A 55872-nucleotide genomic window follows, 5' to 3' on the forward strand; every position below is an offset into this window, starting at 1 on the left:
GGGCCGGATCCACCCTCGGGTGGATCCGGCCCCTTCGCGCTCCCGTGCGGATTACTGTGCCGGTTCGGTCTCCGGCGCGTCCTCGGCCGGTTCGCCGGCCGGGTCCACCGGGACCTTGACGGAGTCGAGCAGCAGTTGGGCGACGTCCACGACCTGGAGCGATTCCTTCGCCTGGCCGTCGTTCTTCTTGCCGTTGACCGAGTCGGTCAGCATGACGAGGCAGAACGGGCAGGCGGTGGACACGATGTCCGGGTTGAGGGAGAGGGCTTCGTCGACGCGCTCGTTGTTGATGCGCTTGCCGATCCGCTCCTCCATCCACATCCGGGCACCACCGGCACCGCAGCAGAAACCGCGCTCCTTGTGCCGGTGCATCTCCTCGCTGCGCACGCCGGGCACCTTGGCGATGATCTCGCGCGGCGGCGTGTAGATCTTGTTGTGGCGGCCCAGGTAGCAGGGGTCGTGGTAGGTGATCAGACCCTCGACCGGGGTCACCGGGATCAGCTTGCCCTCGTCGATCAGGTGCTGGAGCAGCTGGGTGTGGTGGATGACCTCGTACTCGCCGCCGAGCTGCGGGTACTCGTTCGCGATGGTGTTGAAGCAGTGCGGACAGGTCGCGACGATCTTCTTGGCCGTCCTGGGCTTCTTCGTGGCGGCGTCTTCATCGTCCTCGCCGTACGCCATGTTCAGCATGGCCACGTTCTCCTGGCCGAGCTGCTGGAAGAGCGGTTCGTTGCCCAGACGGCGGGCGGAGTCACCGGTGCACTTCTCGTCGCCGCCCATGATCGCGAACTTGACGCCCGCGATGTGCAGCAGCTCGGCGAAGGCCTTGGTGGTCTTCTTGGCCCGGTCCTCCAGGGCGCCCGCGCAGCCGACCCAGTAGAGGTACTCGACCTCGGTGAGGTCTTCGACGTCCTTGCCGACGACCGGGACGTCGAAGTCGACCTCCTTGGTCCACTCCAGGCGCTGCTTCTTGGCCAGCCCCCAGGGGTTGCCCTTCTTCTCCAGGTTCTTGAGCATCGTGCCCGCCTCGCTGGGGAAGCTGGACTCGATCATCACCTGGTAGCGGCGCATGTCGACGATGTGGTCGACGTGCTCGATGTCGACCGGGCACTGCTCCACGCAGGCACCGCAGGTGGTGCACGACCACAGCACGTCCGGGTCGATCACACCGCCCTCTTCGAGGGTGCCGATCAGTGGGCGCTCGGCCTCGGCGAGGGCGGCGGCGGGCACGTCGGCGAGCTGCTCAGCGGTGGCCTGCTCCTCGCCCTCCATGCTCTTGCCGCCGCCGGCCAGCAGGTACGGCGCCTTGGCGTGCGCGTGGTCCCGCAGGCTCATGATCAGCAGCTTCGGGGAGAGCGGCTTGCCGGTGTTCCAGGCGGGGCACTGCGACTGGCAGCGGCCGCACTCCGTGCAGGTGGAGAAGTCCAGCAGGCCCTTCCAGGAGAAGTGCTCGACCTGCGACACCCCGAAGACGTCGTCCTCGCCCGGGTCCTCGAAGTCGATCTCCTTGCCGCCCGAAGCCATCGGCTGCAGCGCGCCGAGCGCCGTGCCGCCGTCCGATTCGCGCTTGAACCAGATGTTCGGGAAGGCCAGGAAACGGTGCCAGGCCACCCCCATGTCGGTCTTGAGGCCGACCACGATCATCCAGACGAACGACGTCCCGATCTTGATCATCGCGGTGAGGTAGATCAGGTTCTGCAGCGTGGAGACGCTGATCCCCTTGAAGGCGGCGGCCAGCGGATACGAGGCGAAGTAGGCCGCCTGGTAGCCGTGCACGCCCGCCAGCGCGCCCTCGAGGCCGCGCAGCGTGTAGATCGCCAGACCGATGATCAGGATGACGGCCTCGACGAAGTACGCCTGACCGAAGTTCGAGCCGGCGAAGCGGGACTTGCGGCCGGCCCGGTTCGGCAGCGAGAGCTGACGGATCACGATCAGCGTGAGGATGCCGAGCGTGGTCATCACCCCGATGAACTCCACGAACATCTCGTACGGCAGCCAGTCGCCGATGACCGGCAGCAGCCAGTCGGCCTTGAAGAGCTGACCGAGAGCGTTCACCAGAGTCAGCACGAGCGAGAAGAAGCCGACCGCCACGAACCAGTGCGCGAAGCCGACAATGCCCCACTTACTCATCCGGGTGTGGCCGAGGAACTCCTTCACCACCGTGACGGTGCGTCGGCCCGGCTCGTCCGTGCGGGTACCCGCCGGGACGTTCTGACCGAGCCGCACGTAGCGGTAGATCTGCGCGATGGCTCGAGCGAACAGCGCGATACCGACCACGGCGAGTACCAGCGACACAATGATCGCGGCGAGTTGCATGGGGGCTCCTCGGGCCTGCGAGGTGGGATTTCAGCAAATACTAAGCAGTAACTTAATTTGGTCCGTGCTGAGCGTACCCAGATATCCGGCCGCGATGTTACGGCGCGGGCGGTGATCTGCGTCGCTCAGGTACGCCTCAGCGGATCAGTCCGATGCCGCATATACCGCATATACCACATATTTCCGGCAGAAGGCCGGGGTATGGCGAAGGGGCCCGGCCGCAGCGTGCGCTGCGGCCGGGCCCCTTCGGCGCTCCACCGGTTCTGCACCGGACGGTGCGGGCCCGGGCGGTTCGGGCGCGGTCAGCTGCCGTCGACGGATCCGTTGCCCGAGAGGATCGGGATGTTGGAGAGGAGGTGCGACAGCGCGTCGTCGCCCTTGGCCTGGGTGGAGTTCTCCGTGCACTGCTGGTTCTGCGGCGACGAGAGGACCGGGATGTCCTGGACGGTGACCGGGACGACACCGACCAGCGAGCCGACGTCGGCCTTGGCCGGCAGGCCGATGCAGGGCTTGTTGAGCGAGCCCTGGACCAGGCTCATCTGCGGGCTCATGTCGCCGTGCGTCTCGGCGTTGCCGTACACCTGCGCGGAGTCGTTGGTGCTCCGCGTGGAGGTGCCACCGCCGTTCCCGACGGCCATGGCCTGCGGGGCCATCATCGCACCGGCGCCCGCCACGGTAAGGGTGACTGCCGCAGTGGCCATAGCCTTCTTGATCATGTCGCGTCCTTCTGTTTCTGGTGCATGGAATGCCCGCTTCCGAGCGACCTGATCAACTCCCGGCCGGAGCAATGGTTGCGCCACTTCACTCATATGGCTTTGTGATCGCCCGAATGTGACAGGCGAGTTGACGGGAGGGCGAGTTGACGGGAGAAGCTTCAGTTCCCGCCGAGCTGCACGCCGCCCAGCATCGGCGGGACGTGCGAAACGGACGAAAGGACCTTCTGCGGGGCTTCGTTCTTGGCCTTGACCACGTTGCCCGCGGCGCCGGTGACCGGAGCCACCGGGGAGTGCGGGTCCTGCAGCGTCTGCGTGGCGCCGGTCAGGCCGTCGGTGAGCGTCGTGGACGGGACGGCGCCCGCTGCGGCGAACGCGGGGGTGGCTGCTCCGGCGCCCATCGCCATCACGGAACCGGCGACGACCACGGCAACCTTCGAGTACTTCATGTTTTCGTACCTTCCTCCGGCGGCGCTGTTCGCGGCCACGACTCTCGCGCCCCGACACCATCCTGAGGATGCTGATGCGCCACCGCCGCGCTGCCTAACGACGCGTACCGGTAAGGGAAACGCGGCACGGAAACGCATCGTGGCCGTCGGGAACACGGTGGTGTTCCCGACGGCCACGTCAACGACAGCCCTTACGGGCAGCCCTCAGGCTCAGACGTTGGCGCACGCGTTGCCGAACGCCGGGTTCAGCAGCGCGATGACGTTGACGGTGTTGCCGCATGCGTTCACCGGAACGTGCACGGGCACCTGAACGACGTTGCCGGAGATCACGCCGGGGGACTTCGTGGCGCTACCCGCCGCACCCGCGTCGGCCATGGCGGGCGCCGCGGCACCCACAGCCAGCATGAGACCGGAAACGACAACAGCAGCCTTCGTGAACTTCATGTCGATCCTTCCTGTAGCGGTGCCTCCGCAGCACGACCATCGCGACGCGTTCTCAGTTTCCTGATTCTGAACACCACTGCAGGACTGGTAACGAACGGCGCCGCTTTTGGAAACCTCGGAGTTCCTTCCTGATCGGAAGTCACTCCAATGCTTGAGCGGGGTTCAGTTCAATGGAGCAATGCGTATCGGTCAGCTGCCGTCGACGGATCCGTTGCCCGAGAGGACCGGGATGTTGGAGAGGGCGTGCGACAGCGCGTCGTCGCCCTTGGCCTGGGTGGAGTTCTCGGTGCACTGCTGGTTCTGCGGTGACGAGAGGACCGGGATGTCCTGGACGGTGACCGGGACGAAGCCGACCAGCGAGCCGACGTCGGCCTTGGCCGGCAGGCCGATGCAGGGCTTGTTGAGTGAGCCCTGGACCAGGCTGAGCTGCGGGCTCATGTCGCCGTGAGTGGCCTCATTGCCGAAGGCCTGCACTGCACTGTTGTTGCTGGCCGTGGTGGTGCCGCCCCCGTTGCCGACGGCCATGGCCTGCGGAGCCAGCGTCGCGCCGGCGCCCACGATGGAGGCGGTGACGGCCGCGGTGGCCAGAATCTTCTTGATCACTGTGGTCCCTTTTCTGCATGTCGCCCGGTATCGGAGCGAGCTGATCAACTCCCGTCATTGCGTTTGGTTCCGGCCTATCACCCGATTGCCGCAGCGTGCTCGGAGCGGGGGCGGGGAGTGCGCTTTTATCGTGCGCCCTGTGTGCGCCTGCGGGAGCGCTGAAACGGTCCCGGATGGGCACCAAGCGTCCAGAGATGATCGCATGGTGGTCGAAATTGTGCGAGTCCTGCGTGATTTCCAACTGGCTTTCTGACAAAGTGCACTCCTGCTTGGTCGCTTTGATGGAAGTCGTTTTGATGGAAACGGGAGAGCCAGTCAATGAGAAGAACGACGGGTCCAGCTGCGCGCCATGTTCTGGGCGTACTGTCGTGCGTGGCGCTTTCGGCCGCACTTCTTGCGACACCGGCCGGCTCCACTCCCCGGGAAGCGGCCAGGATTCCTTTCGCGCAGCGCTATCACGCGGTGCAGCACGGCGGCATCGCCACGGCGGCCAACTCCGCGATCAGCTGTCGGTCCGCCGATGACCCGGCGGTGGCCGACTGCCGACGGGTGCGGCACGGCGGGCAGGGGGCCAACAGCGATTTCGACATGTTCTACAGCGACGTCGACAAGGACCCCCACACCTACAACTCCACCCGCGCCGAGCTGACCCTCCCGGAGGACTCTCAGGTCAGCTACGCCCGGCTCTACTGGGGTGCCAATCTGCGGGTCGGCGAGCAGAAGCCGCCGAAGGACAACGGCCGGGTGCTCATCGCCGAGCAGGGCGGTGAGTACAAGGAAGTACTGGCCGACACCCGCATCGCGCACCGTACCGCCGACGGCAGCGACGCCTTCCAGGCATCGGCCGACGTCACACCGCTGATCCGCAGCAGTGGGTCCGGCCGCTACACGGTGGCGCAGGTCAATGTCGCCAGGGGGCGGTCGGCGGTCGGCGCCTGGGGCGGCTGGACCCTGGTCGTCGCCTACCGGGACGACCAGGAGCCGAAACGTCAGCTCGCCCTCTGGGACGGTTTCGAGCCCCTCGGTACGGACCGGCAGGCGCTGTCGGTGACACTGCCCGGCCTCGCCATCCCGCCCGGGGCCGCCGGTCGGGCGGGTGTGGTCGCCTACGACGGTGACCGCAGCGTCGAGGGCGATGCGGTGAGCGTCACGGCGGGCAGCCGTAAGGCGTTCACTTTGAGCAATTCCGCCAATCCGGCCAATAATGTGATGAATTCTACCATCACAGATTTCGGCCGTTCAGCGGAAAAGCGACAACCCGCGTACGTGAATACGCTCGGCTACGACTCGGACGTATTCGACCTGAAACCCGCTCTCTCCCACGGCGGAGACAGCTTGCGTTTCCATTTCTCCGCCGAAAAGCACGGGTACTTTCTCGGTGCGCTCTTCGTGCAGGCGGATTCGCGGCGCTGACCTTCACCTTTCCGTGCTCCGTGAGCCCGCTTGCCGGGCCAGGTATCGAAGAGAGCCGCACGTGCTGCAAAAAATCACCACCGCGAGCCACCGGCTGACGGTGTTCCACCTGGTCCAGCCGGTGACCGGCGGGGTCCCCCGGGTGGTCACCGATCTGGTACGCGCCCAGGTCGGTCACGGAATCAGGGCCGTTGTCGGTTGCCCGCCGGGTACCCGGCTGTCCTGCGAGCTCGCTGCCGTCGGCGCCGAGGTGCTCGGCTGGCAGGCCGGCCGGGCACCCGGCCCGGCGCTGCCGGCCGAAACCGCGACCGCGGCCCGGCTGATCAGCGCGATCCGTCCCGACGTGGTGCACGCGCACAGCGCCAAGGCGGGTCTCGCCGGACGGCTGGCGGTACGCGGGCGCGTCCCGACGGTCTTCCAGCCGCACGCCTGGTCCTTCGAAGCGGTCGACGGTGCTGTCTCCCGGCTCGCGCTTGCCTGGGAGCGGTACGCGGCCCGCTGGGCCGACCGCATCCTCTGTGTCAGCGAAGCCGAACGGGCCGCCGGAGAGGCCGCCGGCATCGCCGCCCACTGGACGGTGATCCGCAACGGCGTCGACCTCACCGAGTTCCGCACCGACCGCGCAGACGATGCCGACCGCACCGGCGACGCCGACCCCGCGGGCCGCCCACCGGATATCCCCGCTACGGGAGACCCGCTGGTGGTCTGCGTCGGCCGGCTCTGCCCGCAGAAGGGTCAGGACGTACTGCTGCGGGCCTGGCCCGAGGTGGCCAGGAGGGTGCCCGGTGCCCGTCTGGCGCTGGTGGGTGACGGCCCCGACCGGGAACGGCTGACCCGGACGGCCCCGCCCGGAGTGCTGTTCACCGGTGCGGTGGACGGCGCCCGCGGCTGGCTGCGGGCCGCCGACGTGGTGGTGCTGCCGTCCCGCTGGGAGGGCATGGCACTCGTTCCGCTGGAGGCCATGGCCTGCGGCCGGCCGGTGGTCCTCTCCGATGTCGGCGGCGCCCGGGAGAGCCTGCCGCCCGGCCGGCAGCACCACGGACTCGTACCGCCGGACGACCCCGGGGCGCTCGCCGACGCCGTCATCCAACTGCTGGCGGACCCCGCGCTGCGGGAGTCGCTGGGCCGGCAGGCCGAAGCACACGTCCGGGCCCACTTCGATGTGCGGCACACGGCCGCCGCCGTCTCGGAGCTGTACGGGCAGCTGCTCGGCCGACCGCTGGACGGGCCGGCGACCGGCCCGGCGAACCGACCGCCGGACCGAGCGCCGGGCCGGTCCCGATCCATCACGAGAGAGCACATCAGCCGATGACGATGGACAGCGCACGCGCCCCCCACACCGGCCAGGACGGCGGCGCGGCGACGACCGTGCAGCGGCCGGCCCCCGCGATCCACCCACCGAGACGGCCGGACGCCCGGCATGCCGAACGGGCCGGAGCCCTGCGGCTGCCTGACAGCACCGGCGGGGCGCCGCTGGTTCTCGCCGACGTGCTCGCGCCCGTCCTCACCGTCGCCGCGGTGCCGGGGCTGCACCTTCCGATGCGGGTATTGCCGCTGCTGCTGCCCCTGCTGGTCCTGCAGTTGGCGCTGCACACCCGTCGGGGGCTCTACCGGCGCAGGCTCTCGCCGTCAGCCCTGACCGAACTGCCGACGCTGCTCGGCCACGCCCTGATCGTCTGGTGCGCCGCGGCGGCCGGCCTGGCGTCCGTCGGGCCGGTCCGGGCGCCGGCCTGGCAGGCGCTGCTCACCGCGGTCGCCGCGCAGACGGCCATCGGCTGCGCCGGCCGGGGCGTCGTCCACCGGGTGGCGCGCCACCGGGCGGCTCGCCGTACCCGCTCCACACTGATCATCGGCGGCGGCGCCACCGCCCAGCAGATCGGCGCCGCGCTGTACGCACACCCCGACTACGGGATGCGCCCGGTGGGCATCGTCGAGACCGGACCGGCCGCGGTGAGCGACGACGGGACTCCGGCGGGGCAGGTGCTGCCCGCCCAGCTGCCGGTGCCGCCCACCCAGTTGCCCGTGCTGTCCGGCCATGAGGACATCGGCCGGGCCGTCATCCAGACCACCGTCCGCCACGCGCTCTTCGTCGCACCCGGGCACGGCGGGGCCGGGCCTGATGACGAAGCGCTGGTCCGGCTGCTCGCCGAACACGGGGTGCGGATGTGGTTCGTCGGCCAGGCGCGGGGGTCCGCCCCCACCGGCATGCCCCCCGATCACCTCTGGGGCTTCACCGTCCGGCCGTTGCACTCCGCCCCCGCGCACCGGGTGCAGCACTGGGGCAAGCGCGGACTCGACATCTGTCTCGCCCTGCCGGTGCTGGCGGTGGCGGCGCCGGTGATGGCGCTGTGCGCGCTGGCCGTACGGGTCTGCGACGGCCCGGGCGTCATCTTCCGGCAGGAACGCGTCGGTCAGGAGGGCCGCGCCTTCACCCTGCTGAAGTTCCGCACGCTGCGCCCGGCGGACGAGCACGAGTCGGCGACCCGCTGGAGCGTCGCCCGGGACCACCGGATGAGCCGCGTCGGCGGCCTGCTGCGCCGGACCTCGCTGGACGAGCTGCCGCAGCTCTGGAACGTACTGCGCGGCGACATGAGCCTGGTCGGCCCCCGGCCCGAACGCCCCTACTTCGTGGCGCAGTTCTCCGGAGCGCACCCCGGTTACCCGGCGAGGCACCGTATGCCGGTCGGTATCACCGGGCTCGCCCAGGTCAACGGACTGCGCGGGGACACCTCCATCGAGGACCGCGCGCGCTTCGACAACCACTACATCGACACCTGGTCGTTCTGGCAGGACATCTGCATCCTGGCCCGCACCGCAACCTCTCTCTTCCGCCTGGGAGGAAGCTGACCGTGAGCGTCCTGACCGGCATCGCCCGGCCCCTCACCACCCCCACCACCGCGCCGCCGCCGAGCCGGGCGCGCCGACACCTCGCGCACTGGTGGCCGCTGGCTCCGGCCGTCGCGCCCGTACTGCTGCTGGCCGTCCCGTTGTCGTACGGGAACGGGTCGACCACCTCGACGAATGTGTCGGTGGCCGATATGGCGTCGGCGTTCCTGGTGTTGTTCTGCGCGGTGCGCCTGTTGCGCCGCCGGGCCAGGCCGCTGACCCCGGCAGCCGCTGTGGTGCTGGGCGCTCCGGCGGTGGGGATCGCGGTCGCCACCGTGACCGCGGGCGACCCGTTCGCCGCGCTGCCCGGCTTCGTCCGCTACCTGCAGATCTTCGTGCTGATCCCCGCCGCCGTCGTCCTGCTGCTCAGGGACGCCCGGGACTTCCGGGTGGTGGCCGCTTCGTTCGTGGTGCTCGCGGTGATCCAGGGCGGCTTCGGTGTCTACCAGTACGCCACCCGCAGCGGCGCCTCCTACCGGGGCTCCGACATCCGGGCGGTGGGCACCTTCGGTGCCACCGACGTCATGGGCATGGCCACGGTGGTCGCCTACGGTCTGGTGATCGCGACCGCGATCGCTCTGCGTCCCGCCCGCGGTGCCCCGCGCCGGCTGCGGCCGGTCGCGATCGGTGCCGCGGCGGCGCTGATCGTCCCGCTGGCGCTGTCCTTCAGCCGGGGCTCGTGGATCGCCACCCTGCTCGCCGGCCTGGCGGTCGTGCTGTGCGCCGGGTTCCGGAAGGCCTCCCGGGTGCTGCCGGCGGCGGTTGCCCTGGGGGTGGTCCTGGTCGGCGGGTTCGGCGTCGGGACGCAGCTCATCCAGCAGCGGGTCAGCAGCATCACGCAGGTCACCGACGCCCCCGACCAGTCGGTCACCGACCGGTACACCATGTGGGCGGCGGCGGTGCGCATGTGGCGTGCGGAGCCGGTCACCGGGGTGGGCCTCAAGGGCTTCCCCGCGCACCGCGACGGCGACGCCTCACTGGGCCTCTCCTCGGGCAGCGACACCGAGGGCGCCGGGCGGGGCTACCAGCGGCAGCCGCTGCTCTCGCCGCACAACATGTATCTGCTGGTGCTCAGCGAGCAGGGCCTGCTCGGTGCCACGGTGCTGATCGGCAGCTGGGCGGCGCTCCTGGTGGGCGCGGTGCGCAGGCTCGTCGCCGCGCGCCGGTCCCGGGACGCCGCCGAGGACTGCGGCCTGGTGGCGGCGGGGCTGATGATCTGGCAGAGCGTCGACTTCCTGTACGGGGACATCGGCGGCCCCTCGACCGTGCTCAGCGGCATCGTGTTCGGCCTGGTCGCCTGGTGGGCGCTGGCCGGGCCGAAGACGTCGAGTGGCGTATGAACGAGACGACCACGGACCTCGAACCGTCCGCCGGAGCCACCACGGCCGCCGGTCTCCCCGTCGTACCGCTGAGCAAGCTGCCGGCGGTGACGCAGGGGCCGCAGCCGTCGCCCGGCCCGGAGCGGCAGCAGGGCCCGGAAAGGCAGCAGGGACCGGAGCCGTCGCAGGGGCCACCGCGGCTGGGGAAGGTACTGGTCAGGGCGGCCGCCGTCACCGCAGCGCTGACGGTGGCGGGGTCGGCACTCGGCCTGGTCCGGGACCAGACCATCGCGCACCTCTTCGGCGCGGGCGCCGACAGCGACGCGTTTCTGATCGCCTGGACCGTGCCGGAGATGGCGGCCACCCTGCTCATCGAGGACGCGATGGCGCTGGTGCTGGTCCCGGCGTTCAGTCACGCCCTCGCCCGACGCGCGGCGGGCGACTCCCCGGACCCGGTCCGCCGCCTGGTCTCGGCCACGCTGCCCCGGCTGTTCCTGCTGCTCACCTGCGCGACCGGGGCCCTGATCCTGGGCGCCCCGGTGGTCGTGGAACTGCTGGCGCCGGGCCTCGCGAACCCCCAACTGGCCGTCGACTGCACCCGGCTGACCGCTGTCACGGTGCTCTCTTTCGGGCTCACCGGCTACCTCAGCGCCGCGTTGCGGGCCCACCGCAGCTATCTGCCGCCGGCCACCATCTACCTCGCCTACAACCTGGGCATCATCGTGACCATGCTGGTGCTGCACGCCCTCTGGGGGGTGCGCGCCGCGGCGGTCGGGGTGGCGGCGGGCAGTGTGCTGATGGTGTTGGCCCAACTCCCCACGTTCTGCAAGCACATGAGGGCAGGGGCCCCGGGTCCCCGGCGCTCGTCGCGACGCGAGCGCCCCGGGCGCTCTCCCCTCGCCACTGCCCGGCCGGCCCTGCTGGGCTTCGGGGTGCTCGCGCCCGTGGTGCTCTTCACCGTCTGCCGCCAGTCCCAGGTGCTGATCGAGCGGTTCCTCGCCGCTTCGCTGCCGGCCGGGGCCATCTCGCACCTGAACTACGCGCAGAAGGTCGCCCAGATGCCGATGGTGCTGTCCCTGATGATCTGCACGGTGACCTTCCCGGTGGTGGCCCAGGCGGTGGCCGACGGGGATGAGGGGCAGGCCCGCCGCCGGGTCGAGCGGGACCTCGCCCTGGCCGGGGTCGTGGTGCTGCTGGGCTCCGCACTGGTCGTCGCCTGCGCGCCGCAGATCATCGAAGTCCTCTTCCAGCGCGGCGCGTTCAGCGCGCGGGACACCGCGACCACCGCGGCCGTGATGCGGGTCTATGCGCTGGGGCTGCTGGGACACTGCCTGGTCGGTGCGCTCGGCCGGCCGTTCTTCTCGGCGTCCCGGCCCACCTGGTACCCGGCCGCCGCGATGGCCGCCGGGTTGCTGGTCACCACGGTGGCCGGCGCGCTCGCCGTCCGCCCCTGGGGGGTGTACGGCATCGCCGCGGCCAACGCGGCGGGCATCACCGTCACCGCGGCGCTGCTGCTCTGCGGCCTCGGCACCCGGGTGGTCTCCATCCATGTCCGCGGCGTCGCCACCACGTTGGCGAGGCTGGTCCTCGCCGCCGTGGCGGCGTGCGCCGCCGGCCTGCTGCTCACCCCGCTGGTCCCGGCAGCCCTGCCGGGCCTGCTGCTCGGCTGCCTGCTCGTGCCGGGGGTCTTCGCCGTCACCGCGCTGGCCCTGCGAGCCCCCGAAGTCGCCGGTCTCCTCGGCCTCATCAAACAAAGGTTCCGTCATGTCAACTGACACGGCGTCGCGCCACGCCTCCGTACCGGCGCCGGGCCCCAGGGGCCCGCGCACCCGTCCCTGGATCCTGATGTACCACTCGGTGGGGGACGCCTCCGACGACCCGTACGGCATCACCGTCGCCCCGCAGCGCCTGGACCACCAGTTGCGCTGGCTGACTCGCCGGGGACTGACCGGCGTCGGCGTCGGCGCGCTGCTGCGGGCCCGCGCCGCCGGCCGCGCCCGGGGTCTGGTCGGACTCACCTTCGACGACGGTTACGCCGATTTCACCGAGCACGCGCTGCCGCTGCTGAAGCGCCACGGGTGCACGGCGACGCTGTTCGTGCTGCCCGGCAGGCTCGGCGGGGACAACTCCTGGGACCCGCTCGGCCCGCGTAAACCCCTGCTGGCCGAGGCGGGCATCAGGGCCGCGGCCGCCACCGGTGTGGAGGTCGGCTCGCACGGCAAGTACCACCAGGATCTCACCGTGACGACCGACGACGTACTGCACGAGGAGACCAGCGGAAGCCGGATGCTGCTCCGCGAGATCACCGGAACCGCACCACAGGGCTTCTGCTACCCGTACGGCACGCTCGACCGGCGGACGATCGACGCGGTGCGCGACGCCGGTTACGCCTACGGCTGCGCCATCGACCCCGGGCCGCTCGACGGCGTCCTCGCGCTGCCCCGCGCCCACATCAGCCACGCCGACCGGGGGCTGCGCCTGCACACCAAACGGCTGCTGCACGACTTCCGGCAACTGACCCGGGGTGAGCACCGATGAAGGTCCTGCAGATCATCACCGGACTCGGCGTCGGCGGCGCGGAGCAGCAACTGCGCCTGCTGCTGCGCCGGATGCCCGTCGACTGCGATGTGGTCACCCTCACCGACCCCGGCCCGGTCGCCGCCGGGCTACGGGACGACGGGGTGTCCGTCACCCATGTGGCGATGAAGGGCAACCGCGACCTCACCGCGCTGCCCCGGCTGGCCTCGCTGATCCGCCGCGGTGGGTACGACCTGGTCCACACCCACCTGTACCGGGCCTGTGTCTACGGGCGGATCGCGGCCAGGATGGCCGGTGTCCGCACCATGATCGCCACCGAACACTCCCTCGGCGACCGGCAGATCGAGGGCCGCCCGCTCACCCGGGGCACCCGCGCGCTGTATCTGCGGACCGAGCGGCTCGGCACCGCGACGGTGGCCGTGTCGGCCACCGTCGCCGACCGGCTGCGTGCCTGGGGGGTGCCGGCGCAGCGCATCCATGTCGTACCGAACGGCATCGACGCCGGCAGTTTCCGCTACGACCCGGCGGCCCGCAGCGCCACCCGCGCGCTGCTCGGCGTACCCGCCGACGCCTTCGTGGTGGGCGGCGTGGGCAGGCTGGTGCCGGGCAAACGGTTCGATCTGCTGGTCCGGGCGGTGGCCGAACTCCCCGGCGCCCGGCTGCTGCTGGCGGGCGACGGGCCGCAGCGGGAGGCGCTGCGGCGACTGGCGGGACGGCTCGGCGCCGAGGACCGTATCCACCTGCTGGGTGAATGCGACGCCTTGGCCGACGGGTCGCACGACAGCTCCCCCGGCGTGCCCGCCGTGCTGAGTGCCATGGATGTCTTCGTCTCGGCATCGGCCGAGGAAGCCTTCGGTCTGGCCGTGGTGGAGGCACTCGCCGCCGGTCTGCCGGTCCTGCACGTCGCCTGCCCGGCCATCGACGACCTGCCCGCCGTGCCGGCCCCCGGCGCGGTCCGCGTCGAGTGCCGGGTCGACGCTCTGCACGCGGCGCTGGTCCGACAGCGGTCCGCCGGGGCCGGCCGGTTGCCGCCGCCACCGCTCGTCGGCCACTACGACATCGGGCGCAGCGCCGCCGACCTCCTCCAGGTGTACGCCCGCGCGGCCGCCGGGACGACCGGTGCCGTGCCGCCCGCGAAGCCCGCGCCCGCGAAGCCCGTGCCCGTGAAGCCCGGGTCCGCACCGCCTGCCACCCCTGTGCTTTCCCCGCCCGTGAACCCCCACCGGACCGAAGAGAAGTGAGCGCCACCATGTCCGATTCGCCGTCCGATTCATCCCAGGAAGAGCGCCCCACCGGCCGGGGCAGTGCCGCCGCACGGAAGTGGCTCACCCCGGTACTTCCCTGGTGGCCGCTGCTCGTGTGCGCTCTCGTCGGCCTGCTGGGCGGCACCGCCTACGGGCTGCTCGCATCGCCGCAGTACGCCGCCACCACCTATGTCGTCGCGGTGCCCGCCGCCGGCTCCGACCCGGCCACCGCGCTCGGCTTCGCCCAGGCGTACGGCCGCATCTCCACCAGCACCGCCACCCTGGCCCACGCCCAGGACGCCGCCGGCGTCCCGGTGCGGACGCTGGCCAGGCACGTGCAGACGGATACCTCGCCGGAGTCCCCGATGATCGGCATCACCGGCACCGCGACCACCGCCGGCAAGTCCGCCGACATCGCCAACGCGGTCGCCGACTCCCTCACCGTCACCGGCAACGCGGCGGCCAAGAACACCGGGGTCCGGCTGGTGCTGTTCTCGCAGGCCGTCGCCCCCTCCTCGCGGATGTCCCCCTCGCTCCCGATCGGCATCGCCGTCGGCGGCTGCGCGGGCGGACTGCTCGGCGCCCTGCTGCTCCTGGTACGGCGGCCCGAGCGCGAGCGGTGGACACCCGGTGCGTCGGTGCCCGCACCCGCCGGTCCTGCGGAGCCCGCACGGTCCGGTGAGCCCGCACGGTCCGGTGAGGCCGCGTCGTCCGGCGAACCCGCGTCGTCCGGCAAGGCGGCGGGCAAGACGGCGGGCAAGGCCGCGGTCAAGGCGAAGGAACGCGTCTGATGACGGGAGCCACCAGGCCCCCGCGGGGCTTCACCGTGACGCTCTGCCGGGACGGCAGGCAGTTCGCGGAGCTGGATACGGAGTGGGCCGTGCTGCACCGCGGCTGCGCCACGGCCACCCCGTTCCAGAGCCACTCCTGGCTGCACTCCTGGTGGCTCTCGTACGGCACCACCGGCCGACTCCGGGTGATCCTGGTGCGGCGCGACGGCCAACTGGTCGGCGCCGCACCGCTGATGCTCGTGCATCGCCCGCTGCCCCTGCTCGTGCCGCTGGGCGGCGGGATCTCCGACTTCTCCGACATCCTGGTGGACGACACCGACCGGGCCCACACGCTCGGCGCGCTGGCCAAGGGGCTGCACCGGGCCGCCCGACGGGCGGTGGTGGATCTGCGCGAGGTGCGCCCGGGAGCAGCTGCCGAAGCGTTGTTCGACGTCTGGCCGGGGGTACGGCGCAGACTCGACGACTCGGTGTGTCTGGAGCTGCCCGCCGAGCCGATCGACGACCTGGTGAAGCGACTCGCCTCGCCCCGGGCGCAGCGGGTACGCGCCAAGCTGCGCAAACTCGACGCGCTGAACATCGAGGAGCGCGCCGTGGCCGCTCACGAAGTGCCGTACTCCATCGAGGAGTTGCTGCGCCTGCACGAACTGCAGTGGCGCGGACGCGGGGTCACCCCGGAACATCTCCGGCCGCGCTTCGCCGAACATCTGACCCGGGCCACCCAGCGCATGGTCAGGGACGGTGACGCGGCACTGACCGAGTACCGGCTGGACGGCGCCGTGGTGGCGGCCAATGTGACGCTGCAGTCCGCGCAGCTCACCGGCGGCTATCTGTACGGAGCCGACCCGCAGCTGCGCAGCAGGAAGGTCGACGTCACGACCATGCTGCTGCGCCGCGACGCCCGGCACGCCGCGGAGTCGGGCCGGAGCGTCATCAGCCTGCTGCGCGGCACCGAGCCGTACAAGAGTCACTGGCGCCCGGACACCGTCATCAACCAGCGGTTGCTGCTCGCGCCCGCCGCGCTCCGGCCGGTCCTCAGCCTCCACGCGGCGCAGGTGGGCGCCCGCGCCCGGGCCTCCGCGTCGCTCCGCACCCTGCTGCCGGCGGTACCGGAATGGCGGCAGCGGCTCAACGACTGGCGGGCTGGTGGCCGATGGTGACCACCCACCCGCCGCCGCGGGTCGCCGCTCCGCCGCCGGCATCCGGTGCGCCGGTGCGTCCCGGCCGGTCAGAAGTCCCAGCCGGTGGTGCTCAGCCGTCCGTCGCGATACCACACCGGGACATGGGCGCAGACCTGGGCCGGACTACCGCCGCCCAGGTCGATCGGCAGACACCACTCGCCGGTGCCGGACGGATCCGGGTCCGGCCGGGGCCCGGTGCCCGGGTCGGTGCCGGTTCCGGGCGGCGGCTCGTTCGTCTGTGCTGCCGGGTCCCCGCCGGTCTCCGCGGCGATCTTCGTGCGGAAGATCTTCGCCGCGTGCGGGTTGGTGCCGCACTGCCACACGCCGTGCGGGCAGTAGTCGGTGATGGTCTGGTAGAGCGGCTTGTGCCGGTCGAACCAGGCGAGCATCCGCCGCATGTATTCGGTGTCGTCACCGTTCTTGAAGAGGCCCCACTCCGGGTAGGAGATCTGCTTCTTGTGCGCGGCGGCGAAATCGACCTGTGCCTGGAGCCCGTACGCTCCCTTCACCTGCTCGTCGAAGGTGTGGCCGGGCGGTTGGTCGTAGGAGTCCATGCCGATGATGTCGACGGTGTCGTCGCCCGGGTAGCACCGGGTCCAGGGGATGGCGTCCGGCCCGCGGTTGGGCGCGAAGTCGAATCTGAACTTCTGTCCGTGCACCGAGCGCATCGTGGTGACGATGCGGTTCCAGTACGTCTTCCAGGCCTGCGGATCCGGACCGCAGCGATGGGTGTACGTGGTGCCGTTCATCTCCCAGCCCAGCACGATCACCGTGTCGGGCAGGCCGAGCCCGACCAGTCGCTTGGCCAGCTTGCGGTAGTGGCTGTCGAAGTCTCCGCGCGCGCCCTGCTTCAGCAGTCCGCGGACCTGGTCGTCGGAGACCCGGTCCTCGTTGTGCTGCTGCATGGGCACATTGAGGACGAACATCCGGTCCGCCTCGGCGCGCCGCCAGCGGGCCCAGCTCTGCAGAAAGCCGACCCGGCCCTCGATGCCGGCCCAGGTGTCACCCGGCAGGTAGGTGTGACCGACACGCAGATTCGCACCGCCCAGCCAGCGGGAAAGCCCGCCGATCCGCTGCACGCCCAGCACACCGGAGTCCAGGAAGGCGCCCACCGCGGGCTCTGCGGTCCGGTGAGCGGGCGGCTGAGCGCCCCGGGGAGCGGGCGGCTGAGCGGCCGGGGGAGCGGCCGGAGATGCGGGCGGGGACGTGAGCACGGTCACGGCCGGGTTCGGTGCCCGGGCGGCGGCCGGGGCCGGCACAGCCGCAGCGGACGCGGGGACCGACGCGGTCGGATAGGCGATGCCTGCTCCGGTCGCGAGCAGACCGGCGGACATGGCCGCGATGCAGGCACCTGTCAGCCGGCGTCGATGAGGCATGAGCTCCTCCTCCTGAAGGCGACCGATTCGATGAATTCATCAGCCAGTACCGAAACAGTCCTATCAACGGGCTGTCTGGGCATTCCGCGGTAGGCCATTCGCGACCAGGTGACACCCAGTCAGCTCCTTACAGGTGAAAGACGTGACGTAAATGCCACCGCTCGACACCGGGACGCCGGCCCTGCTTCTCCGGCTGGACCGGAACCCGCTGCACCACGGCACCCTGGGAGCCGTCAGGTCACTGGGCCGGTCCGGGGTGGAGGTCCATGCCGTCGTCGAATCGGCAGACTCCCCGGTGACCAGATCGCGCTATCTGCACCGGTCCCACATCCGGCCGCAGGGCCGCATCACACCGGACCTCTTCCACCGGACCCTGCTGCGGATCTCCGAACGGATCGGCCGGCCTGCCGTGCTGATCCCGATGGACGACATCAGCGCCATCCACGTCGCGGCCATCGCCCCGCGCCTGGCGGGCCGGTACCTGCTGCCACAACAACCGCTCGATCTGCCGGAACGCCTGGCCGACAAGGAGGAACTGGCCGGTCTCTGCCAACGCCTCGGCATCCCGCACCCCGCCACACTGATCCCGGGAAGTGCCGCCGAGGCCGCCGCGGCGGCCGGCGAGCTGGGACTGCCGATGGTGGCGAAGTGGAGCAGACCCTGGCTGCTGCCCAGCGGCAGCGGACTGCGCAGTACCACCCTGGTGCGCACCGCGGCCGACGCGGAACGGCTGCACGAGCGGTCGGCGGAGGCGGGCAGCACCCTGCTGCTCCAGCGCTGCCTGCCGTACGGACCGCGGAACGACTGGTTCTTCCACGGCTACTTCGCCGATCAGAACCGGTGCCTGATGGGCGGAACCGGCCGCAAGGTGCTCTCCTGGCCGGTCCGCGCCGGTCTGACCGCGATGGGCCGCTGGGAACCCAACCCGCGGGTGGAGCAGGCCGCACTGCAGCTGGCGTCGCACGTCGGCTACCGCGGCATTCTCGATCTCGACTTCCGCAGGGACCAGGCCTCCGGAGCGTTCCACCTGCTCGACTTCAACCCCCGCCCCGGTGCGCAGTTCCGCCTCTTCACCGACCGCACGGGGCTCGACGTCGTACGCGCCCAGTACCTCGACCTGACGGGCCGTCCGGTGCCGTCGCCGAGCGGCGGACCGGGCCGCCGCTTTCTCGCCGAGAACCACGCCGTGCTCTCCCTGCTGGCCTCCGGCGGCCGACCGTGGCCGTTCGGCTCCGGTCGTGTCCCGGGCGACGCGGCGGACGAGGGGGGACGTGAGCGGACCGAGTACGCCTGGTTCGCCGCGGACGACATGGCGCCCTTCCTGACCATGGCGGGGGTGTGGTGCGGCAAGGGCCTGCGCCGGGCGGCCGGCCGACTGCGCGTGCGGCCGGTACGCGTGGACGACGTGGCGGTCCGCCTGCCCTCCGCACCCCCGTCCGAAGGGAGTTCCGTCCCGCATCCCGAGAGTGCACCGCTGCCCCGATGAGACACCACCCCGGTCACACACAGCCCGGTCACACACAGCCCCAAAGAAAGAGCGAGGACCGAACCATGTACGACCTGACAGTTGTCGGCGCGGGACCCTACGGACTCTCCATCGCCTCGCACGCCGCCGCGGCCGGACTCACCACCCGGGTGCTCGGCAGACCGATGGCAGCCTGGCGCGACCATATGCCGCAAGGCATGTTCCTCAAGTCGGAACCCTGGTCGTCCAACCTGTCCGATCCGGCGGGCCTGCACTCCCTCGACGCCTACTGCGCGGCCCGCGATCTGCGCCCCAGTCACGGGAACCCGCTCGCCATCGGCACCTTCACCGAGTACGGCCTGTGGTTCGCCGAGCGGGCCGCGCCGCCGGTCGAGGACCTCACCGTCACCCGGGTGGTGCCCGAGCCGGCCGGGTTCCGGGTGGAGACCGCCGAGGGCGAGCACTTCCGCACCCGCACGGTGGCGGTCGCCGTGGGGGTACTGCCGTTCATCCATCTGCCCGACGCGCTGCGGGGACTGACCGCCGATCGCTGTAGCCACAGCAGCAGCCACCAGGACCTGAGCCGGTTCAGCGGACAGCAGGTCGCGGTGGTGGGCGCCGGCCAAGCGGCGCTGGAGACCGCCGCGCTGCTCGCCGAACAGGGCGCGCACCCGCGACTGATCGCCCGCCGTAATCAGCTCAACTGGAACTCCCCGCCGCAGCCGCTGCGCCGGAGCCTGCTGCGTTCCTGCCGCGACCCGCACAGCGGTCTCGGCACCGGCTGGCCCAGCTGGGTCTGGTCGGAGGCACCGGGCCTGGTACGGCACCTCCCGGGCAGCACCCGCGTTCGCATCGCGGCCACCGCGCTGGGCCCCGCCGGTGCGTGGTGGCTGCGGGAGCGCTTCGAGCGGCAGGTACCGGTGGAGTCGGCGCAGGAGTTGCTGAGCGCAATCGACACCGGAGCCGGGGTACGGCTCACCCTCCGCACCGCCAACGGCCGTACCGACTCCGGAACGGTCCGCACGGTCGAGGCCGACCACGTGATCGCCGCCACCGGTTTCCGGCCGGGCCTGGGACGGCTGGCGATGCTCGACGAGCAGCTGCGCCGTTCACTGGTCACCGTCGGCCCCAGCAGCTCTCCGGAACTGACCGCCGGATTCGAGTCCTCGTATCCCGGGCTGTTCTTCGCGGGGCTGCTCGCCGCTCCGTCGTTCGGCCCGTCGATGCGTTTTGTGTACGGGGCCACCTTTACCGCGGGACGTCTGGTGCGCGGCGTACGCCGTCGGCTGACCTCGGCCGGGCCCGTTCCGGCGGAGCCGGCGAGGGCGCCCGAAGCACTGTCGCGGTAGGGCGGAAACGCAACGCGGCTTCCACGGAGGACACAGGACAGAGGACAGAGGACATGAACCGTCTGAAATTCGTCGTGCTTTCGATGCTGCTGCTCGGCCTCACGGCCTGCCAGAGCACCCATGCCGTCGGCAACGCAGCGCACGGGGACCGTGCGCACCCGTCCACCTCGCCGGCGGTCAACGCGAAGGGCAGGCCGGGACCCGGCGCCCAGGACGCGGCCGCGGACGGCGCGTTGCGGCTGGGGGACACGGCTGATCTGTACAGTGCCGGGTCCGCCGGGCACCTCAGGATCACCGCGGACGCGGTCGTCGACCCGGCGGTCGCGGTTCCGGCCGTGGCCGAACCGGCAACCGGGCCACGCCGGGTGGGCATCGAGGTGGAGACGGTCAATGTGGGCGGAACCGTCTACGGGGTCGCCCCCGGGTCCTTCTGGGCCGTCGACAGCGCCGGTGTCCGTCACCTGCCGGTGCACAGCGGGGAACTGACCACCGGACCCCCGCTGGCGCTGGAGGCGCCGGCCGCGGGGGACACGGCCGTGGGCTGGCTGGTGTTCGAGATCCCCGGAACGGCCCGGCCGGTTTCCCTGCACTACCGCACCACCGCGAACTACCGCAGCCGCACGTTGGTCTGGGGAATGTGACATGAACGACTTCTTCGCATCACCCTCCGCACCGCCGCCATCGTCGTCACCGCCTCCTTCGGAACCGTCCCCGAAACGGCGGGCCGTTCGCGGCGCCAGGGTCTCCGGCCGGCAGCTGGCCGCCACCGCGCTGACCGTGGTGGTGGCGCTGGCGGTGTTCGAGGCCGTGCACACCGTGTCGAGTCCGGCTCCGACCGCCGGCCACAGCGGTGCCCCGCCGGGCACCGCGGCCTCCGTGTCCGGCAACAGCGGCCCCGCGGCGGCGCGCGGCATGAATGTGCTGCTGGTCGGCCTCGACGCGCGGGACGGCGTCACCGCGCAGCAGAAGTCCGAGTTCCACCTGGGCGGAGCGGCCTGTCACTGTACGGACACCATGATGCTGGTCCACGTCGCGGAGAACCGCCGGCGGGTGAGTGTCGTCAGCCTGCCGCGCGACTCGCTGGCCAGGATCCCCGCGTACACCGACGAGAAGGGCAAGGCACACAGGAGCCGATCGGCGAAGCTCAACGCGGCGTACGCGAAGGGTGGTGCGGCGCTCACGATGCGGACCGTCGAGAAGATGACGGGCCTGCACATCGACCGTTTCCTGCCCGTCGACTTCTCCCGCTTCATGAAGACCGTCGACGGACTCGGCGGCCTCGATGTCTGCACCGACCGGCCGCTCGAGGACGCGGCGACCGGACTCGACCTCCCGGCGGGCACGACGCGCCTCAGTGGTGGCAAGGCACTGCAGTACGCCCGTTCGCGTCATGTGGACGACCAGGCGGATTTCGGCCGCATCAAGCGGCAGCAGAAGTTCATCGTCTCCTTCGTCAAGGAGATCGCCGACGACGGAACGCTGCGCAGCCCGGCCCGGATGGCCATCCTGGCCTCGGTGCTGCTGCCCGAGGTGACGGCGGTACCGACGGAGCGGGCCTTCACCGTGAAGGACATGGTGCTGCTGGCCCACGACCTGCGCAACGTCAGCCTGGACTCGCTGGAATTCTCCACCGTCCCGGTCAAGGGATCCCTCACGGTCAAGGGCGTCGGCTCGACCGTCGTCTGGGATGCGGCCCGGTCCGCCGCCGTCTTCCGGGCGGTGCGCGCGGATCAGTCGCTGACCACCGCCACGGCGGCGAAGCCCGCGGGGCAGTCGCTGACCACCACTGCGGCGGCGACGCCCGCGGGGCACCCGGCCGTCGCCCGGCGGAACGAATTCGTACCCGTCAGGGGTTCCGAACTCGCTTGCCCGTGATCCCGATTGGGCCATCCAGGTGAACGCGGCCCGGACGCCCGCCTGCCCGCCGCTAGGGTGCCGAGCCATGACCGCATCCGAAACCAGCACAAGCGGCGTCCAGCGCGGGCAGTTGGGCACGCTCTCGGTGCTCGCCTGGGCAGGCGAGCCCGAGACGCACCAGAACCCGTATCTGCTGGCCTACTCGCTCGGTGACGGGACGGACGGGCCGGTGGCCGGGACGGCTGCCGTCCGTACGCTCTTCGCCGAACTGGGCATCCCGGTGGACGGTCAGGTGGTGGACGGCAGCCGGCCCGGGTTCCCGGTCCGGCTGCTGGTCGAGGGGGGACAGGCGGTGCTCAACATGCCGTATCTGAACGCCCAGTGCACCGTCCCGCCGGAGTGGCTCCAGGCCGCCGCCGAGCAGTCCACGGTGCACTTCATGTTCGCGAGCCGGCCGTGGCCGCAAGCGGTGCCCGGCAGGCCGGTCTCCGAGGAGATGCTCACCGCGTTCGTCGACGAAGACCTGCTCACCACCTCGGCGCACTGCCTGCTGCCGGTCGGCCGACTGCGTAAGTAACCCGGTCAGGAGGCCGGCGGGTCGAAGGCGAACGGCAGGGCGAGCACCCGGTTGTCGAAGTTCGAGTGCGCCAGTTCGGGCGGCCCCACCGCACGCAAGGCCGTCGGCCGGCTCAGCAGTTCGCGGAAGAGCGCCTTGATCTCCTGGCGGGCCAGGTGCGCACCGAGGCAGAAGTGCGGGCCCCCGCCGCCGTATCCCAGGTGCGGATTGGGGCTGCGGGTGATGTCGAAGACGTCCGGGTCGGTGAAGACCGTCTCGTCGCGGTTGGCGGACGCGTAGTAGAGGACCACCCTGTCCCCCGGACGGAAGGTGTGGCCGCCCAGCGCGTGCTCCGCCCGCACCGTCCTGCGGAACTGGATGATCGGTGTCGAGTGCCGCACCACCTCCTCCACCGCGCCGTCCGCGTACCGGTCGAAGTCCTCGGCCAGCAGCGTCCGTTGCTCCGGGTGATCGGTCAGCAGGGTCAGCGCGTGCGTGATGGCGTTACGGGTGGTCTCCACTCCGGCGACCATCAGCAGCGAGAAGAAGGCACCGAGCCGACGGGCATCGAGCGCCTGGCCGTCGACGTCGGCGCGGACCAGGGCGGAGATCAGGTCGTCGGTGGGCCGGCTGCGGCGTTCGCGGGCCAGCGTGGCCATCATCAGATGCATCCGGGCCAGCGCCCGCAGCCCCCGGCCGGGCACCCGCAACCGGGCGCGGAGCGGGCGGTCCACGCCCACGTTCTGCGAGGCGTGGTCGACCCGCCCGGCGATCTCCGGGCGGTAACGCTCCGGGATGCCCATCAGGTTGCAGATCACCTCGAACGGCATCCGGGAGGCCACCGACGCCACGAAATCGTCCGGCCGCTGCTCCAGCATGTCGTCCACGATGCGCGCGGCGACCCGGCGGATGTCCTCCTCCGCGTGGGCCAGCAGCCGCGGGGAGAAGGCCCGGGAGACCACCCGGCGCAGCTGGGTGTGGTCCGGGGCGTCCAGATTGACCATGGAGTCACCGAACAGGAAACGCACCCAGCGGGCCGGCTCCGGCGTGGTCACGCCGGGAGCGCTGGTGAACACCTGCGGCAGCCGGCTCGCCTGCACCACGTCGGCGTGTTTCACCAGCGCGTAGAAGCCCCGCTCGGGCCGGCGCCGAGCGGCGGGCCGTTCCACGAAGTAGGCGGGACGGTCGAGCCGTCTGAGCGCCGCGAAGGCGTCCAGCCGGGCGGCGTGCGGCAGTTGCCAGAACGACGGGTCGGCCGGGTTCACCTCCGGTGACCGGGGATACTCCACCGCGGACTGCGCCGGGACCGTCATGGGCCGACAACCTCCCTTGCTTCCGATCGCACCGGTGAATCCGCCGGCTTCGGCGGTCATCGTGGCGCATCGGCCGGGCCGGCAGCGCCGCGTTCCCGACGCCGGAGCGAGATTCCTGCGGGTGGGCGCGCATCTTCGCCCGTACGGCCCCCTGGGCGTCATATGGCTCTTGTCCGAAGAACTGTTTCGCGACGTCCTCGTTGTCCCCGACAAGGCGTGGCGGCTCGTGCACCACTCATGACGGCGCGCGCCGGTCAGCGGGCCGACATCGGAGGGAGCCGGGCATGACAGCAGCCACGCGGAACAGGGCAGGGTCGAGGTGGCGGGCGCTGCCGACCCGGCGCAGCGTGCTGCGGGCGATGTTCGGGGTGGGGGTCGCGGGGGGCACCGCGGCGGCGCTCGCTCCCGTCGTGACGGCCGACGAGGACGGCGTACAGGCCCCCGCGCAGCGGCTGCGGAACACCTTCGACGAGATGTACCGGGGACGGCGCATCCACGGCGGCAGTACCGCCGAGTACACCGAGATCTCGGTCGACGGCAGGCCGCTGCATGTGATGCGGCGCGCCGACGGCAGCTACCTCAGCGTGGTGGACCACTACCGGTCGTACCCGACGCCGCTCGCGGCCGCGCGCGGCGCCGTTGACGAACTCGGCGGGGCCCAGCTCTCGCCGGCATCCATGCAGCAGCTCTGACGGGGAGGTCGCGCAGTCGTGTACACCCGCAAGAACCAGAAGCACCTGACCTCCGCGGAGAAGAAGCGGTTCGTCGGAGCCGTCCTGGCGCTCAAACGCTCGGGGCAGTACGACGACTTCGTCCGGACGCACGGCAAGTACTACGTGCCTGACGGGTCCCGGGGGCCACGGGTCGCCCATATGGCGCCGACCTTCTTCCCCTGGCACCGCCGCTTCGTCCTGGAATTCGAGCGTGCGCTCCAGGCCGTTGCCCCGGGCGTGACCGTCCCGTACTGGGACTGGACGGTGGACAGGTCGCCGGCCGCATCGCTCTGGGCCGACGACTTCCTGGGCGGGAACGGCCGTCGGGGCGACCAGCAGGTGATGACCGGCCCGTTCGCGTACCGGCAGGGAAACTGGGAGGTGCGGGTCGGCGTGACGACCCGCCGGTTCCTCACCCGGAACTTCGGCCGCCCCGCCGATCCGGTGTCGCTGCCGTCCAAGGCCGATCTGGCGCGTGCGATCGAGCAGCCGGTCTACGACGCGTCGCCCTGGGACTCCACGGTGGCCAAGGGATTCCGTAACACCTTCGAGGGCTGGTCGGTCGGCGGCGGCCCGCAATGGCGCAATCACAACCTGGTGCACCGCTGGGTCGGCGGACTGATGAACTCGGCCACCTCCCCCAACGACCCGGTCTTCTGGCTGCATCACTCCTTCGTGGACCTGGTCTGGGACCGCTGGCAGCGGGCGCATCCGCACGCGGGTTTCCTGCCGAAGCACGAACTGTCGTCCGGGGACCCGCAGTACGGGCGGGTCCACAGCCTCGACGAGCCGATGCCGCCGTGGGACGTCCGGCCGTCGAGCCTGCTGAGCCACGAGGGCATCTACCGGTACGCGTAGTCCTACGTCCGGGCGGACGTACCGGGCGGTCGTTCCGGGGTGGAGCCGGGGATGCCGGACGGCGGGCCCGTACACGCCTGCGGCCACCCCCCGGAGGGGATGGCCGCAGGGACACGGGACGGGAGCCCTCCTTCGGGCAGCGCCCGGTGAGGCACTCAGCCGCCGTAGCCACCGTCGTCGCTGTCCTGGTGGCTGTCGGCGTTGAGGCAGGTGTTGCCGAACGCCGGGTTCAGCGCGCCGATGACGTTCACGGTGTTGCCGCAGACGTTGACCGGGATGTGCACCGGGACCTGGACGAGGTTGCCCGACGCCACGCCGGGGGAGCCGGCAGCGACACCGGCGGCACCGGCATCGGCCATGGCAAGACCGGCGGAGCCGGCCAGCACTGCGCCGGTGCCTGCGAGTACGGCAGCGGCCTTCGCGATACGCGACATTACGTTCTCCTTGGAGCCTTGGATGGGAGCCTTGGAACGGTGGAACATCGGGGTCCCCGCAGAGTCTCGCGGCCTCGACACCCGGTTCAACGCGGTAGCGCATCCTCGGTAACGGCGGCGATCGAACTCGGGTCGGCCGACCCGGCGCCGTGGGCGGCCCCCGACGGGGCTGCGCATAAGGTGCGGATAAAAGTTGAGCCGACTCGGCTCAGGTCATTTGACTGGCCAGGATCCTTCATGCACTCTTGAGCCAGTTCCACTCAAGTCAGCTGGAGGATTCACCATGGCACGTGCGGTCGGCATCGACCTGGGCACGACTAACTCCGTCGTCAGCGTTCTCGAAGGCGGCGAGCCCACCGTCATCACCAACGCAGAGGGCGCCAGGACCACGCCGTCCGTCGTCGCCTTCGCCAAGAACGGCGAGGTGCTCGTCGGCGAGGTGGCCAAGCGCCAGGCGGTTACGAACGTCGACAGGACCATCCGGTCGGTCAAGCGCCACATGGGCACCGACTGGAAGATCGAGCTCGACGGCAAGAACTTCAACCCGCAGCAGATGAGCGCCTTCATCCTGCAGAAGCTGAAGCGGGACGCGGAGTCCTACCTGGGCGAGAAGGTCACCGACGCGGTGATCACCGTCCCGGCGTACTTCAACGACTCCGAGCGCCAGGCGACGAAGGAGGCCGGCGAGATCGCGGGCCTCAACGTCCTGCGCATCGTCAACGAGCCCACCGCCGCCGCGCTGGCCTACGGGCTCGACAAGGACGACCAGACCATCCTGGTCTTCGACCTCGGTGGCGGCACCTTCGACGTGTCGCTCCTGGAGATCGGTGACGGCGTCGTCGAGGTGAAGGCCACCAACGGTGACAACCACCTCGGCGGTGACGACTGGGACCAGCGCGTCGTCGACTACCTGGTGAAGCAGTTCGCCAACGGTCACGGCGTGGACCTCGCCAAGGACAAGATGGCTCTCCAGCGTCTCCGCGAGGCCGCGGAGAAGGCGAAGATCGAGCTGTCGTCCTCGACCGAGACCACGATCAACCTGCCGTACATCACCGCGTCGGCCGAGGGCCCGCTGCACCTGGACGAGAAGCTCACGCGCTCGCAGTTCCAGCAGCTGACCTCCGATCTGCTGGACCGCTGCAAGAGCCCCTTCCACAACGTCATCAAGGACGCGGGCATCCAGCTCTCCGAGATCGACCACGTCGTACTCGTGGGTGGCTCGACCCGTATGCCGGCCGTCGCCGAGCTCGTCAAGGAGCTCACCGGTGGCCAGGACGCCAACAAGGGTGTGAACCCGGACGAGGTCGTCGCCATCGGCGCCTCGCTCCAGGCCGGTGTTCTCAAGGGCGAGGTCAAGGACGTCCTGCTGCTCGACGTCACCCCGCTGTCCCTCGGTATCGAGACCAAGGGCGGCATCATGACCAAGCTGATCGAGCGCAACACGACCATCCCGACCAAGCGCTCCGAGATCTTCACCACGGCTGAGGACAACCAGCCGTCGGTGCAGATCCAGGTCTACCAGGGTGAGCGCGAGATCGCGGCGTACAACAAGAAGCTCGGTATGTTCGAGCTGACCGGCCTGCCGCCGGCCCCGCGTGGTGTCCCGCAGATCGAGGTCGCCTTCGACATCGACGCCAACGGCATCATGCACGTCGCTGCCAAGGACCTCGGCACCGGCAAGGAGCAGAAGATGACCGTCACCGGTGGCTCCTCGCTGCCGAAGGACGAGGTCAACCGGATGCGCGAAGAGGCCGAGAAGTACGCGGACGAGGACCACCAGCGCCGTGAGGCCGCCGAGTCCCGCAACCAGGGCGAGCAGCTCGTCTACCAGACCGAGAAGTTCCTCAAGGACAACGAGGACAAGGTCCCCGGTGAGGTCAGGACCGAGGTCGAGGAAGCCGTCACCGAGCTGAAGGAAAAGCTCAAGGGCGAGGACACCGCCGAGATCCGTACGGCCACCGAGAAGGTCGCCGCGGTCTCGCAGAAGCTCGGCCAGGCGATGTACGCGAACGCCGAGGGTGCGGCCGCCGCGGGCGGAGCCCCCGGCGCCGAAGGTGCCGAGCAGGCGCAGTCCGCCGACGCCGGTGACGACGTGGTCGACGCCGAGATCGTGGACGACGAGAAGGACAGCGGTCAGCAGGGAGGCGCCGCATGACGGAGGAGACTCCGGGCTTCGAGGAGAAGCCCGACGTCCCCTCCGGCGCGACCTCCGACGACGCCGCGCCACAGGCGGCCGGGTCCGACTCCGACAAGGAGAAGGGCCCGGCGGCCCCGGCAGGGGACGCACAGCAGGACGTAGCACTCACCGCACAGCTGGACCAGGCGCGCACGGCACTCGCCGAGCGCACCGCGGACCTCCAGCGGCTGCAGGCCGAGTACCAGAACTACCGCCGCCGGGTGGAGCGGGACCGGGTTCAGGTCAAGGAGATCGCCGTCGCGAGCCTCCTGTCCGAACTCCTCCCGACGCTCGACGACATCGGCCGGGCCCGGGAACACGAGGAGCTGGTCGGCGGCTTCAAGTCGGTGGCCGAATCGCTGGAGACGGTCGTCGCGAAGATGGGCCTCCAGCAGTTCGGCAAGGAGGGCGAGCCCTTCGACCCGACGATCCACGAAGCCCTGATGCACTCGTACGCACCGGACGTCACCGAGGACACGTGCGTGGCGATTCTCCAGCCCGGGTACCGGTTCGGCGAGCGCACCATCCGCCCCGCACGGGTGGCGGTGGCCGAACCCCAGCCGGGTGCTCAGCCCGGCGCCCAGGCCGCCAAGGCGGACGAGGCTGCGGACGAGGACGACGGTGGCCCGGACAAGGGTCAGAAGTAACCGGAAGGAGGGACGTCGGGGATGAGCACCAAGGACTTCGTCGAGAAGGACTACTACAAGGTTCTCGGCGTCCCGAAGGACGCCACCGAAGCAGAGATCAAGAAGGCGTACCGGAAGCTCGCCCGCGAGTTCCACCCGGATGCCAACAAGGGTGACGCCAAGGCCGAAGGGCGCTTCAAGGAGATCTCCGAGGCGAACGACGTCCTCGGCGACACGAAGAAGCGCAAGGAGTACGACGAAGCGCGTGCTCTCTTCGGCAACGGCGGCTTCCGGCCGGGTCCGGGCGCCGGCGGCGGCTCCTTCAACTTCGACCTGGGTGATCTCTTCGGGGGCGCTCCGGGCGGACAGCAAGGAGGCGCGGGCGGCTTCGGCGGCGGCCTCGGGGACGTGTTCGGCGGCCTGTTCAACCGGGGCGGCCCGGGTACCACCCGTACCCAGCCGCGCCGCGGCCAGGACATCGAGTCCGAGGTGACGCTCAGTTTCACCGAGGCGGTCGACGGGGCCACGGTCCCGTTGCGGATGTCCAGCCAGGCGCCCTGCAAGGCGTGTTCGGGCACCGGCGACAAGAACGGCACCCCCAGGGTCTGCCCGACCTGCGTCGGTACGGGCCAGGTCTCGCGGGGCAGCGGCGGCGGTTTCTCGCTGACCGATCCGTGCATGGACTGCAAGGGCCGCGGGCTGATCGCCCAGGATCCCTGCGACGTCTGCAAGGGCTCGGGGCGCGCCAAGTCGTCCCGGACCATGCAGGTCCGTATCCCCGCGGGGGTCGCCGACAACCAGCGGATCCGGTTGCGCGGCAAGGGCACCCCCGGCGAACAGGGCGGTCCGGCCGGTGACCTCTATGTGGTCGTCCATGTCGACGCCCACCCGGTCTTCGGCCGCAGGGGCGACAACCTCACCCTCACGGTGCCCGTCACCTTCACGGAGGCGGCGCTGGGCGGTGAGGTGAAGGTCCCGACGCTCGGTGGCCCTCCGGTCACCCTGAAACTACCCGCGGGCACCCCGAACGGCCGTACGATGCGGGCCCGTGGCAAGGGCGCCGTACGCAAGGACGGCACCCGGGGGGACCTGCTGGTCACCGTGGAGGTCGCGGTGCCGAAGGACCTCAGCGACAAGGCACGTGAGTCGCTGGAAACCTACCGCGAGGCCACCTCGGGGGAGGACCCGCGGGCGGAGCTCTTCCAGGCCGCGAAGGGAGCATGAGATGAACGGCCGGCGACATCGCGAGAATTCAATGGGTTACGAGCTGACCGACGAAACGCCCGTGTATGTCATCTCGGTCGCCGCTCAGCTCTCCGGCCTGCACCCGCAGACCCTGCGGCAGTACGACCGCCTCGGCCTGGTCTCACCGGGCCGCACGGCGGGCCGTGGGAGACGGTACTCGGCCCAGGACATCCAGCTGCTGCGTACGGTGCAGCAGCTGTCCCAGGACGAGGGCATCAATCTGGCCGGCATCAAGCGCATCATCGAGCTGGAGCACCAGGTCGCCGCCCTGCAGGCCCGGGTCGCCGAGCTCTCGGCGGCGGTGGACGGAGCGGCGGTGGCCATGCAGCAGCGCGAGGCGCAGGTCCACGCCTCGTACCGCCGCGACCTGGTCCCGTACCAGGAAGTGCAGCAGACCAGCGCCCTGGTGGTGTGGCGGCCGAAGCGGCCGTCGGACTGAGCAGCAGGACCGATCCGTGCGTGCGTCCGAGGGCCGATACCTGACCGGGTGGCGGCCCTCGGACGTGTCGGGATCGTCGAGCATCCCCGACTGAGCGATGTGCACACCGAGTTGCACCCGGTTGGTGGTGCCGAGCACTTCCGAGAGGTGAGCTATGTGCTTGCGGCAGGTCCGGACGCTGATACCCAGCCGTCTGGCGACGGCTTCGTCGGCGTTTCCCTCGCCGAGCAGCCGGGCGACGGCGTACTGGCGCTCGGAGGTGCCCGGTGCGGCGGGCACCGGTGGTGCCGGCTTGTGCAGGGGGAGGCCCTGCCGCCAGAAACGCTCGAAGACGGTGGCCAGATAGGCGACGAGCGCGGGGTGACGGAGTTCCAGGGCGATACTGCCGTCGGCGTTGCCGGGGATGAAGGCGACCGCCCGGCCGAAGATGATCATCCGTTCCGGAAGGTCGTCCAGACTGCGCACCTCGATGGCGCTGCCCATCTGGGTCAGGTAGTTGCGCAGGCCCGGAGTGTGGAGCGAAGCACGCTGGTACAGAGTGCGGGTGTGCGCGCCGCGTTCACGCGCGGACAGGTCCCTGACCAGCGCGGTGCGCAGGACAGCGTCGCTGCGCGGGCGCGGCTGGACGCACAGCATCTCCGTGCGGCAGCTGTAGCTGGCACGGTCGATCGCGGTGTTGATGCGGGGGAAGCCCTCCAGCACCACGACCCCCGGTGTGGTCCTCGGCAGTTCCGGAGCCACGAGCGAGGTGAACTGCTCGAAGGTCTCCGCGATCCGCACTTCCCGTGAACGTCTGATGTGGATCTCGGCCTCGATGTCGCGAAGGAGCACCTGGAGCGCCAAGGAAGGGGGCGTGGGGACCAAGCGCTCCGGGTCGTCCGGGTCCGGATGCAGAAGCCCCAGGTCGATCAGGCAGGGGGCGGTGCGCGCAGCCGTCCGGCTGATGCTTCCGTGCTTCAGCCCGGCGGCCGGCCGCGCAGAGATCCTCCACGCTGTGTACGTGCTGTGCCGGATTCACCCTTGTTCCGCCCACTCGATGCATGATCCACAAGTGATCGCTTCCGGTAACCTTACGCACCTGCGTTCTTACCGTGCGGAGGGACCGTGACCCCCGCTCATCAAGTTGCAGAGCAGCAAGTTGAGGGTGGCAGGGCCGACGCCGACCCACCAGAATCAGTGCCCATGGAGCATCGGGAAGGAGACCGGATCACGGGTGCTGCTGCAGAATTCCCGACTTGGCCAGCAGGTAGCCGAGCTGGGCCCGGCTGTTACTGCCCAGGGTCGCGGACAGCTTGGCCACGTGGGCCCGGCAGGTCCGTACGTTCATCCCCAGGCGACGGGCGATGGCCTCATCGACATATCCCTCGACAAGAAGCTGGGCGATCGAACGCTGCACACCGGACACGCCATCGGGGGTGGGCTCGTACGGTACTTCCTCCAGGAGCGGCACGGCGCGCCGCCAGAGCTGTTCGAAGACCTTGGCCAGGTATTCGACAAGCCCGGGATGGCGGATCTCCAGGGCGACCTGTCGGTCGTCACGGGTGGGTATGAACGCAACCGAGCGATCGAAGATCATGAGCCGTTCTATGAGTTCTTCCAGTGTGCGGATCTCCACCTTGCCCTCCGCCATGCGCTCCGCGTAGGCGAGGGTGCCCTGGCTGTGGCGGACCGTGTGCTGGTAGAGAGTGCGCATTCCGACACCGCGGTCGATGAGGTCCTGGCCCCGCTGCAGAGCGTCGGTGAGGGCGTGCTCGCTCCGGCCGCCCCCCGGCTGGACGGTGAGCACCTCGTAGTGGCATTCGGTGGTGGCCAGATCGATGGCCGCGTTGATCCGGGCGAAGCCTTCGAGCACGGTGATGGCATGCGTCGTCGGCGGATCCTGGGCGCTGATGGCAATGAACGGCTCAAAAGAGTCTGCTAGTTGGGTAGCGAGGTCCCGGTGCGCTTGAATTTCGCGTTCTATGGGGTGTACGCGCTTCGCCAGCGCGGCGATCGGTGGGACGGGCTGGAGCCAGCGGGCATCGTCAGGATCAGGATGGAGCAGGGCGAATTCCATGAGGCAGGGCGCCGTGTGCACTTCTGAGCGGGCGATACGTCCGGAACGCAGCGCACTGGCGTAAAGACGCTTCCCTTCGTCACACAAATCTGTCACGGCATGGGGATGTGCCCCATTTGAGTCAATTGTGGCCATAGCTCCACCCCCCAGGGTCCTGTACGTGCAAGAACATGATGCATCGTTCCGGTGGTGTTGACGTGGGTGGATGAGCGATCGTCTTGAAGGCGGGGGAGAAGAAACCTTTCAAGTGAGGACGAAGCCGACTATGGGTAAGAGATTGCTTCGCTCGGTGCTTGCCACTGGTCTTTCCGCAGGGCTGGCTCTCGGTGGGCTGGCCGTTCTTGACCTCGGTTGGGACATCGGCCCCGGGGGGGCGCAAGGCACCACCGCGCAGGCGGCGGACCTTGGCTGGGACGTGGCCCCCGCTCGGACTGTGGCGGCGCAGCCGGCGGACCTCGGTTGGGATGTGGCCCCCGGCCGGACCGTGGCGGCGCAGCCGGCGGACCTTGGCTGGGACGTGGCGCCTGCTCGGACTGTGGCGGCGCAGCCGGCGGACCTCGGTTGGGATGTGGCCCCCGGCCGGACTCTGGAGGTCGGTCCGCAGGACCTCGGTTGGGACAGCCACCCGGCGGATACGGCAGCCGCATGACGGTCCCCCCGGACGACCGGGTCTTTCAGCGCGAGATGGCAGTCGCCTACCGCTCCGGGTGGCATTTCATCGACCTCGTCACGGCGATTCCACACCGTGGTGACTCGTTGATGGTCACCCTGTTCGGCGAGCCGATCGTCGTCGTACGCGAAGAGGACGAGGACGTCCGTGCATACCGGTGTCTGCGCAAGCCACGGGGCGCCCCACAGCCCGTCCGCTGTGCCATCCGGTACGGCATGGTGTTCGTCAACCTGGACCGGCGCGATCACGAACTGATCGAGCCGGAGCCACAAACAGCTATCCCCCACAGCGCCTGAAGCGATTCCCCCGTCGTAAAAGATCGCTCAGGTGCTTCCCCCACACAACGGCGCCATCGTGACCTGAACACGATGGCGCCGTTGTGCTGCCCGCATCACCTCGTGCAACGGGCCGGCCGGTCATCTCAGGCGCGGCCCAGTGCCCGGTCGACGGTGATCTCGATCAGTACCCGGTCCGGGTTGACGGACGGGGTGCGTCCGTACCGCTCCGCGTAGCGGCTTTCCGCGTCGGCGATGAGTTCGGGCTCCGTACGGACCACCGCGCGTCCCTCCAGCGTCGCCCAGCGGCGGCCGGCCATCTGACAGACCGCGACCCGCGCGCCGTCCGGTCCTGCCGCCAGCACGTGGGCGACCTTCCGCGACGACTTGTTGGTGATGACCCGGGCGAGCCCGGCCGCCGGCTCGTAGGTCACCCCGACCGGCACCACGTGCGGGGTGCCGTCCTGGCGCAGGGTGGTCAAGGTGCAGAGGTGGTGCTCGCGCCAGAAGCTGAGATAGGTCGCGCCGGGGTTCCGTGGGTCAATGGCCATGGGGCGAACCTACCCGGCGACTCCCGTTCGCATCTTGAGTGGAATAGACTCAACTTTGTGCACGTTGCCTGAGTCATTGGTGCGCAGCACAGCTGAAGACATCACTGCTGAAGACATCACAGCTGAAGGTCATCACGCCGCAGCCCTGCAAGGAGGAGAGCGCACACCGTGGACGCCGAGCTGACCAACAAGAGCCGGGATGCGATCAATGCGGCGAACAGCCGGGCCGTATCCGACGGGCACGCCGACCTGACCCCCGCACATCTGCTGCTGGCACTGCTCGAGGGCCAGGACAACGAGAACATCGTCGATCTGCTGACCGCTGTCGAGGCGGACCAGGCTGTGGTCCGGTCCGGCGCCGAGCGGCTGCTCGGCGCGCTGCCCAGCGTCACCGGGTCCACCGTCGCGCCACCACAGCCCAACCGCGAGACACTGGCCGTCATCGCCGACGCCTCGCAGCGGGCCAAGGAACTCGGCGACGAATTCATCTCCACCGAGCATCTGCTGATCGGCATCGCCGCCAAGGGCGGCCAGGCCGGTGAGCTGCTGACGCAGCAGGGCGCCGGCGTGAAGAAGCTGCTGGCGGCTTTCGAGACGACGAGGGGAGGGCGCCGGGTGACCACACCCGACCCCGAGGGTCAGTACAAGGCACTGGAGAAGTTCGGTACGGACTTCACCGCCGCGGCCCGCGAGGGCAAGCTCGACCCGGTCATCGGGCGGGACCAGGAGATCCGCCGGGTGGTGCAGGTGCTGTCCCGGCGCACCAAGAACAACCCGGTGCTCATCGGTGAGCCCGGGGTCGGCAAGACCGCGGTGGTGGAGGGGCTGGCCCAGCGGATCGTCAAGGGCGATGTGCCGGAGAGCCTGAAGGACAAGCGCCTGGTGTCGCTGGACCTCAGCGCGATGGTGGCCGGCGCCAAATACCGTGGCGAGTTCGAGGAGCGGCTGAAGACCGTCCTCTCCGAGATCAAGGAGAGCGACGGCCAGGTCATCACCTTCATCGACGAGCTGCACACCGTGGTCGGCGCGGGGGCCGGCGGTGACTCGTCGATGGACGCGGGCAACATGCTCAAGCCGATGCTGGCCCGCGGTGAGCTGCGGATGGTCGGCGCGACCACCCTGGACGAGTACCGCGAGCGGATCGAGAAGGACCCCGCCCTGGAGCGGCGCTTCCAGCAGGTGCTGGTCGCCGAGCCCTCGGTCGAGGACACCATCGCCATCCTGCGCGGACTCAAGGGACGCTACGAGGCCCATCACAAGGTGCAGATCGCGGACGCGGCGCTGGTCGCCGCCGCGGCCCTGTCCGACCGCTACATCACCTCCCGTTTCCTGCCGGACAAGGCCATCGACCTGGTCGACGAGGCCGCCTCCCGGCTGCGCATGGAGATCGACTCATCGCCTGTCGAGATCGACGAACTGCAGCGTGCCGTCGACCGCCTCCACATGGAGGAGCTGGCCCTCAAGAACGAGTCCGACGCGGCGTCGAAACAGCGGCTGGACAAGCTGCGCCGCGATCTCGCCGACCGTGAGGAGGAACTGCGCGGCCTCACCGCACGCTGGGAGAAGGAGAAGCAGGGCCTCAACCGCGTCGGCGAGCTGAAGGAACGGCTCGACGGGCTCCGCGGCCAGGCCGAGCGTGCCCAGCGCGACGGCGACTTCGACACGGCTTCCAAGCTGCTCTACGGCGAGATCCCGGGCCTGGAGCGGGAGCTCGAGGCGGCCTCCGAGGCCGAGGAGGAAGCCGCCAAGTCCGCCGAGGCCAAGGACACCATGGTCAAGGAGGAGGTCGGCGCCGACGACATCGCGGACGTGGTCGGCTCCTGGACCGGGATCCCGGCCGGGCGTCTGCTGGAGGGCGAGACGAGGAAGCTGCTGCGGATGGAGGAGGAGATCGGCAAGCGGCTGATCGGCCAGAGCGAGGCCGTGCAGGCCGTCTCCGACGCGGTGCGCCGCACCCGGGCGGGCATCGCCGACCCGGACCGCCCCACCGGCTCCTTCCTCTTCCTCGGCCCCACCGGTGTCGGCAAGACCGAGCTGGCGAAGGCGCTGGCCGACTTCCTCTTCGACGACGAGCGGGCCATGGTCCGTATCGACATGAGCGAGTACGGCGAGAAGCACTCGGTGGCCCGCCTGTTGGGCGCGCCCCCCGGCTACGTGGGGTACGAGGAGGGCGGCCAGCTCACCGAGGCGGTGCGCCGGCGCCCGTACAGCGTGGTGCTGCTCGACGAGGTGGAGAAGGCCCACCCGGAGGTCTTCGACGTACTGCTCCAGGTACTCGACGACGGGCGGCTCACCGACGGCCAGGGACGGACGGTGGACTTCCGCAACACCATCCTGATCCTGACGTCGAACCTCGGCAGCCAGTATCTGGTCGACCCCCTCACCAAACCGGAGGAGAAGAAGCGGCAGGTCCTGGATGTCGTACGGGCGTCCTTCAAGCCGGAGTTCCTCAACCGCCTGGACGACCTGGTGGTCTTCTCCGCCCTCTCGAAGGACGAGCTGGCCCACATCGCGGGCCTCCAGATCGACCGCCTCGCGACCCGCCTCGCCGAGCGCCGGCTCACCCTGGACATCAGCCCGGAGGCCCTGGCGTGGCTGGCCGACGAGGGCAACGACCCGGCGTACGGCGCCCGGCCGCTGCGCCGGCTGATCCAGACCTCGATCGGCGACCGGCTGGCCAAGGAGATCCTGGCCGGCGAGATCACCGACGGCGACACGGTGCGGGTCGGCCGCTTCGAGGACGGGCTCAGCGTGGGCCGTGCGGAGCAGCCGCAGTAGTGACCCGGCGGTCGTAGGCCCGACCGGTCTAAGCCCGCAGCGGATAGTCACCGATAGTGCGGGGCGGGACTTGCCATGCCCCGCCCGGCATGGGGGAGGATGGAAGGACTCGTAAGAAGGGCAATACAAAGATGACCATCGACCCGTCCTCCATTCCGAACTTCGGGGGCCAGCCCGATCCGCAGGACGCAGGACCGGCGGGCCCCGTCGTCCCCGACCAGGATCTGGTCAAGCAGCTTCTCGAGCAGATGGAGCTGAAGTATGTCGTCGACGACGAGGGTGACCTCGCCGCGCCGTGGGAGGAATTCCGCACGTACTTCATGTTCCGCGGCGAGGACGACCAGCAGGTCTTCTCTGTGCGGACGTTCTACGACCGCCCGCACAACATCGAGGAGAAGCTGCAGCTCCTCGAACTGATCGACGACTGGAACCGCCGCACGCTGTGGCCCAAGGTCTACAGCCACACCCACGACGACGGCAGCGTCCGCCTCATCGGTGAGGCCCAGATGCTGATCGGCACCGGGGTCGCGCTGGAGCACTTCGTGTCGTCCACGGTCAGCTGGGTCCGCGCCTCGATCGAGTTCGACAAGTGGCTCGTCGACCAGCTCGGTCTCGAGCAGGACCTGGAATCGGGCTCCGGCGACGACAAGCCGGGCGACGACGCCTGAGCCGGCCGCCGGGCCGGCAGGAAGCCCGGCCGACCGGGCGCTTCGGCGCCGGGCCGGCCGGGCTTCCGCGTGCCGAGGCGATCACCGCTGGGGGGAGAAGGCCGCTTCCTTCCGCCTGCCGGGCTGCTCGCGCTTGTGCCGGTCGATCAGGGTGGCCGCGACATGCGCAGGGGAGCGCTGCCTTGACTTGGACCGCGCTCCAACTCGTAGCGTCCGGGCTATGACAACGCCTCAGCACAAGATCGGCTCCGGCTTCGGAGCCCGCAGCACCGCGAACGATGTCCTGCGCGGGATCGACCTCTCCGGGAAGCTGGCGATCGTCACCGGGGGTTACTCGGGGATCGGACTGGAGACAACGCGCGCGCTCGTCGGCGCCGGTGCCCGCGTCGTCGTTCCGGCCCGTCGGCGTGCGACTGCCCAGGAGGCGGTCCATGGCATCGGCGGTGTCGAGGTCGACGAACTCGACCTGTCCGACCTGGCGAGCGTCCAGGGATTCGCCGAGCGCTTCCTCGCCTCGGGACGCGGCATCGACATCGTCATCAACAGCGCGGGGATCATGGCCTGCCCGGAAACCCGGGTCGGACCGGGCTGGGAAGCTCAGTTCGCGACCAACCACCTGGGCCACTATGCGCTCGTCAACCGGCTGTGGCCGGCGATCGCGCGCGGCGGAGCGCGCGTCGTCGCCGTGTCCTCCGCCGGTCACCACCGCTCGGGTATCCGCTGGGACGACGTGCAGTTCGAGGGCGGCTACGACAAGTCACTGGCCTATGGGCAGGCGAAGACGGCGAACGCGCTGTTCGCCGTGCACCTCGACGCGCTCGGCCGGGACGCGGGGGTGCGGGCTTTCTCGGTGCATCCCGGCGCAATTCTCACGCCGCTGCAGCGCCACCTCTCGCGCGAGGAGATGGTTGCCGCCAGCTGGATCGACGCGGACGGCAATCTGGTGGACGACACGTTCAAGTCGCCCGAGCAGGGCGCGGCGACGCAGGTGTGGGCGGCGACCTCTCCGCAGCTGGACGCCATGGGTGGCGTCTACTGCGAGGACTGCGATATCACCGAACCGGCCGGCAGCGACGGCGCCGTGGCCGGCGTGTGTGACCATGCGACCGATCCGGGGGAGGCCGCGCGTCTGTGGACGCTCTCGGCCGAGCTCACCGGCGTCGACGTGTTCCGGGCGACCGCGTAGCCCGTCCGCCCGGAACGGCGCCCCGTCCTGCGGCCAATGTCCTGAGGTCGTGGAGCGCGGCGTGAAGAGGCCGGCCGGCTGCCAGAGGGACCCCCTGGCTCGTCAGTCAGCCTCCCCTTCCGGGCCCTGGGAATCATGAGGACTCCAAGTCGTCGGGGAGCAGCCGGAACGCGGCGTGACCGGTCAGTGGCTGGATCATCCGGAAGTCCTTGTCGGACGTGAACAGTGCATCCGTCTCGTATGCCTTGGCGAGCGCGACGTTCATGGCGTCCGTGACGCCGATACCCCCGCCGCTGCGCGCGTCCTTGTACGCCTCGGCAACCGCAACGGCTGTGCCCATGTGCGGGCCCACGTCAGGGATGACGAATCGGTTCATCGCGTGCTGGTTGGTCAGGAACGTCATCGCTCGAAGCGCGTACTTGGATGACTTGGCCCGAGCGGTGATCAGGTAGTCCAGCTCGGCGAGAACCATCGGTGAGACGACGAACTGCCGGACGAGTGGAAGCGCGGCCTTGTGACGCGCGTGTTCCGACTGCTTGGGGCGCAGCAGGTTGTACAGCGCGTTCGTGTCAGCGATGGCGATGGGAATGCTCACACGCCGCCCATTCCGCGCAGGGTGTCGTTCATGTCCTCGACGCTGAGGTCATCGTCGTCAAAGTCGAGGTCGGGCAGCTCGATGTCACCGATCGGCGTCGCAGGGTAGGCGGGGACACAGCTACGCACAGGCACGATGCGAGCGACGGCCTGGCCGTTGCGTGTCACGGTGACTTCCTCGCCGCGCGCCACTTCGTCGAGCAGCCTTGACGAGTGCTGGTTGAGTTCGCGTGCGGTGGCTTCCATGTAGTACAGCGTACTACCTTGATGGGGCAGGGGCACCGCAGTTCGTCCCCCTGGGGACCACCGGGAGCCGACTCCTTCCCGAAGCCCTCCGGGACGAAGAGGCCGTGAGTTCACGACGCCAAGCGTTGCAGGCGGCCCGTGGCCTCGTGGAGAACGTCGTCCTTCTTGCAGAAGGCGAAGCGGACCTGACTGCGGCCGGCGTCCCGATGGTCGTAGAAGACGGCGTTCGGGATGGCGACGACGCCACAGCGGCCGGGGAGCGCCCGGCAGAAGGCGAGGCCGTCCTTCTCGCCGAGCGCCGAGATGTCGGTGGTGATGAAGTACGTGCCCTGCGGCCGGAAGACCTCGAAGCCGGCCGCGGTGAGGCCGTCGGCGAGGATGTCCCGCTTGGCGCGCAGCTCGTCGCGCAGCTCGGTGAAGAAGGAGTCCGGCAGCCGCAGTGCCTCGGCGACGGCGTACTGGAAGGGGCCGGCCGAGACGTACGTCAGGAACTGTTTCGCCGAGCGGACCGCCGCCACGAGTGCCGGGGAGGCCGTCAGCCAGCCGACCTTCCAACCGGTGAACGAGAAGGTTTTGCCGGCCGAGGAGATCGAGACGGTCCGTTCGCGCATTCCGGGGAAGGAGGCGAGCGGGATGTGCTCCCCGTCGAAGACCAGGTGTTCGTACACCTCGTCGGTGATCACCAGCAGATCGCGCTCCACGGCGAGCGCGGCGACCGTGGCCAGTTCGCCGCGGGTCAGGACCTTGCCGGTCGGATTGTGCGGGGTGTTGAGCAGGATGAGGCGGGTGCGGTCGGTGATCGCGTCCCGGAGTTCGTCCAGGTCGAGGTGGAAACCGCCGTCGCGCGGGCGGAGCGTGACGGGGACCCGGGTACCGCCGGCCATGGCGATGCAGGCGGCGTACGAGTCGTAGTAGGGCTCCAGGGCGATCACCTCGTCGCCGGGTTCGACCAGCGCCAGCAGTGCGGCCGCGATGGCCTCGGTGGCGCCCGCGGTGACCAGGACCTCGGTGTCGGGGTCGGCGGCGAGGCCGTACCACCGCTGCTGGTGTTCGGTGATGGCCGTACGCAGCTCGGGGACCCCGGGGCCCGGCGGGTACTGGTTACCGCGGCCGTCGCGCAGCGCCCGGACCGCCGCTTCCCTGACCTCGTCGGGGCCGTCGGTGTCGGGGAAGCCCTGGCCGAGGTTGATCGCCCCGGTCCGCACGGCCAGCGCCGACATCTCGGCGAAGATCGTCGTTCCGAACTCGGCCAGGCGGCGGTTGAGCAGCGGCCGCCCGGTGGCGCCGCGCGTGGAGCTTCCGGTGGAGGTCATGGCCGCCATCCTGCGCCGAACCTCTGGACTTCCTCAACTCCTGCTTGGTCCGGCGCCGGCCGGGGGATCCCCCAGTCACGCACCAAGTCCGGCACCGGAGCGAGGGACCAACGGGGGACCCCGCTGCATCGGGCGAAAGGCAGGTGGGGGCCATGGGGCCGTTCATCTTCGTCGCAGTGATCGTGGGGGTCGTCCTGGTGGCTTCGGTCGCCGGCGGCGGCAAGGCGGCCAAGGGAGGTAAGCGCCGCGGCAGGAGCGGTACCGCGGCCGGCAGTTGGTGGGTGGGCGACAGCGCCGGCGGTTCGGGCGGGGGCGGGCACCACTCGGGCGGCGGGTACCACTCGGGCGGCGGACACCATTCCTGCGGCGGGGGCGGTCACTCGTCCTGCGGCGGCGGTTCGTCCTGCGGAGGCGGGTCCTCCTGCGGTGGCGGAGGCGGCTGCGGCGGCTCCAGCTGAGGCGGACCAGCGGGAAACGGCTGACACGGGGCAGCTGATTCCCCCACGGAGGCGCCCGGCGGACCAACCCCCGCCGGGCGCCCGCATCTTGGCGGACGGTGCCGATGGCTGGGTCGCCGGTAGTTGAACGTATGAACAGCAAACCCCCCGAGGGATGGAAACCCCGTCAAGTTGGGTAAAAAGGCTGTGAGCGGCACGTACTTCGTGATTGCCTCCCCGTTGAGAAGAACATGGTGAGAAAGACACGCTGCGAAGGACCTGTTGCCCAGCACCTGCTGAGAAGAACCCCGCTGAGAACAAGCCAGACCGCTGGCACCACGCCCGCTGAGAACGAGCCCGCTGAGAACACCCCTGCTGAACCCTGCTGAGAACAAGCAGCCCTCGGACCGAGACCTGACCGTGGCCCTCGCCGGCGTCTCCTTCCCTGGCACCTGCTCCGGGGAGAACCCCGTCCATCTGCCGATTGTCTGTTTGCGGAGCCCACCCCATGCTCACGACGCTCAATACTGCCTACACCGATACCCGCGCCGCCGATCTGGCCTGGGCGCTGGGCCGCGAGCCACTGCCCGCCCTGGCTGTCCTCGATCTCGAACTGGCCGGAGCCAAGCTCCAGATGAGACTTCTCGGCGCCTCCCACCAGGTGCTCCTGGAAGAGGCGGGCGGCGTCTGCTCGGAGACCGTCGCTTGTCTCCCGGGCGGCAGCACCCCCTTACCTCTGGGCGTCGCCGAGCGTGTCGGTGACTGGGGTTACGAGTTCGCCGCCTGTGTGGAGACGCTTTCCGCGTCCTCCTTCGCCGGGCGGGCTCAGGAACTCCTCGCCCTGGTGACCGACCATCCGCACGGCCTGGCCGGTATGTTCCCCGGCTCGCCGCACGCCTTCACCGCGATGCTGGCGCAGCGCCGTGACGGCCAGGTGCACTGGCGCACCTGGCACGCGTACCCCCAGGAGGGTCAACTCGTGGTGACCCGTACGAAGGTGGGCGTGCGTACACCTGTCGTGGCCTGATTGCACTCGCGCGGGTGACGAATCGGGTGCGTGGTGTGACGTAGCGTTCTGTACGTGATCGACCTGCCCGTCTCCCCCGAATGTCAGCGGACACGGCTGTCCGTACGGCCGGGGACCGGCAGGCTGTTCGTGCTCGCCACGGTCTTCCTCTGCGCCGCTTGCGGACTGGTCTACGAGCTGGAACTCGTCGCTCTCGCGTCCTACTTGATCGGCGACTCGGTCACCCAGGCCTCCGTGGTGCTGTCCGTGATGGTCTTCGCGATGGGCATCGGTTCACTGCTCGCCAAGCGGCTGCGGCTCCGCGCGGCGGTGGGCTTCGGACTCATCGAGGCCACCCTGGCACTGGTCGGCGGCTGCTCGGCCCTGGTGCTGTACGCGGTGTTCGCCTGGACCGGCGGCTCGCGGTACGCCCTGGTCGGCTTCTCGCTGACGATCGGTGTGCTGATCGGGGCGGAGATCCCCCTCCTGATGACGCTGATCCAGCGGGTGTCCCGGCAGGACCCGGGCGGCGCGGTCGCCGACCTGTTCGCCGCCGACTATGTGGGCGCGCTGGTCGGCGGTCTGGCCTTCCCCTTCTTCCTGCTGCCGCTGCTGGGGCAGCTCACCGGCGCGCTGCTCACCGGGACGGTCAACGCGGTGGCCGGCGGGGCGCTGGTGCTCTGGCTGTTCCGTCATGATCTGACCCGGCGCGGGCGGTGGTGGCTGTTCGCCGTCAATGCGCTGGTGCTCGTGGTGCTGGCCACCGCGGTCGCCCTGGTCGGCGACTTCGAACAGGCGGCCAGGCGCGCGGTGTACGGGGCGCATGTGCGGGTCGCCCTGCAGACCGGCGTGCAGGAGATCGTCCTCACCCGGTCCCCGCACGGCACGCTGGATCTCTTCCTGGACGGCCGGCTGCGGGTCAACAGCCGGGACGAGCGCCAGTACCACCGGGCCCTGGTCGACCCCGCGATGCGCGGACCGCACCGGCGGGTGCTGATCCTCGGCGGCGGGGACGGGCTCGCGGCGGCCCAGGTGCTGCGACACCGGGGGGTGACGTCGGTGACCGTCGTGGAGCTCGACCCCGGCGTCGAACGGCTGGCCCGTACGGACCCGGGACTCTCCGCGCTCAACGACCACGTGTACCGGGACCCGAGACTGCGGGCGGTCACCGGCGACGCCTTCGCCTGGCTGAGGTCGCCCCGGCCGCGCTACGACGTGATCATCTCGGATCTGCCGGATCCCGGCATCACGCCGAGCACCAAGCTCTACTCGTCGGAGTTCTACGGCCTGGCGGAGCGGGTGCTGGCCCCCGGTGGCCGGCTGGCCGTCCACGCGGGGGCGCTGGGTACCCGCTCCCGCAGTTTCTGGACGGTCGAGGCGACGGTACGGACGGCCGGCCTGCGGACCGTGCCCTATCGGGTGACGGGCCGGGTGCCGGGGTCCGCGGACGGACCGGACCGCACGAACGAAGCCGCCGGGACTCCTGGCGACTGGGGTTTCGTGCTGGCCTCCCGGGCACGACCGCGGCTGGGCGCTCCCGGTACGACGGGGCACTGGGCACAGGTGCGGGACCGGGCCGCCGGTGTGCCGCCCTCGACGCTGGTGCATCCGCGGTACGGGGATTGACGCGAGCCCGTGACCGGGGCGCCGGCAGCCGGGAGCCGGCGCCCGCCGAGTCGGCGCGTGAGATCCAGGGGTGGCCGAAAGGCAGACGTGTCGGCCGTGGCTGAGTACGCTCGGTTCCTATGGAGCATGAGGTGTTCGTTCCGGTTCCGGCAGAGTCCGTTCGTCAGGTGTTGGTGGACCCCGCGCGGGTGGCCCGCTGCGTACCCGGCCTCCAACAGGCCGCGGACGCCACCGAGGGCGGTCCGGCGGGCCGCCTGAAGGTCCGTATCGACGGCCATACGATCACCTACCGCGGGGCGCTGCGCATCGCCGCCCAGGAGGACGGCTTCACCATCGAGGGCGAGGGAACGGAGGCCCGCGGCACCGGGTCGGTGAAGCTCTCGCTGACGCTGGCCCTGGCGGAATCCGCCACCGGCACCACCTTGACCTTCTCCGGTACGGCCCACGGCGAGGGTCGGCTGACGGACCTCGCCCCGGAGGCGGCGCTGGCAGCGGCGCACCGGTTGCTGGACCGGTTCGGGGGGCAGCTCGAGACGGAGGCCGCGACGCCCACCGAGGCCGCACCCACGGATGGTGCCGAGGCGGACGACGCCACCGGGACGGAGGGCGCAGCCGAGGCGGCCGAGAGCGAGAGCGAAGCCGCGCAGGACGCCTCCACCCCGTCGGTGTTCGGCGCGGAAGTGCCGCCGCCCTCGCTCGACCCGGTGTCCGAGGCGGAGTTCATCGCCGCGGCGGACGCCCCGGTGGAGGCCGCGCACGCCCGTCGCACGATGATCGGCCGCAGCGCGGAAGAGGTCGATCACGCGCCGCCGCGCGGCCGCTATGCCCCCGTGGCGGCCCCGTCGGGCAGCACCGCGGTCGCGACGCTGCGCTGGGCGGCCCCGGCGGCGGCGCTCGCGGTCGCGTCGGCCGTCGTGGTGGGCCGGGCACTGCGGCGTCGCCGCTGACGCCGCCGCGGAAGGAGCGCCCATCCCGTCGTCAAACCGCCTCACGTCTCGAGCCCTTAGGGTCGAGACGTGAGTAGCGAAGAGGTCCGGCTGACCGCCGGCGACGTCGAATTGACCGTGACCCCCGAGAACGGCTGCCGGATCAGCAGCCTCCGCATCGCCGGCACCGAACTCCTGCGGCAGGGCGCGAAGTTCGGTTGCTTCCCGATGGTGCCCTGGTGCGGGCGCACCAGGGAAGGGCGGTTCAGCAGCGGTGGGGTGGCGCACCAGCTGCCGATCAATTCCCCGCCGCACGCCATCCACGGAACCGGCCGCAACACCGCCTGGAAGACGCTGAACGCCACCCCCACGGCGGCGGCCTTCGCCTATGAGCTGGGCGATCCCTGGCCGTACCGGGGTCAGGTAACCCAGACGTTCGAGCTCACCGAGGACACCCTCACCCTGGCCTTCGGCGTGGAGACCGCCCGGGACTCGTTCCCGGCGCAGGCCGGCTGGCACCCCTGGTTCCACCGCAATCTCGGTACCGGCGACGACGTACGGATCGATTTCGCACCCACCTGGCAGGAGGAGCGCGGCGACGACCACCTCCCCACCGGACGGCGGATCGACCCCCTTCCCGGACCCTGGGACGACTGCTTCGGGATGCCGGACGGCGTGGACGTCACCCTCACCTGGCCGGAACAGCTGGAGCTGACGGTGCGGAGCCGTGAGGAGTGGGTCGTGGTGTACGACGAACAGCCGGAAGCGGTCTGTGTCGAGCCGCAGACCGGGCCGCCCAACGGCCTCAACACCACCCCGCGTCTGGTCACCCTCATCGACCCACTGGAGATCGGGGCCACCTGGACCTGGCGCCGCCTGCGACCCTGAGTTCCCCGCCGTGCGGCCGCACCAGGTCGTTAAGACCGGCCGGTCTAAGCTCGGTGGCATGACTGACGTACGCGCTGATCTGCTCCAGCACATCAAGGACAAGGCCGTGGTCCACGGCAGGGTGACGCTCTCCTCGGGCCGGGAGGCGGACTGGTACATCGACCTGCGCCGGATCACCCTGGACGGCGCAGCCGCTCCCCTGGTCGGTCAGGTGATGCTGGATCTGACCGCGGATCTGGACTTCGACGCGGTCGGCGGGCTGACCCTCGGCGCGGACCCGATCGCGGACGCGATGCTGCACGCTTCCGCCGCCCGCGGAAGGACGCTGGACGCCTTCGTGGTGCGCAAGGCCGCCAAGACGCACGGGATGCAGCGCCGTATCGAGGGACCGGACATCAAGGGGCGCCGGGTGCTGGTGGTGGAGGACACCACCACCACCGGCAATTCCCCGATGACCGCCGTGGAGGCCGTCCGGGAGGCCGGCGGCGAGGTGGTGGCGGTTGCCACCATCGTGGACCGCGATACCGGTGCCGATGAGGTCATCGCCAAGGCCGGGGTGCCCTACGTCTTCGCGTACACCCAGGGCGACCTGGATCTCTGAGGCCACACAGCGGCTCTGACCAGCGGTGATGAGTGCGGCGACGTGGACATCGGCGGTGTTTCACGTGAAACACCGCCAGCGCCGCGCGTGTCAAGCCCCCACGCCAAGTCGAGTCGCGCCAAGAGTCTGGAAAGATGGGCGGCGACGATGACGTCGCCCCCAGGTCAGGGAACCCGCAACGCAACCCGCACATCCCAAGGAGCGGACAGATGCCCATCGCAACCCCCGAGGTCTATAACGAGATGCTCGACCGGGCGAAGGCAGGCAAGTTCGCCTACCCGGCCATCAACGTGACCTCGACCCAGACCTTGCACGCGGCGCTGCGCGGCTTCGCCGAGGCCGAGAGCGACGGCATCATCCAGATCTCCACCGGCGGTGCGGAGTTCCTGGGCGGTCAGTACGCCAAGGAAATGGTCACCGGTTCGGTCGCGCTCGCCGAGTTCGCGCATATCGTCGCCGAGAAGTACCCGGTCACGATCGCCCTGCACACCGACCACTGCCCGAAGGACAAGCTGGACGGCTATGTACGTCCGCTGCTCGAGGTCTCCCGCAAGCGGGTCGAGGCCGGTGGCAACCCGCTCTTCCAGTCCCACATGTGGGACGGCTCCGCCGAGACCCTCGCGGACAACCTGGCCATCGGCCAGGAGCTGCTCGCGCAGGCCGCCGCCGCGAAGATCATCCTTGAGGTCGAGATCACCCCGACCGGCGGTGAGGAGGACGGCGTCAGTCACGAGATCAACGACTCGCTGTACACCACCGTCGACGACGCGCTGCGCACCGCCGAGGCCCTCGGCCTCGGGGAGAAGGGCCGCTACCTGCTGGCCGCCTCCTTCGGCAACGTGCACGGCGTCTACAAGCCGGGCAATGTCGTGCTCCGCCCCGAGCTGCTGAAGGACCTCCAGGAGGGGGTCGCCGCCAAGTACGGCAAGGCCTCCCCGTTCGACTTCGTCTTCCACGGCGGTTCCGGCTCCTCCGAGCAGGAGATCGCCACCGCGCTGGAGAACGGCGTCGTGAAGATGAACCTGGACACCGACACGCAGTACGCCTTCACCCGTCCGGTCGTGGATCACGTCTTCCGCAACTACGACGGTGTCCTGAAGGTCGACGGTGAGGTCGGCTCGAAGAAGACCTACGACCCGCGCACCTGGGGCAAGGCCGCCGAAGCCGGCATGGCCAAGCGAGTCACCGAGGCCTGCGCGAACCTGCGCTCCACCGGTACCCGCCTGAAGTAGTCCGTGCGCGCCTGAAGCAGTCCGTACACGCTTGAAGCAGTCCGTACGCTCCACGCAGCCGTACACCGGGCCCGGCACTCCGACCAGGGGTGCCGGGCCCGGCGCATGTCCGACCGCTTCGCGCCTGGTCTCCGGGACCCGCTGGTATGGCCCCACGCCGTCGTACCGGCCATGCTGCTCGCATGGCCGATTCACCCGCGGACGCCGGGTCCGCACCCACCGCGACGGAGACAGGCCCCGCGCAGGGCATCCTGCGCGCCGCGTCCCCGGCCGGCCGCTGGGTGCTGCTCACCACCGTGCTCGGCTCGAGCATGGCCCTGCTCGACTCGACGGTGGTGAACGTCGCGCTGCCAAGGATCGGCACCGATCTGAACACCGACATGGCCGTCCTCCAGTGGACGGTGACCGCGTACATGCTCAGCCTCGCCGGGCTGATCCTCCTCGGCGGCGCGCTCGGCGACAGGTTCGGGCGGCGCAAGGTGTTCGTCATCGGGGTCATCTGGTTCGCCGCCGCCTCCCTTGCCTGCGGGCTCGCGCCGAACGCGGGGGTGCTGATCACCTCCCGCGCGCTCCAGGGTGTCGGCGGCGCGCTGCTGACGCCGGGCTCGCTGGCACTGATCCAGGGGTCCTTCCACCCGGACGACCGGGCCCGCGCGGTCGGGCTCTGGTCCGGGTTCGGCGGCGTCGGCGCCGCGATCGGCCCGTTCCTCGGCGGCTGGCTGGTCGACGGACCCGGCTGGCGCTGGGTTTTCCTGCTCAACGTGCCGCTGGCCGTGCTCTGCGTGCCGATCGCGCTCCGCCACGTACCGGAGACTCGGGATCCCGCGGCTCACGGGCGGTTCGACGTGCTGGGTGCCGTGCTCGGGGCGGCGGCACTCGCCCTGGTCACCTATGCGCTGATCGCGGCACCGGGGCACGGCGCGTCCCCGGTGGTGTTGGGTACGGCCGCCGTCGGGCTGGTGCTGGGCGTGGTGTTCGTCCGGGTCGAGCGCGTCAGGCCCGACCCGATGCTGCCGCCGTCGATCTTCGCCGTACGGCTCTTCACCGCGGTCAACCTGGTCACCCTCTGCGTCTATGCGGCGTTCGGCGGGTTCTTCTTCCTCACCGTCCTGCAACTCCAGGTCGTGGCAGGCTACTCGGCACTCGGTGCGGGCGCCGCGATGCTGCCGACCACCGTGCTGATGCTGCTGTTCTCCGCGAAGTCGGGCGCTCTCGGACAACGCATCGGACCCCGCATCCCGCTCACCGTGGGCCCGCTGTGCTGTGCCGCCGGGATGCTGCTGATGATGCGGGTCGGTACGGACGCCTCCTACCCGGCGGACGTGCTGCCCGCGCTGCTGGTCATGGGGCTCGGCATGGTCATTCTGGTGGCGCCGCTGACCGCCACCGTGCTGGCCTCGGTGGAGGTCGGCAGGGCGGGACTCGCCAGCGGGATCAACAACGCGGCGGCCCGGGCCGCCGGGCTCGTCGCGGTGGCCGCGCTGCCGCTGCTCGCCGGGATGGGCCCCGAGGCGTACCGCTCGGCGACGGAGTTCGCCGCGACCTTCCGCCGGGCGATGCCACTGTGCGCGGGCGTGCTGGTACTGGGCGCGCTGATCGCCTTCTGCACGGTGCGCGCGCCGCGCGAGCAGCGCAGCGGCACCGAGTGCCGGATGCACTGCGGGCTGGGTGCGCCACCGCTGGAGGCCGGCGAGTCGGCACGCGAGTCCTGAGCCAGGCAGACTGGCACCCATGTCCATTCACGAGAACCTGCTCGGGGGCCCTCCCCCGACCCATCTCCCCGACGACCCGGAGCCCCGCGAGCTGCTGGCCGGTGGCGCCGCGCCGTCCGACGTCGCCGCGAAGTACCCGACGTCCTGCCTCGCCTGGGCGCAGCTGGCCGATGACGCCTTCGAGCACGGTCGGGTCGTCGAGTCGTACGCCTATGCCCGTACCGGCTACCACCGCGGCCTCGACTCGCTGCGCCGGGCCGGCTGGAAGGGGCACGGACCGGTGCCCTGGGAGCACGAACCGAACCGGGGCTTCCTGCGGGCCCTGCACGCGCTGGCCCGGGCGGCCCAGTCGATCGGCGAGAACGCGGAGTACGAGCGTTGCACCGTCTTCCTGCGGGACTCCTCGGAGGCCGCCGCGGACACGCTGGGCTGACCGCCACCGCAGTGACGCGGCACCCGCACAGCAAGGGCCTGACCCACGACCGGACTCCCCGAAACGTGGGTCGGGCCCTTGCCTGTCTTGCCGTCGAGCGCACAGGGCACCGATGATGAAGGTGGGGACCGGGGCCCACCTGTCGACGGAAGGGGCGGACCGCTACCTGGAGCACCACCGAGGAGACAGCGATGTCTACGCCTTCGCATGAGCACCGGCAGGACCGGGCCCCCGCGCCGGGAACGGTGTCGGAAAACGCCCCGAATTTCGACTTCGCGGGCACCACACCGTACGAGGACTACGTCCGGGCGGACGTCCTCACCCATCTTCAGCACCTCCTCTCCGAGGACCCGGGGGAGATGGTCTTCCTGGTCACCACCCAGGTGATGGAGCTGTGGTTCACGGTGATCGTCCACGAGTGGGAGACCGCGTCGCAGGCCCTGCGTCGTGACGATCTGCCGGTCGCGCTGGCCGCGCTGAAGCGCTCCACCTACGAACTGCAGTCGCTCAACGAGTCCTGGCGTCCGCTCGCCCAGCTGACCCCCGCCCAGTTCAACGCCTACCGCGGATCGCTCGGCGAGGGCTCCGGGTTCCAGTCCGCGATGTACCGCCGCCTGGAGTTCCTGCTGGGCGACAAGACGGCGTCGATGCTCGTCCCGCACCGGGGCGCGCCGCGGGTCTACGCGGAGCTGGAGAAGGCGCTCCAGGAGCCGAGTCTCTACGACGAGGTGCTGCGGTTCCTGGCCCGGCGCGGGCAGCCGGTGCCGGCCGCCGTACTGGACCGCGACTGGGCGCAGAAGTACGAGCCGTCCGCTGAGGTCGAGGCGGTCTGGACCGCCGTTTACACGGGGGAGCAGGACAGCGACCTGGTCCGGCTCGGCGAGGCGCTGACCGACGTCGGAGAGCTGGTCTGGCGATGGCGCAACGACCATCTGGTGGCCACCCGCAGAGCGATGGGTTCCAAGACGGGAACCGGCGGTTCGGCCGGGGTGGCCTGGCTGGAGAAGCGTGCCACGAAGAACGTTTTCCCCGAGCTGTGGACGGCCCGAAGCCATGTCTGAGCGCACCATGACCGAGCCGACCGGGCCGACCGGGCCGACCGGGCCGACCGGGCCGACCGAGTCGGCAGGCCTCGCCGGGAAGGCCGCCGAGCTCGACGCCACCGACCCGCTCGCCGCCTGCCGTGAGCTGTTCACCCTGGACACCGGCACCGTCTACCTCGACGGGAACTCGCTGGGCGCCCTGCCGAGCCATGTCCCGGCCCGGATGCAGGAGGTCATCACCCGCGAATGGGGCGCGCTGCGCATCCGTTCCTGGGAGGAGTCCGGCTGGTGGACCGCTCCCGAGCGGATCGGCGACCGTATCGCACCGATCGTCGGCGCCGGCCCCGGCACGGTGGTGGTCGGTGACTCGACGAGTGTCAACGTCTTCAAGGCCCTGGTCGCCGCGGTCCGGACCGCGGAAGCCGACCGTGACGAGATCCTGGTGGACGCCGCGACCTTCCCCACGGACGGCTACATCGCGGAGTCGGCGGCCCGGATGACGTCCCGGCGGCTGGTCCCCTACACGCCGGGGGACCCGATCGGTCCCCGTACCGCGGCCGTGCTGATCAACCATGTCGACTACCGCACCGGCCGCCTGCACGACCTGCCCGGGCTGACCGCGGCGGCACACGCGGCAGGCGCCAGAACGGTCTGGGACCTCTGCCACAGTGCCGGCGCACTGCCCGTCGGGCTCGCCGCGCACGGGGTGGACTTCGCGGTCGGGTGCACCTACAAGTACCTGAACGGTGGCCCGGGTTCACCGGCGTTCCTGTATGTGCGCCCCGGCCTCCAGTCCTCCTTCGACTCCCCGCTGCCCGGCTGGAACTCGCACGCCGACCCGTTCGGCATGGCCCCCGGGTACCGTCCCGCGTCCGGCGCCCCGCGCGGCCGGGTCGGCACCCCGGACATCCTCTCGATGCTCGCCCTGGAGTCGGCGCTCGACGTCTGGGACGGCGTATCGATCAAGGAAGTACGAGCCAAGTCACTCGTCCTGACGGACTTCTTCCTGGAATGTGTGCGGCATCTGCCGGTCGAACCGGTGACTCCGGCCCCGCACGCGGAACGCGGCAGCCAGGTCTCGCTGCGGTGCGAGAACGCCGGTGCGGTCATGAAGAAGTTGATCTCCAGGGGGGTGGTGGGCGATTTCCGGCAGCCGGATGTGCTGCGTTTCGGATTCACCCCGCTCTACGTCGGTTTCGGCGATGCGCTGCGTGCCGCGCGCGTTCTGGGGGAGGTCCTGGGCTGATAGCGTCCCCGCTGGTCAGGGCAATTGGGCCCGTGCGACGAGAGGTTGGAGCAGTATGTCGGACGACGCCGAGGCCGATGCGGTCTTCGCGCATCCCGCTGTCGCCCCCGAGGCCACCGCTGCATACGGCGATCACCCCGACCAGATCATGGACTTTTACGCGCCGCACGACGGCGAGGGGACGGCCGCCACGGCCCCTCTCGTCGTCGTGCTGCACGGCGGAGTCTGGCGCGAGCGGTACGACCGGCAGCACATCGCCCCGTTCGCGGGCTTCCTGGCCCGCCGGGGCTTCGCGGTGGCCAACGTCGAATACCGGCGCGGTGGGGTGGAGCCGGGCAGCGCCGGTCGCTGCCCGGACACCCTCGATGACGTCGCCGCCGCCCTCGACGCGCTCCCCGGGCTGGTGGCGAGCCACCTGCCGCGGGCCGATCTGCGGCGCACGGTCGTCACCGGTCACTCCGCGGGCGGCCACCTCGCCCTCTGGGCGGCAGCGCGTCACGTGCTCCCGCCGGAGGCGCCGTGGCACCGCTCCACGCCGCCGTTCCGCGGGGTGGTGGCGCTGGCGCCGATCGCGCACTTCGGCGTCGCGCGGGAGCTGAAGGTGTGCGGGGGCGCGGTGGAGCAGTTCCTCGGCGACAGCGGGAACGAGGCGTGGACGGATCCGGCGGTGCTGCTGCCCACCGGCATCGCGACCACGGTGATCCAGGGCCGGGCCGACGAAACCGTCCCGCCGCAGGTCACCGAGGCGTATGCGGACGCGGCGGCCAAGGAGGGCGAACCGCCCGGGCTGACGCTGCTCGACGGGGTGGGCCACTTCGCGCTGATCGATCCGGCCGCCGACGCCTGTGCGGTGGTCGCCGCGGAAATCGAGCAGCTGGCCTGGTAGCCCGGTTCGTCCCCGGTGTAGTCATCTGCGTAGACCCAGGTCAGCCCCGCTTCGGGCCTGGTAGTCCCTGAGACGGACCCCGCAGGATCAGCATCAGTACGGACGACCGCCACCCGCCGGGCGCCTACCGTTCTGTATGTGACCGAGACCAAGACCCACAGCCCCGAGTACCGGCTGGCGCAGGGCGCCCTGGCGGGGCTCCGCCAGGACCTCTTCACGGACGCCTTCGCCTACCGTCCGCTGGCGCCGATGCGGACGGACGGGCCGATCACCCGGCGGTTGCCCGGCCGGATACGGACCGGCGCCGGATGGGCCCCGCACGCCGTGGTGCTGGGCGTGGCCCTGTTCACGCTGCTGCTCACGTACACGACGGGGGGCGGCACACTGACTCTGCTGTCGGCCCTGCTGCTGGCGGGCGCCGTGGCGATGACTCTGGTCAGGCCGGTCGGCGCCTGGTGGACGGTATTGGTGGCCACCCCGGTGAGCTGGGTGATCGGCAGCTCGTCCGAGGGCTGGCCCTGGCCGCCCGGCGCGTTCCTGGCCCATCTCACGGTGGTGACGGTGGTCGCGGCCAGGAGCCGGCCGCGTACCGCTGGGTGGATGTGGCTGGGCACGGCGGTGTACGGGATGTTCGCGGGAGCGCTGCACAACTCCTTCGATACCGACACCCTGGAAATGCTGTTCTTCGCCGCCGTCGCTCTGCTGATCACCACCACGGTGCAGGTCCGCCGGGAGGCGAAGCACGAGGTCACGGTGCAGCGGACGGTCACCGCCATCGAGCGGGACAAGCGCACACTGCTCGAGGAGCGCACCACCATCGCCCGTGAGCTGCACGACGTGGTCGCCCACCACATGTCGGTGGTGGCCATCCAGGCGGAGGCGGCGCCCTACCGGGTGACCGACCCGCCGCCGGAGCTGACCAAGTCCTTCGAGGTGATCAGGGAGAACGCGGTCGCCGCCCTGACCGAACTCCGCCGGGTGCTCGGTGTCGTACGGGCGGAGGATTACGAGGCCCCCGACGCCCCGCAGCCCACCCTCGCCGAGCTCGAGGGCCTGCTCGCGAATGTGCGCAGTGCGGGCCTGAACGTCGAGAAGACGGTGACCGGCGCGGTGCGGGAGCTGCCGCAGGGCGTCGAGCTGTCGGCGTACCGCATCGTCCAGGAGGCCCTGAGCAACGCACTGCGCCACGCGCCGGGCGCCGAGGCGCGGGTGGAGGTGGCCTACGTGCTCGGCGGCATCGGCCTGCGGGTGGTGAACGGCCCACCCCGGGGCCTCGTGAAGCCTTCTCCAGGGGCCGGGCACGGCCTCACCGGGATGCGGGAGCGGGTCACCATGCTGAACGGCGAGCTGACGGCCGAGCCCACCGACGACGGTGGCTTCGAGGTCGCCGCGTTCCTTCCGGTGCGGCGTTCCACCGAGGAGTCCGGATGACCGCGCGGACCGAGGGCGCAGCCGCCACGGGCGGAACCATCAGGGTGCTCGTCGTCGACGACCAGATGATGGTCCGGGAGGGTTTCTCCGTCCTGCTCAACGCGATGCCCGGCATCGAGGTCATCGGCGAGGCGGTTGACGGCCGGCAGGCCATCGCCCAGGTCGCGGCCCTGCGCCCCGACGTGGTGCTGATGGACATCCGGATGCCCGAGCTCAACGGCATCGAGGCGACCCGCGAGATCGTGGCGGCCGACTCGGCGGCGAAGGTGCTGGTCCTGACGACCTTCGACCTCGACGAGTACGTCTATCAGGCCTTGCGGGCCGGTGCCTCCGGCTTCCTCCTCAAGGACGCGTCGGCGCGCCAGCTGGCCGACGGCGTGCGGGTGGTGGCGTCCGGCGAGGCCCTGCTCGCGCCCACCGTCACGAAGCGGCTGATCTCCGAGTTCTCCCGGCTCTCGGACACCCCCAGGCAGCCCTCGCTCACCCAGCTCGGCGATCTCACGGAGCGCGAGACCGAGGTGCTCGTGCTGATCGCGCAGGGCCTGTCGAACGCCGAGATCGCCTCCCGGCTGGTGGTCGCCGAGTCGACGATCAAGACGCATGTGAGCCGGATCCTGGTGAAGCTGAGCCTGCGCGACCGGACCCAGGCGGCGGTCTTCGCGTACGAGACGGGGCTGGTCAGGCCGGGGTGATGATCACTAGTGGGGGTGACTGCTGCCTGTTTTCGGCTCGCTCCGTTACAGGCACGCCACACTGGTGCTCACACAGAAGGGGGTGCACCATGACGCTTATGGCAGAGCGCACGTCGCAGATGACGGTCGAGGAATTCGAGAAGATCGCCGCGTTCGCCGCTGTGGAGTCCGACGCCTTCAGGCCGGAATTCATCAACGGGCGGATCGAGGACAAGGGCGTGCCGGACGGGGATCACAACGAGATCGGGATGTGGCTGCAGGGAGTCTGTATGCAGCACCGGCCCGAATGGGGGCTGTACGGCAGCGACCAGGGTTTGAAGGTCGAGTCGTACCGCAACGGCCGGGCGCGTCCGGACGGCACACTCGCGCGGCGCGGGAATTTCGCCGGACAGGGAGAGTGGGCGGAGCCGGACGGTGTGCTGATGACGGTCAAGATCACCTCGTTCGACTCCGACACCGACCGGCGCGACCGCAAGGAAAAGCCCGCCGCGTACGCCGCAGCGGGCATCCCCGTCTACCTGCTGATCGACCGTGACGCCTGCACCGTCACCGTGTTCAGCGAGCCGGACCCGGACGGTGCCGGCTACCGCGACTCGCACGCCGTGGCGTTCGGCGAGCAGCTGGCGCTGCCCGACCCGGTGGGCTTCGAGCTCGAAACCGAAATTCTCAACACGTACGTACGCTGACCATCGGAACTTTCGCTGAGCCGCCGCGCCTGACCGGAGGCGGCTCAGCCGCTCATGTCCCGCCGCCGCAGCCCCGCCACTCCCGCGGCCACCAGCCCCGCCGCGATCAGCAGCAGCACCAGCACCGGTGTCCAGGCCATCTCCCCGCCGGGCAGCTTCGGCAGTTGCCCGAACGGTGACAGGTCCATCACCGCCTGCGGCAGTTTCAGGGCCGGCCCGAGCCACCCGAGCGCCAGCACCAGCCCGGCCACCGCCCAGGCCCCGACGGCGGCCCGCGGCACCGCCCCGTACAGCAGGACCGTGAGGCCGCCGAGCACCCAGATCGCCGGGAGCTGGACCAGTGCGGCGCCGATGACCGCGGCCGGGTCGTGTCCGTAGCCCACAGCGAG

General features: G+C 70.5%; 53 protein-coding genes and 1 pseudogene (1 of these 54 only partly in view). 39 read left to right on the forward strand and 15 right to left on the reverse strand.

Annotation, left to right across the window (positions count from 1 at the left end; all coding sequences use genetic code 11):
- Nucleotides 1-51 precede the first annotated feature (51 nt).
- The 5 genes from AB0M87_RS24685 to AB0M87_RS24705 all read right to left on the reverse strand — a co-directional run bounded on the left by AB0M87_RS24685 (nt 52) and on the right by AB0M87_RS24705 (nt 4525).
- Nucleotides 52-2316: a (Fe-S)-binding protein gene (locus AB0M87_RS24685; protein WP_365856466.1), complete on the reverse strand. Its 2265-nt coding sequence runs from the start codon at nt 2314-2316 to the stop codon at nt 52-54.
- A 302-nt stretch (nt 2317-2618) separates the two neighbouring features.
- Nucleotides 2619-3032 (reverse strand): rodlin, encoded by a 414-nt coding sequence (locus AB0M87_RS24690; RefSeq protein ID WP_365856468.1) that lies wholly within the window; start codon nt 3030-3032, stop codon nt 2619-2621.
- Nucleotides 3033-3190: 158 nt separating this feature from the next.
- Nucleotides 3191-3478 (reverse strand): hypothetical protein, encoded by a 288-nt coding sequence (locus AB0M87_RS24695; protein WP_365856470.1) that lies wholly within the window; start codon nt 3476-3478, stop codon nt 3191-3193.
- Nucleotides 3479-3688: 210 nt separating this feature from the next.
- Nucleotides 3689-3883 carry a chaplin gene (locus tag AB0M87_RS24700; RefSeq protein WP_365856843.1) on the reverse strand — a complete coding sequence of 65 codons (195 nt, stop codon included), beginning with the start codon at nt 3881-3883 and terminating at the stop codon, nt 3689-3691.
- Nucleotides 3884-4111: 228 nt separating this feature from the next.
- Complete coding sequence (locus AB0M87_RS24705) at nt 4112-4525, reverse strand: rodlin (protein WP_365856472.1); 414 nt, start codon at nt 4523-4525, stop codon at nt 4112-4114.
- Between the two features lie 372 nt (nt 4526-4897).
- On the opposite strand from AB0M87_RS24705, the gene AB0M87_RS24710 reads away from it, so the two are divergent.
- The 9 genes from AB0M87_RS24710 (at nt 4898) to AB0M87_RS24750 (ending at nt 15873) form a co-directional block, all read left to right on the forward strand.
- Entirely contained in the window at nt 4898-5938 is a 1041-nt protein-coding gene (locus AB0M87_RS24710; protein ID WP_365856474.1) for a DUF3344 domain-containing protein, read from the forward strand.
- 61 nt (nt 5939-5999) lie between these two features.
- Entirely contained in the window at nt 6000-7250 is a 1251-nt protein-coding gene (locus AB0M87_RS24715; protein ID WP_365856476.1) for a glycosyltransferase, read from the forward strand.
- Nucleotides 7247-8785 (forward strand): sugar transferase, encoded by a 1539-nt coding sequence (locus AB0M87_RS24720; protein WP_365856478.1) that lies wholly within the window; start codon nt 7247-7249, stop codon nt 8783-8785. Before AB0M87_RS24715 ends, AB0M87_RS24720 begins: the two co-directional genes overlap by 4 nt.
- 2 nt (nt 8786-8787) lie before the next feature.
- Entirely contained in the window at nt 8788-10164 is a 1377-nt protein-coding gene (locus tag AB0M87_RS24725) for an O-antigen ligase family protein (RefSeq protein WP_365856480.1), read from the forward strand.
- Nucleotides 10161-11918: a murein biosynthesis integral membrane protein MurJ gene (gene murJ / locus AB0M87_RS24730; RefSeq protein WP_365856482.1), complete on the forward strand. Its 1758-nt coding sequence runs from the start codon at nt 10161-10163 to the stop codon at nt 11916-11918. The genes AB0M87_RS24725 and murJ overlap by 4 nt, the downstream gene beginning before the upstream one ends.
- A complete protein-coding gene (locus AB0M87_RS24735) occupies nt 11908-12681 on the forward strand; it encodes a polysaccharide deacetylase family protein (protein WP_365856484.1) in 774 nt (257 codons plus the stop codon). The genes murJ and AB0M87_RS24735 overlap by 11 nt, the downstream gene beginning before the upstream one ends.
- On the forward strand, nt 12678-13922 hold the full coding sequence (locus AB0M87_RS24740; RefSeq protein ID WP_365856486.1) for a glycosyltransferase: 1245 nt from the start codon (nt 12678-12680) through the stop codon (nt 13920-13922). Before AB0M87_RS24735 ends, AB0M87_RS24740 begins: the two co-directional genes overlap by 4 nt.
- 8 nt (nt 13923-13930) lie before the next feature.
- The gene (locus AB0M87_RS24745; RefSeq protein WP_365856488.1) at nt 13931-14716 is read left to right on the forward strand and encodes a lipopolysaccharide biosynthesis protein; all 786 of its coding nucleotides are present in this window, start codon (nt 13931-13933) and stop codon (nt 14714-14716) included.
- On the forward strand, nt 14716-15873 hold the full coding sequence (locus AB0M87_RS24750) for a GNAT family N-acetyltransferase (protein WP_365856490.1): 1158 nt from the start codon (nt 14716-14718) through the stop codon (nt 15871-15873). The genes AB0M87_RS24745 and AB0M87_RS24750 overlap by 1 nt, the downstream gene beginning before the upstream one ends.
- A gap of 68 nt (nt 15874-15941) precedes the next feature.
- On the opposite strand, the gene AB0M87_RS24755 is transcribed toward AB0M87_RS24750, so the two are convergent.
- A complete protein-coding gene (locus tag AB0M87_RS24755; protein WP_365856492.1) occupies nt 15942-17270 on the reverse strand; it encodes a glycosyl hydrolase in 1329 nt (442 codons plus the stop codon).
- A 151-nt stretch (nt 17271-17421) separates the two neighbouring features.
- On the opposite strand from AB0M87_RS24755, the gene AB0M87_RS24760 reads away from it, so the two are divergent.
- The 5 genes from AB0M87_RS24760 to AB0M87_RS24780 all read left to right on the forward strand — a co-directional run bounded on the left by AB0M87_RS24760 (nt 17422) and on the right by AB0M87_RS24780 (nt 22518).
- On the forward strand, nt 17422-18756 hold the full coding sequence (locus AB0M87_RS24760) for an ATP-grasp domain-containing protein (protein WP_365856494.1): 1335 nt from the start codon (nt 17422-17424) through the stop codon (nt 18754-18756).
- A gap of 65 nt (nt 18757-18821) precedes the next feature.
- Nucleotides 18822-20084 carry an NAD(P)-binding domain-containing protein gene (locus AB0M87_RS24765; protein WP_365856496.1) on the forward strand — a complete coding sequence of 421 codons (1263 nt, stop codon included), beginning with the start codon at nt 18822-18824 and terminating at the stop codon, nt 20082-20084.
- A 53-nt stretch (nt 20085-20137) separates the two neighbouring features.
- Nucleotides 20138-20725 carry a hypothetical protein gene (locus AB0M87_RS24770; protein ID WP_365856498.1) on the forward strand — a complete coding sequence of 196 codons (588 nt, stop codon included), beginning with the start codon at nt 20138-20140 and terminating at the stop codon, nt 20723-20725.
- Between the two features lies 1 nt (nt 20726).
- The gene (locus AB0M87_RS24775) at nt 20727-21959 is read left to right on the forward strand and encodes an LCP family protein (RefSeq protein WP_365856500.1); all 1233 of its coding nucleotides are present in this window, start codon (nt 20727-20729) and stop codon (nt 21957-21959) included.
- Nucleotides 21960-22026: 67 nt separating this feature from the next.
- On the forward strand, nt 22027-22518 hold the full coding sequence (locus AB0M87_RS24780) for a DUF5949 family protein (protein ID WP_365856502.1): 492 nt from the start codon (nt 22027-22029) through the stop codon (nt 22516-22518).
- Between the two features lie 5 nt (nt 22519-22523).
- On the opposite strand, the gene AB0M87_RS24785 is transcribed toward AB0M87_RS24780, so the two are convergent.
- The gene (locus AB0M87_RS24785; RefSeq protein WP_365856504.1) at nt 22524-23810 is read right to left on the reverse strand and encodes a cytochrome P450; all 1287 of its coding nucleotides are present in this window, start codon (nt 23808-23810) and stop codon (nt 22524-22526) included.
- 284 nt (nt 23811-24094) lie between these two features.
- Between AB0M87_RS24785 and AB0M87_RS24790 the strand changes: the two genes are divergently transcribed.
- Both AB0M87_RS24790 and AB0M87_RS24795 read left to right on the forward strand, forming a co-directional pair.
- Nucleotides 24095-24502, forward strand: a complete 408-nt coding sequence (locus AB0M87_RS24790; RefSeq protein ID WP_365856506.1) for a tyrosinase family oxidase copper chaperone — start codon at nt 24095-24097, stop codon at nt 24500-24502.
- Between the two features lie 18 nt (nt 24503-24520).
- Complete coding sequence (locus tag AB0M87_RS24795) at nt 24521-25381, forward strand: tyrosinase family protein (RefSeq protein ID WP_365856508.1); 861 nt, start codon at nt 24521-24523, stop codon at nt 25379-25381.
- 155 nt (nt 25382-25536) lie between these two features.
- Here AB0M87_RS24795 and AB0M87_RS24800 read toward each other — a convergent pair whose 3' ends face one another.
- The gene (locus AB0M87_RS24800; RefSeq protein ID WP_365856510.1) at nt 25537-25815 is read right to left on the reverse strand and encodes a chaplin; all 279 of its coding nucleotides are present in this window, start codon (nt 25813-25815) and stop codon (nt 25537-25539) included.
- Between the two features lie 283 nt (nt 25816-26098).
- Between AB0M87_RS24800 and dnaK the strand changes: the two genes are divergently transcribed.
- From dnaK to AB0M87_RS24820, 4 genes are read left to right on the forward strand one after another with little or no spacing between them, the layout of a single operon-like run.
- Complete coding sequence (dnaK, locus tag AB0M87_RS24805) at nt 26099-27970, forward strand: molecular chaperone DnaK (protein WP_365856512.1); 1872 nt, start codon at nt 26099-26101, stop codon at nt 27968-27970.
- Nucleotides 27967-28638, forward strand: coding sequence for a nucleotide exchange factor GrpE (gene grpE / locus AB0M87_RS24810; protein ID WP_365856514.1), 672 nt, complete (start codon nt 27967-27969; stop codon nt 28636-28638). The genes dnaK and grpE overlap by 4 nt, the downstream gene beginning before the upstream one ends.
- 21 nt (nt 28639-28659) lie before the next feature.
- Nucleotides 28660-29841, forward strand: a complete 1182-nt coding sequence (gene dnaJ / locus AB0M87_RS24815; protein WP_365856516.1) for a molecular chaperone DnaJ — start codon at nt 28660-28662, stop codon at nt 29839-29841.
- A gap of 1 nt (nt 29842) precedes the next feature.
- Nucleotides 29843-30301, forward strand: coding sequence for a helix-turn-helix domain-containing protein (locus tag AB0M87_RS24820; protein ID WP_365856518.1), 459 nt, complete (start codon nt 29843-29845; stop codon nt 30299-30301).
- Nucleotides 30302-30469: 168 nt separating this feature from the next.
- Here AB0M87_RS24820 and AB0M87_RS24825 read toward each other — a convergent pair.
- Both AB0M87_RS24825 and AB0M87_RS24830 read right to left on the reverse strand, forming a co-directional pair.
- Nucleotides 30470-30937 (reverse strand): annotated as a pseudogene (locus AB0M87_RS24825) (LuxR family transcriptional regulator); the annotation flags it as partial.
- Nucleotides 30938-31508: 571 nt separating this feature from the next.
- Nucleotides 31509-32492 carry a helix-turn-helix transcriptional regulator gene (locus AB0M87_RS24830; RefSeq protein WP_365856520.1) on the reverse strand — a complete coding sequence of 328 codons (984 nt, stop codon included), beginning with the start codon at nt 32490-32492 and terminating at the stop codon, nt 31509-31511.
- 510 nt (nt 32493-33002) lie between these two features.
- Here AB0M87_RS24830 and AB0M87_RS24835 point away from each other — a divergent pair.
- The gene (locus tag AB0M87_RS24835; RefSeq protein WP_365856522.1) at nt 33003-33323 is read left to right on the forward strand and encodes a (2Fe-2S)-binding protein; all 321 of its coding nucleotides are present in this window, start codon (nt 33003-33005) and stop codon (nt 33321-33323) included.
- Nucleotides 33324-33448: 125 nt separating this feature from the next.
- On the opposite strand, the gene AB0M87_RS24840 is transcribed toward AB0M87_RS24835, so the two are convergent.
- The gene (locus tag AB0M87_RS24840; RefSeq protein WP_365856524.1) at nt 33449-33853 is read right to left on the reverse strand and encodes a TIGR03618 family F420-dependent PPOX class oxidoreductase; all 405 of its coding nucleotides are present in this window, start codon (nt 33851-33853) and stop codon (nt 33449-33451) included.
- Nucleotides 33854-34021: 168 nt separating this feature from the next.
- Here AB0M87_RS24840 and clpB point away from each other — a divergent pair, with 168 nt between their 5' ends.
- The 3 genes from clpB to AB0M87_RS24855 all read left to right on the forward strand — a co-directional run bounded on the left by clpB (nt 34022) and on the right by AB0M87_RS24855 (nt 38485).
- Nucleotides 34022-36631, forward strand: coding sequence for an ATP-dependent chaperone ClpB (clpB, locus tag AB0M87_RS24845; RefSeq protein WP_365856526.1), 2610 nt, complete (start codon nt 34022-34024; stop codon nt 36629-36631).
- 131 nt (nt 36632-36762) lie between these two features.
- Nucleotides 36763-37299: a YbjN domain-containing protein gene (locus AB0M87_RS24850; protein WP_365856528.1), complete on the forward strand. Its 537-nt coding sequence runs from the start codon at nt 36763-36765 to the stop codon at nt 37297-37299.
- 220 nt (nt 37300-37519) lie between these two features.
- A complete protein-coding gene (locus AB0M87_RS24855) occupies nt 37520-38485 on the forward strand; it encodes an SDR family NAD(P)-dependent oxidoreductase (protein ID WP_365856530.1) in 966 nt (321 codons plus the stop codon).
- Nucleotides 38486-38618: 133 nt separating this feature from the next.
- Here the strand turns inward: AB0M87_RS24855 and AB0M87_RS24860 are convergent, their stop codons facing one another.
- The 3 genes from AB0M87_RS24860 to AB0M87_RS24870 all read right to left on the reverse strand — a co-directional run bounded on the left by AB0M87_RS24860 (nt 38619) and on the right by AB0M87_RS24870 (nt 40647).
- Nucleotides 38619-39080: a PIN domain-containing protein gene (locus tag AB0M87_RS24860; protein ID WP_365856532.1), complete on the reverse strand. Its 462-nt coding sequence runs from the start codon at nt 39078-39080 to the stop codon at nt 38619-38621.
- Nucleotides 39077-39325, reverse strand: a complete 249-nt coding sequence (locus AB0M87_RS24865) for a type II toxin-antitoxin system prevent-host-death family antitoxin (protein WP_365856534.1) — start codon at nt 39323-39325, stop codon at nt 39077-39079. The genes AB0M87_RS24860 and AB0M87_RS24865 overlap by 4 nt, the downstream gene beginning before the upstream one ends.
- Nucleotides 39326-39435: 110 nt before the next feature.
- Nucleotides 39436-40647, reverse strand: coding sequence for a pyridoxal phosphate-dependent aminotransferase (locus AB0M87_RS24870; protein ID WP_365856536.1), 1212 nt, complete (start codon nt 40645-40647; stop codon nt 39436-39438).
- A gap of 143 nt (nt 40648-40790) precedes the next feature.
- Between AB0M87_RS24870 and AB0M87_RS24875 the strand changes: the two genes are divergently transcribed.
- From AB0M87_RS24875 to AB0M87_RS24945, 15 genes are all read left to right on the forward strand, one after another.
- Nucleotides 40791-41096 carry a hypothetical protein gene (locus AB0M87_RS24875; RefSeq protein ID WP_365856538.1) on the forward strand — a complete coding sequence of 102 codons (306 nt, stop codon included), beginning with the start codon at nt 40791-40793 and terminating at the stop codon, nt 41094-41096.
- A gap of 487 nt (nt 41097-41583) precedes the next feature.
- The gene (locus tag AB0M87_RS24880; RefSeq protein WP_365856540.1) at nt 41584-42102 is read left to right on the forward strand and encodes a DUF2617 family protein; all 519 of its coding nucleotides are present in this window, start codon (nt 41584-41586) and stop codon (nt 42100-42102) included.
- Between the two features lie 54 nt (nt 42103-42156).
- Nucleotides 42157-43707 (forward strand): polyamine aminopropyltransferase, encoded by a 1551-nt coding sequence (locus AB0M87_RS24885; protein WP_365856542.1) that lies wholly within the window; start codon nt 42157-42159, stop codon nt 43705-43707.
- A 119-nt stretch (nt 43708-43826) separates the two neighbouring features.
- A complete protein-coding gene (locus tag AB0M87_RS24890; RefSeq protein ID WP_365856544.1) occupies nt 43827-44654 on the forward strand; it encodes an SRPBCC domain-containing protein in 828 nt (275 codons plus the stop codon).
- Between the two features lie 69 nt (nt 44655-44723).
- Nucleotides 44724-45521, forward strand: coding sequence for an aldose 1-epimerase (locus AB0M87_RS24895; protein ID WP_365856546.1), 798 nt, complete (start codon nt 44724-44726; stop codon nt 45519-45521).
- 58 nt (nt 45522-45579) lie between these two features.
- Nucleotides 45580-46122 carry an orotate phosphoribosyltransferase gene (gene pyrE / locus AB0M87_RS24900; protein WP_365856548.1) on the forward strand — a complete coding sequence of 181 codons (543 nt, stop codon included), beginning with the start codon at nt 45580-45582 and terminating at the stop codon, nt 46120-46122.
- 209 nt (nt 46123-46331) lie between these two features.
- Nucleotides 46332-47354: a class II fructose-bisphosphate aldolase gene (gene fbaA, locus AB0M87_RS24905; protein WP_365856550.1), complete on the forward strand. Its 1023-nt coding sequence runs from the start codon at nt 46332-46334 to the stop codon at nt 47352-47354.
- A gap of 182 nt (nt 47355-47536) precedes the next feature.
- Nucleotides 47537-49066 carry an MFS transporter gene (locus tag AB0M87_RS24910; protein ID WP_365856552.1) on the forward strand — a complete coding sequence of 510 codons (1530 nt, stop codon included), beginning with the start codon at nt 47537-47539 and terminating at the stop codon, nt 49064-49066.
- 19 nt (nt 49067-49085) lie between these two features.
- Complete coding sequence (locus AB0M87_RS24915) at nt 49086-49499, forward strand: DUF3151 domain-containing protein (protein WP_365856554.1); 414 nt, start codon at nt 49086-49088, stop codon at nt 49497-49499.
- 191 nt (nt 49500-49690) lie between these two features.
- Nucleotides 49691-50560, forward strand: a complete 870-nt coding sequence (locus AB0M87_RS24920) for a tryptophan 2,3-dioxygenase family protein (RefSeq protein WP_365856556.1) — start codon at nt 49691-49693, stop codon at nt 50558-50560.
- Nucleotides 50561-50567: 7 nt separating this feature from the next.
- Nucleotides 50568-51788 (forward strand): kynureninase, encoded by a 1221-nt coding sequence (gene kynU / locus AB0M87_RS24925; protein WP_365856845.1) that lies wholly within the window; start codon nt 50568-50570, stop codon nt 51786-51788.
- Between the two features lie 55 nt (nt 51789-51843).
- Entirely contained in the window at nt 51844-52674 is an 831-nt protein-coding gene (locus tag AB0M87_RS24930) for an alpha/beta hydrolase (RefSeq protein WP_365856558.1), read from the forward strand.
- A 138-nt stretch (nt 52675-52812) separates the two neighbouring features.
- The gene (locus AB0M87_RS24935) at nt 52813-54105 is read left to right on the forward strand and encodes a histidine kinase (protein ID WP_365856560.1); all 1293 of its coding nucleotides are present in this window, start codon (nt 52813-52815) and stop codon (nt 54103-54105) included.
- Nucleotides 54102-54797 (forward strand): response regulator transcription factor, encoded by a 696-nt coding sequence (locus tag AB0M87_RS24940; protein ID WP_365856562.1) that lies wholly within the window; start codon nt 54102-54104, stop codon nt 54795-54797. The genes AB0M87_RS24935 and AB0M87_RS24940 overlap by 4 nt, the downstream gene beginning before the upstream one ends.
- Nucleotides 54798-54886: 89 nt before the next feature.
- On the forward strand, nt 54887-55483 hold the full coding sequence (locus AB0M87_RS24945) for a Uma2 family endonuclease (protein WP_365856564.1): 597 nt from the start codon (nt 54887-54889) through the stop codon (nt 55481-55483).
- Between the two features lie 44 nt (nt 55484-55527).
- Here AB0M87_RS24945 and AB0M87_RS24950 read toward each other — a convergent pair whose 3' ends face one another.
- On the reverse strand, nt 55528-55872 hold the final stretch of the coding sequence (locus AB0M87_RS24950) for an ABC transporter permease (RefSeq protein WP_365856566.1). It continues 1269 nt past the right edge of the window; the window shows 345 of its 1614 coding nt (coding positions 1270-1614); the start codon falls outside the window, past its right edge; it ends in the stop codon at nt 55528-55530.

Source organism: Streptomyces sp. NPDC051320, from assembly GCF_040682175.1.
GTDB lineage: Bacteria > Actinomycetota > Actinomycetes > Streptomycetales > Streptomycetaceae > Streptomyces.

What these genes read in the sequence shown, in the direction of transcription:
- AB0M87_RS24685 (WP_365856466.1), bottom strand. Translation starts at nt 2,316, where the DNA reads ATGCAACTCGCCGCGATCATTGTGTCGCTGGTACTCGCCGTGGTCGGT.
- AB0M87_RS24690 (WP_365856468.1), bottom strand. Translation starts at nt 3,032, where the DNA reads ATGATCAAGAAGGCTATGGCCACTGCGGCAGTCACCCTTACCGTGGCG.
- AB0M87_RS24695 (WP_365856470.1), bottom strand. Translation starts at nt 3,478, where the DNA reads ATGAAGTACTCGAAGGTTGCCGTGGTCGTCGCCGGTTCCGTGATGGCG.
- AB0M87_RS24700 (WP_365856843.1), bottom strand. Translation starts at nt 3,883, where the DNA reads ATGCTGGCTGTGGGTGCCGCGGCGCCCGCCATGGCCGACGCGGGTGCG.
- AB0M87_RS24720 (WP_365856478.1), top strand. Translation starts at nt 7,247, where the DNA reads ATGACGATGGACAGCGCACGCGCCCCCCACACCGGCCAGGACGGCGGC.
- murJ (WP_365856482.1), top strand. Translation starts at nt 10,161, where the DNA reads ATGAACGAGACGACCACGGACCTCGAACCGTCCGCCGGAGCCACCACG.
- AB0M87_RS24735 (WP_365856484.1), top strand. Translation starts at nt 11,908, where the DNA reads ATGTCAACTGACACGGCGTCGCGCCACGCCTCCGTACCGGCGCCGGGC.
- AB0M87_RS24740 (WP_365856486.1), top strand. Translation starts at nt 12,678, where the DNA reads ATGAAGGTCCTGCAGATCATCACCGGACTCGGCGTCGGCGGCGCGGAG.
- AB0M87_RS24745 (WP_365856488.1), top strand. Translation starts at nt 13,931, where the DNA reads ATGTCCGATTCGCCGTCCGATTCATCCCAGGAAGAGCGCCCCACCGGC.
- AB0M87_RS24750 (WP_365856490.1), top strand. Translation starts at nt 14,716, where the DNA reads ATGACGGGAGCCACCAGGCCCCCGCGGGGCTTCACCGTGACGCTCTGC.
- AB0M87_RS24755 (WP_365856492.1), bottom strand. Translation starts at nt 17,270, where the DNA reads ATGCCTCATCGACGCCGGCTGACAGGTGCCTGCATCGCGGCCATGTCC.
- AB0M87_RS24760 (WP_365856494.1), top strand. Translation starts at nt 17,422, where the DNA reads ATGCCACCGCTCGACACCGGGACGCCGGCCCTGCTTCTCCGGCTGGAC.
- AB0M87_RS24765 (WP_365856496.1), top strand. Translation starts at nt 18,822, where the DNA reads ATGTACGACCTGACAGTTGTCGGCGCGGGACCCTACGGACTCTCCATC.
- AB0M87_RS24770 (WP_365856498.1), top strand. Translation starts at nt 20,138, where the DNA reads ATGAACCGTCTGAAATTCGTCGTGCTTTCGATGCTGCTGCTCGGCCTC.
- AB0M87_RS24775 (WP_365856500.1), top strand. Translation starts at nt 20,727, where the DNA reads ATGAACGACTTCTTCGCATCACCCTCCGCACCGCCGCCATCGTCGTCA.
- AB0M87_RS24780 (WP_365856502.1), top strand. Translation starts at nt 22,027, where the DNA reads ATGACCGCATCCGAAACCAGCACAAGCGGCGTCCAGCGCGGGCAGTTG.
- AB0M87_RS24785 (WP_365856504.1), bottom strand. Translation starts at nt 23,810, where the DNA reads ATGACGGTCCCGGCGCAGTCCGCGGTGGAGTATCCCCGGTCACCGGAG.
- AB0M87_RS24790 (WP_365856506.1), top strand. Translation starts at nt 24,095, where the DNA reads ATGACAGCAGCCACGCGGAACAGGGCAGGGTCGAGGTGGCGGGCGCTG.
- AB0M87_RS24800 (WP_365856510.1), bottom strand. Translation starts at nt 25,815, where the DNA reads ATGTCGCGTATCGCGAAGGCCGCTGCCGTACTCGCAGGCACCGGCGCA.
- dnaK (WP_365856512.1), top strand. Translation starts at nt 26,099, where the DNA reads ATGGCACGTGCGGTCGGCATCGACCTGGGCACGACTAACTCCGTCGTC.
- grpE (WP_365856514.1), top strand. Translation starts at nt 27,967, where the DNA reads ATGACGGAGGAGACTCCGGGCTTCGAGGAGAAGCCCGACGTCCCCTCC.
- dnaJ (WP_365856516.1), top strand. Translation starts at nt 28,660, where the DNA reads ATGAGCACCAAGGACTTCGTCGAGAAGGACTACTACAAGGTTCTCGGC.
- AB0M87_RS24820 (WP_365856518.1), top strand. Translation starts at nt 29,843, where the DNA reads ATGAACGGCCGGCGACATCGCGAGAATTCAATGGGTTACGAGCTGACC.
- AB0M87_RS24830 (WP_365856520.1), bottom strand. Translation starts at nt 32,492, where the DNA reads ATGGCCACAATTGACTCAAATGGGGCACATCCCCATGCCGTGACAGAT.
- AB0M87_RS24835 (WP_365856522.1), top strand. Translation starts at nt 33,003, where the DNA reads ATGACGGTCCCCCCGGACGACCGGGTCTTTCAGCGCGAGATGGCAGTC.
- AB0M87_RS24840 (WP_365856524.1), bottom strand. Translation starts at nt 33,853, where the DNA reads ATGGCCATTGACCCACGGAACCCCGGCGCGACCTATCTCAGCTTCTGG.
- AB0M87_RS24850 (WP_365856528.1), top strand. Translation starts at nt 36,763, where the DNA reads ATGACCATCGACCCGTCCTCCATTCCGAACTTCGGGGGCCAGCCCGAT.
- AB0M87_RS24855 (WP_365856530.1), top strand. Translation starts at nt 37,520, where the DNA reads ATGACAACGCCTCAGCACAAGATCGGCTCCGGCTTCGGAGCCCGCAGC.
- AB0M87_RS24865 (WP_365856534.1), bottom strand. Translation starts at nt 39,325, where the DNA reads ATGGAAGCCACCGCACGCGAACTCAACCAGCACTCGTCAAGGCTGCTC.
- AB0M87_RS24870 (WP_365856536.1), bottom strand. Translation starts at nt 40,647, where the DNA reads ATGGCGGCCATGACCTCCACCGGAAGCTCCACGCGCGGCGCCACCGGG.
- AB0M87_RS24875 (WP_365856538.1), top strand. Translation starts at nt 40,791, where the DNA reads ATGGGGCCGTTCATCTTCGTCGCAGTGATCGTGGGGGTCGTCCTGGTG.
- AB0M87_RS24880 (WP_365856540.1), top strand. Translation starts at nt 41,584, where the DNA reads ATGCTCACGACGCTCAATACTGCCTACACCGATACCCGCGCCGCCGAT.
- AB0M87_RS24890 (WP_365856544.1), top strand. Translation starts at nt 43,827, where the DNA reads ATGGAGCATGAGGTGTTCGTTCCGGTTCCGGCAGAGTCCGTTCGTCAG.
- pyrE (WP_365856548.1), top strand. Translation starts at nt 45,580, where the DNA reads ATGACTGACGTACGCGCTGATCTGCTCCAGCACATCAAGGACAAGGCC.
- fbaA (WP_365856550.1), top strand. Translation starts at nt 46,332, where the DNA reads ATGCCCATCGCAACCCCCGAGGTCTATAACGAGATGCTCGACCGGGCG.
- AB0M87_RS24910 (WP_365856552.1), top strand. Translation starts at nt 47,537, where the DNA reads ATGGCCGATTCACCCGCGGACGCCGGGTCCGCACCCACCGCGACGGAG.
- AB0M87_RS24915 (WP_365856554.1), top strand. Translation starts at nt 49,086, where the DNA reads ATGTCCATTCACGAGAACCTGCTCGGGGGCCCTCCCCCGACCCATCTC.
- AB0M87_RS24920 (WP_365856556.1), top strand. Translation starts at nt 49,691, where the DNA reads ATGTCTACGCCTTCGCATGAGCACCGGCAGGACCGGGCCCCCGCGCCG.
- kynU (WP_365856845.1), top strand. Translation starts at nt 50,568, where the DNA reads ATGACCGAGCCGACCGGGCCGACCGGGCCGACCGGGCCGACCGGGCCG.
- AB0M87_RS24930 (WP_365856558.1), top strand. Translation starts at nt 51,844, where the DNA reads ATGTCGGACGACGCCGAGGCCGATGCGGTCTTCGCGCATCCCGCTGTC.
- AB0M87_RS24940 (WP_365856562.1), top strand. Translation starts at nt 54,102, where the DNA reads ATGACCGCGCGGACCGAGGGCGCAGCCGCCACGGGCGGAACCATCAGG.
- AB0M87_RS24945 (WP_365856564.1), top strand. Translation starts at nt 54,887, where the DNA reads ATGACGCTTATGGCAGAGCGCACGTCGCAGATGACGGTCGAGGAATTC.